Here is a 57,671-nt window from a genome sequence, read left to right as displayed (position 1 = left end):
ATAATCTCCACGTTCAATTGCTTCATATAAATCTTGAGTTGCATGATTGAAGTTTTTCGCCTGGATTTCTTCTGCTTCTTTCACCGTCAAGTTTTTAATTCCTTGTTTTGGTTCCCAATGATACTTAACTAAAACAGCTTTTCCTTCATTGTTTACCCATTTATACGTGTTAACACCGGAACCTTGCATCATTCGATAGTTAGCAGGGATTCCCCACGGTGAATAAACAAGAGTTACCATATGGAATGTTTCCGGAGAATTCGCACAAAAATCAAAGAATCGACGAGAATCTTGAATATTCGTAACAGGGTCTGGACGAAAAGCATGAATCATATCTGGGAACTTCATTGCGTCGCGAATGAAGAAAATTTTTAAGTTATTTCCTACTAAGTCCCAGTTGCCATCCTCTGTATAAAATTTAACTGCAAATCCACGCGGGTCGCGAACCGTTTCGGGGGAATGTAATCCATGAACTACTGTAGAGAATCGTACAAATACCGGCGTACGTTTTCCTTTTTCTTGGAACAATTTTGCGCGGGTATATTTTGAAACGGGTTCATTTCCCACTGTGCCATATGCTTCAAAATAACCATGAGCACCCGCTCCACGGGCGTGTACAATACGCTCTGGTACTTTTTCACGGTCAAAATGACTAATTTTCTCAATGAAATCATAATTCTCTAAAGTAGCGGGACCTCGGTTTCCAACTGTACGAATGTTTTGGTTATTTGTAATCGGGTGACCTTGCCTGTTTGTTAATGTACCATCGTCTTCAATATTTGTTTGATGTTTTTCTTGGTTGGAAGGGTCTTTTTCCATGAAATCTCATCCTTTCTTTTGGGCACCAATCAATGGTTCGGCACTATTTGGTGCTATTGTAAATTGAAAATTAACCATTACTATATTTGCCTATCCTGTATAAAAGTATTCGAACTGGATAGAGAAAGAATAAAAAAGTGTTGAATCGATAAAGCGATTCAACACTTTCAATTTAAATAGCAAGAATAATTGGTAAAATCATCGGCTTTTTCTTCGTTTTTTCTGACAAGAAAATACCTACTTCTTTCTTTATTGCCCGTTTCATACCGAGAATATTCGGATCTTTAAATGGGTCAACGGTTCGTTTAACAATTTCATTAATATCTTGTATTAGTTTTTCCGAATCTTTTGCATAAACAAAACCTCGTGAAATACAGTCAGGATCGGAAATACGATTGCCATCTTCTTTACTGATGGTTAATACAATAACAAGCATTCCTTCTTCCGAAAGTTGCTTACGATCCCGCAACACGATATCTACAATTTCATCATCGCCTACATTATCTACATACGTATCCCCAGCTGTGATTTTACGGGTTTGACGAGCTTCACCATATTCAATATCGACTACATCTCCGTTCCGAATAATGAACGTATTCTTTCTTTCAACACCTACTGCTTCAGCAAGTATTCGATGTAAATGGAGCATTCGATATTCCCCGTGAATCGGAATGAAATATTTCGGTTTCATTAAAGTAATCATTAGTTTTAAGTCTTCTTGATAGCCATGACCTGAAACATGCATCCCGGTAATACTAGAAGAACCATAAATGACCTTTGCTCCTAATTGGAATAGGTTGTCCACAATTTTCGAAACATCCTTCTCATTTCCGGGGATAGGTGATGCTGCAAAAATTACTGTATCATCCGGCAAAACTTTTACATCGCGATTGTTGTTTGTCGATAAGCGGGAAAGGGCAGCTAACGGTTCACCTTGGCTCCCTGTACATAAAACAACAACACGGTCAGGGGGATATTGTTTCACATCCCGCGCTTCAATAAGCATCCAGTCGGGGATTTCCACATATCCTCGCTCTTTCGCTACTTTTACTACATTCACCATGCTGCGGCCGAGTAATGCAAGTTTCCGATTCGTTTTAATAGCAGCATGTACAATTTGTTGAACTCGATTGACGTTGGAAGCAAAAGTAGAAATAATAATTTTTCCAGTTGCATTGGAAAAAGCTTCTTCAATATGCGAACCGACTTCATGTTCTGAAGGGGTTGAGCCAGGACGCTCAGCATTTGTACTTTCCGAAATGAGCATTAATACCCCTTCTTCACCAATTTTAGCCATTTTATGGATATCTGAGTATTGTTCATTAACAGGTGTTAAATCAAATTTAAAATCACCAGTATGAACGATATTTCCTTCAGGTGTATGGAATACAATCCCTAAACAGTCAGGAATACTATGACTTACTCTAAAAAAGCTAACTTGTATTTTACCAAAATCTAATTCGGATTCTGAATGAATCTCGATTAAAGTAGATTCCCTCAAAAGCTTGTGCTCTTTTAACTTTAGTTCGATTAACCCTAAAGTAAATCGAGTAGCATATATAGGGACATTTAATTTTTTTAAAAAATATGGAATCCCGCCAATATGGTCTTCATGTCCATGGGTTACTACTAGTCCTCGAATTTTATGTTGATTTTCCTGTAAATAACTTACATCCGGAATAATTAAATTAATACCTAATAAAGATTCATCGGCAAATTTTGCTCCGCAATCTACAATGACAAGATCGTCTCCATATTCGATGACATACATGTTTTTGCCGATTTCATTAATACCGCCTAAGGCAAAAATGGATAATGTATTTTTATCAGACAAACTGACCCCTCTTTTCAACGACTTTTACTATATTTAAGTATAGCTATAACATTGTGGTCCTATACGGAGAACAAATTAAAGGAAGGTATGACGATGAAAAAGTTAACGAATCATTTAAAAGGTCTTAATCATGTTTCCTCGTTTCGAGTATGGTTTGTATATTACTGGGATAAACGGTGAGAATAAAATAGAGAGTAAGCTTTTAAAGGAAGTGTCATATTGGAATTTTTTTATGGACAAGAATCATTAAAGGCAGTTCAATGGATATTAAGAGCAATTATTGCCTTTGTTTTTTTGTTTATTGCTGCGAAAATTATGGGGCATCGTTCCATTTCTCAACTTGGATTACTTGATTTTGCAATGGCAATTACGGTTGGAAATATTATCGCCCATCCATTATCAGATGAGGGATTGGGCATGGGTGGCTCGATGATTACAATGTCTGTTTTAATTATTTTATATATTGTATGTGTTTATTTAAGTCTTAAATGGATTTCTTTTAGACATTTTATTGAACCTACACCGTTACCGCTAATTGAAAATGGAAAAATCATTTCGAGAAACTTAACAAAAGCTAGAATATCTATTGACTATTTACTCGCAGAGTTACGGAAAGAAAAAATAGAAGAAATTCAAAAAGTTGCTTATGCCTTTTGGGAAGCAGATGGAACGATATCAAGTTTCCTTTATCCTGAAAATCAGTCTTTAACTCAGAAGGATATGAATATGCCCCAGCAGACATTCTCTTTACCAGTCGTTATTATTAAAGAGGGAAAAATCGATTTTCATCAACTAAATCATTTACCACAAAATGAAGAGTGGTTAAAAAATGCTATATTTTCAACCTATAAAGTAGATATTCAAGATGTATTATTAGCCACAATTGATCAACAAAATAACTTGCAAGTTTATTTATATTGAAGTGCATGATCGAAATAGAATCCTTTCCATTGGATTCTATTTTTTTATGTTTTTCTACTAAAAAGAGAATGAAATGAAATGTTCCGGAATACTATTTTTATAACTACTAGAAAACTTAAAAACTAGAAGAATGGGGTGAGAAAGTTGTTCCAGTTATTTTTATTATTATTAGAAGTTATCTATTTATTTTTAGCATTCAAAACTGGTAAAACACTCTTTTTTATCATTGCTGTTGGGCTAGGTTTTTGGTGGCTATATGAATTAAATAAAGATGTTCGGAAACGCAATGAAGCATTACTAGATGAAACAATTGACCAGGTAGAACAGTACCCTCATACTCGTTATATTGTATCTGCTGACTATTTAAATGCTCTAATGATTGACGAATATTCAAATACAGTACGAATATTGGAAAGGGAAGACATCGATTTTGAATTTGAAAAAAAGGAGTACCATTTTCAAGAAATATTTGAAATCGCGATCGTAGAGGATAATAAAAATGTTGCACTAACATCAAAGGGCGGTGTACACGGGTGGTCGTTAATTGATGGTGGTGCAAAAATCGATGTCCATGTAAATGAGATGGAAGATTCAGTAGAAAAACAGGATAAAGAAGTAAAAAAATTAATGCTTAAAATGGTAGTCGATGATTTATCTAATCCGATAGTAGAGTACGTTTTTTTAGACAATAAACAGGCAATTCCAAAGGATTTGGACGAATATAAAGATATTTTTAAAGAATGTCAAAAATGGTATCAAAAAATTAGTTTGATTATAAAGCGGAATGATGTAGAAAAGGATAGAAATGACATGGTCATAAAGGGATGGACCTAGTCAATTTTGTGTGCTTGCAGTAATGCAAGTTTTTTTATGCAGTATAAAATCGTTACGGATGGATTGTCACGGGAGTTCCAATTGGAATGGTTCTAGCCAATTCTTCAACATCTTCGTTGTACATCCGAACACATCCTCGTGAAACAGCCTTACCAATTGAACTCGGATCGTTTGTACCGTGAATGCCGTAGCTTTGTTTCGATAAACTCATCCACATCGTTCCATATGGGCCTCCGGGATTCGGAGCTTTATTAATAATAATAAAATTCCCAATCGGCGTCTCGTATAACATTCTACCAACCGCTATTGGATATTGTTTTTGAAGAACACCTTCTCGAAATAGTTTTAGCCAACGACCATTAATGGACACTTCAATTCGATAAGGGAGTGTATTCGGATCAGGAAAGCCGGGTATTTCAATCAATTGTCCTACGTTAATAACGTTTGGATTAATATTCGGGTTGGCTTGAATAATGGCAGACAAGGGTGTTCGATAATCTAAAGAAATTTGATTTAACGTTTCCCCGCTCTTAACCGTATGAAGCAGTGTAATCATCTCCGTTCAAAAATAATCATCTTTCTATTCTATGCACCATTGCTCAGCAAAAAATATGTATCGCAAATATTTAATAATAGGAAGAGTTGTTTAATATAAAAAAATATTCAAATTTATTTTTCGTTTGTTTATAATGGTATTTATTTATACATAGATGAATGGAGGCCGACATGCGAAAATACATTGGAGAATTAATGCTTTGTATAACAGCAATCATATGGGGAAGTGGTTTTGTCGTTAGTGCCATATCCCTCGATCACTATACCCCTTATCAAGTATTAGCTGGTCGTTTTTTAGTTGGTTTTGTTATATTAAGTATTATTTTTTATAAGAAGTTGAAAGGGATCGATATGGGAGTTATTAAAAAAGGATTTATATTAGGATTCTTTTTATATGTGGCATTCGCTTTACAAACGGTGGGTCTGCAATTTACAACACCTTCTAAAAAGCTTTTTTAACTGCAGTAAATGTTGTGATTGTTCCATTTATCGCATTTCTCTCTTACAAAAGAAAAATCGATAAGTTCGAATTAACAGGTGCCATTTTAGCGATTATTGGAATTGGTTTCCTATCATTACAATTATCAGCGGATCTTAATATCGGTGATCTTTTAACATTAGGTTGTGCTGTGGCATTTGCCTATCAAATTTTTTACACTTCCAAATATGTAAAGGATGAAGATCCGATTACATTAACGATTATCCAAATGTTTGTTGCAAGCTTTCTAGCATGGATCGTTGTTTTATTTAAAGGGGAAGTTCATTTTTCAATGGAAGTAGAAGCAGTATCTTCTATTGTCTATTTAGCAGTATTTTCTACAACAATTGCTTACCTGTTCCAAACGATTGCGCAAAAGTTTACAAATGAAACGAAAACGGCCATTATTTTATCAACGGAATCTTTTTGGGGGATGGTTTTTTCGGTACTCCTTTTAAATGAAGTGTTAACGATGAGAATGATGATTGGTGCTATTTTAATTCTTTGTGCGATTATTATTTCCGAAACAAAGTTGTCCTTTCTTAAAAGAAAGCAAGTTGAAAAGTTAACGTAAAGCGGGATGTCTCTTTAGATAGAGGCATTTTTTTATTTGGCATAAATGCTTAAGAATGTTTTTCAAGGTGTCGACGACTTGTCATCATACTTGTTGTTATCCCAACGATAAATATTGTAACAATGGATAAAAGTAATGTACTTGTAGAGATAAATATTCCACCTAATCCAACAACTGCCGCATCAATAAAAAAGATAACAATCCCAACATTCATTGCCATTTTATCGGCGATAAATTGGGCTAATAAGTCTGTCCCACCTGTACTTGTTTTAAAACGTAACATGAGACCAATGCCTAAGCCTACAAGAATCCCACCTATTATTGAACTGATGAGGGGATCTAAATGAATCATGGAACGCAATGGTTTAAACAGATCGATAATAAGGGAAGATATCAATAAGCCATGAAGGCTATTGTAAAAATAATTTTTGTATTTAAACCAAGCTAAAATAAAAATGGGAATACTTAAAATAATAATCATTAAACCAATTTTCAAATGAAATAAATAATGGGTAATTAATGAAAGTCCGATAATTCCACCGTCTAATATTTCATAAGGAGTTAAAAAAACATTAATTCCAAAGGATAAAAAAATACTTCCAACTACAATGGCTATTCCTTTCCGTATCATGTAATTCTCCTCGCAAAATGGACATGCATTATTTTATGAGAAGGTTCGGCGGAAAATGTATAGACTCCATCTTTATATTCAATAATTTGTAGTATGAAACAGTACAATGAACATTTATCCATAGAGCAATCTTCAAAATGTTATTTCAAAATACTGGGTATGTACTTGAAAGCCTTTTGATTCTGGCATATCACGAGTTGAGTAAATTATACAAAAGAAAAATAATTAATTGCACTCATAATAAAACAGATAATTGCCATGATAAGCACATAACATTTTTGGAGGTGTTTTTGACATGCAAAACAATAGTGGAAATGGTAAGCGATTCACATCAGCTGGTACTGATATTAATGAAGTAAAGCGCCAAAATGCCCAAGGTTCTTCTGGATCTACATTTGGTACGGATCCGCAAAAGGTAAAAGAAGAAATTGCTCAAGAAGCAGGGCCATTTGCTTTTGGTAAAACAGGTCAAGCTGGTCAAGCGGGAAGTCAATCTTTCAGTAACCCATCAATTGGAACAAACCCACAAAAAGTAAGAGAAGAAATCGCTCAAGAAGCAGGACCATTTGCTTTCGGTAAAACAGGTCAAGCTGGTCAAGCTGGTCAAGCAGGGCAACAATCTTCTTTCAATAACCCATCAATTGGGACAAACCCACAAAAGGTAAGAGAAGAGATTGCTCAAGAAGCAGGACCATTTGCTTTCGGTAAAACAGGTCAAGCAGGGCAACAATCTTCTTTCAGTAATCCATCAATTGGGACAAATCCTCAAAAGGTGAGAGAAGAAATTGCTCAAGAAGCAGGACCATTTGCTTTCGGTAAAACAGGGCAAGCTGGTCAAGCAGGGCGCCAATCTTCTTTCAGTAATCCATCAATTGGGACAAATCCACAAAAAGTAAGAGAAGAAATCGCTCAAGAAGCAGGACCATTTGCTGGGTCAGGATCAGCTGGAAATCAAACTGTTGCAGGAACTGATATTAATGAAGTAAAACGTCAAAACCAACAAGCAGAACAAGGTAAGAAAAAGTTCTAGTTTGTATAAAACGCCTCTTTATGGGGCGTTTTTTTCATCATTAATTGTTATGTGAGGTGATTAGATGGAAAAGCGTTTAACTGTTGCAGGTACAGATATAGAAGAAGTGAAAAGAAAAAATGCAGCATCAGGTATGTCTTATAAAGAAGTATTGGAATGGTTAGCAAAGACAGGTGGGCATAATACGAAGCAATACAGCGATACGAACATTGATCAGGTCAAAAAGAACATTCATCCCCACATGTAAGATGTTATTTCAGAGCCCTTCTGGGTTCTTTTTTATTTTTAAAATTCAATTTAATTAGTTCCAAATAATGGCTATAATTGGAATAGAAAGAGGGGATTTTAATGGAAGCATTGTTAAGCCGCGTGAAAAACACGAGGGAAGTTTTACGAAAACAGGTCATTGATACCGTTTTGAATGAATTCGATGAACAATGTATGGCCCTAAATGATGAAAAAAGAAAAATGAAGTATGCAAAAATGATGGAAAGTCCATTCCGCTTTTTTAGGGGGAGTGCTTATTTATTTTATTATGATATGACAAAAATTCCATTTTCCTTTCATACAAATATCGATAAACCGACTTGGATTCAAGGTGACTTACATATGGAGAACTTTGGTGCTTTTCAAAACGAAGAAGGTGAAATTGTTTATGATGTGAATGACTTTGATGAAGGATACATAGGTTCTTATTTATATGATCTTTTACGTATGTCCGTAAGCATTGCATTATCTTGTGAAACCCAAGGACTTTCTACTATTGAGCAACAAAAGCGAATAAAAAATTATTTAGCTGCCTATTACCAGCAATTAAAACGATTTAAAAAAGAAAAGGATGATCCGTTTCATTTAACTTTCACTGAACAAAATACAAATGGTCCTGTCAAAAAAGTTTTAAAAAAACTTGGAAAAAGACAGCGGGATCATTTATTAAAAGACATTACCTACATTAATGAAGAGGGAAAACGGGTATTCTCTTGGTCAGATGAAATTGAACCGGTTTCTTTTGAAGAAAGTACAATGCTTAAAAGGTTGACGGAAAACTATTTCCATTCCATTGATAACGAAAATAAAAAAAATTTCTCCTTTTATACGATTAAAGATATTGCTAGAAAACATGGAACAGGGACAGCTTCTATTGGATTAGATCGATATTACATTTTAATTGAAGGGGAGAAAGATGCGAACGGGGTGGATGATTTAGTTCTTGAAGTAAAGGAAGTTCGTGCACCAATTCCAGCTTACTTTTTACCATATCGTAAACAATTCTGGGAAAAGTTTAATCATCAAGGAAAACGGGTAGTAGCTACACAAAAAGCAATGCACCATTTAGAAGACCCATATCTTGGGTATTTGACAATAGACGGTCGTGAGTTTTATGTTCGGGAACGTTCACCTTATAAAAAGAAAGTGAAAATAACCTCGCTCTTAACGGCAGAAGATTTCGATGCAACCGTAAAAATTATGGGAAAAATTACGGCCAAAATTCATGCCCGAGCAGATGTCGATACCGAAAAGGAATTGTTTTCCTATGAAAGTGAAGAAGAAATTTTAAAAGCAATAGGTGAAGATTTTGAGCTGTTTTGCAATCAAATCATCTTTGTCTCTATTGCTTATAAAGAACAAGTCAATCATGATTATCATCTTTTTTGCTCATGGGTATCAGACAAGTGGAATGGTTAAAAAGGGTTGTTCGATTATTTGAAATCGAGTTTTTTTAAAATTAAGATTGATATAGTAGGCTCATATCATAATAGGAGCTTACTAATCAATATTGATTTTGAGGTGATAGAATTGGCAAGTAGCTTATTATCCATTGATTGGGACTATTTTATTTCCACAAAAAATCAAAATATTGTATCATTCGTTGAAAATAAACGAACCATATTAGACGACTGGTATAAACGTTATATACAGGCAAAAAATAAAGGAGTCAATTTACAAAGATTATATCAACTTTCCGAAGAAACGAAGACTTTTTGGCGCAAAATTAAAAAAATATTTCATTTTGATGATGGCATTCAAGTTTTCGTTTCGGATTCCCATGCACTATCTTATGATCTTGTGAAAAAGTATCAATGTAACGAAGTATATCTTTTCGATGCCCATTCTGACTTAGGGTATGGGGGACTACCTTCTTTAAAGTTTGACGTCAATTGTGCCAATTGGTTAGGTAAACTATTACATGAACATGTAATTGACAAGGCGAACATTGTGTATAGTCCGTACACTTTAGAAGAACCATCACTTTTTAAGGAAATCAACCGTTTATATAATGTAAACTATTTAAAATTTAATGATATCCAAAGGGAAATAAAAATACGTGCCATTCATATTTGTCGTTCTGGTGCATGGAGCCCGCCATGGTTTGATGAAACATTCATTGAATTCATAAATAGTTTAGGTTTACCATACGTAACAAAGGATTGCCCTATTCGAAAATGGAATCCAAATAATATGAGCTTTTCCGAGCAGTTAACCTATTTAATGGCTTAATCCTTTGGAATAATTTATCGGGATTCACCCACACTAAGTAAAAAGGAGTGAGTGTTTATGAGTAAAGAAAGAGATTCCTTACCTGAATCTAAAAAAGTGTTTGAGGATTTACCAGTGACAGATAAGCCTGATATGGTGGATTCAGAGAGTATTAGTCTTTTTGATTTACATGAAGATATGCAAACTGTAGATGCGATTCCGGTACAAGAATTAAATAAACGAGTAAAAACAGAAGATGATGAATTAATTACAGAAGTATTTAGAAAAGAATCACCTGATGAGAAAAAACATAGTTAATAAAAAGTGCCGCCTAAAATAGGTGGCACTTTTTTGTATTCTCTTTTATGTTAAGAAATTCTCGAAAAATATTATAATTTCTATCACCTGTTATTGAATAGTTCGCTAGGCATTGATAAAATTTAATTATATTTTCAGAAAAATCCAACAACTGATTGGGGAGAGCGAGATGTCTGGAGATTTTTTTACGGAAGAACATGAAATGTTTCGTCGTTCTTTAAGAAAAATGTTAGAAAAAGATGCTTATCCATATTTTGAAGAATGGGAACATAAAAGGGAAGTACCAAGATGGTTTTGGTCAAAGTTAGGGGAACAGGGATATTTATGTCCAATGGTAAGTGAAACATATAGTGGATTAGGTCTTGATTTTGGCTATTCCATGATTCTAGCAGAAGAGTTAGAACGGGTAGGTGCTGGGCTTGCCAGTGGTATAGTTCTACATTCCGACATCGTTATACCGTATATTGAACAATACGGAACGGAGGATCAAAAGAAAAGATGGCTTCCCAAAAGTATAACAGGAGAGTTCATTTCTGCTATTGCGATGACTGAGCCAGGAGCAGGTTCTGATTTAGCAGGTATTCAAACAACTGCTTATCGACAAGGGGATTTTTATATATTAAATGGCGAAAAAACATTTATTACAAATGGCATCAACGCTGATTTTGTCGTCGTTGTTTGTAAAACGGATCCAAACGCCAATCCGCCCCATAGAGGTATCAGTTTAATTGTTGTAGAGAAAGATACCCCAGGTTTTAAACGAGGGAAAAAGTTGAATAAGATCGGAATGCATTCATCGGATACAGGTGAACTCATTTTCGAAGATGCAAAAGTACCAGCCGAAAATTTGCTTGGGGAAGAAGGAAAAGGATTTTATTATTTAATGGATAAATTGCAACAGGAACGCCTATTAGTAGCCATCGAAGTTCAAGTGGAAGCGGAGGAGATGTTCCGTATAACGAAGGAATATGTCAAATCTCGAAAAGCTTTTAACCGTACAATTGCTGATTTTCAAAATACACAATTTAAATTAGCGGAAATGGCTACGGAAATTGATATTGGACGGAACTACATTCATACATTAGTAGCAAAACATATTGCAGGAGAAAAATTAGTAAAGGAAGTTTCAATGGCGAAATGGTGGATAAGTGAGATGGCAAAAAAAGTTGCTGCCGAATGTCTTCAGCTTCATGGGGGTTACGGTTATATGGAAGAATATGAGATTGCTAGACGATTTAGAGATATTCCGGTGGCGGCGATTTATGCCGGTACGACAGAAATTATGAAGGGGATCATTGCAAAGGAAATCTTGAAATAACATAAAAGGTACCTTTATGGATTAGGGGATATACGGATTGTTTACAAATGATAACAGGGGGAATGGGTATGTTTATTACGGAGGTACTAGCACAACATGCAATGGATAAGCCACATGCATCGGCAATTGAATTTGAAGGCAATCGATGGACTTATCAGGAGCTATTAAATAATGCTCAGAAAATAGCAGGTTATTTGCAACAGCAAGGGTATAAAAAAGGAGATATTGTTGCCCAATTTATGCTTAATTCAGACTTGTTTATGGCTGTCTATTATGGGGTGCAGCTTGCAGGATTGACGATTATGCCGATTAATACAAAGCTTGCACCACCTGAAGTAGAATATATTTTTATGCATTCAGAGGCAAAGGTACTGATTTTCGATGAAAAAATTGAAGAAACAATCAAAAATTCTACTTATAACTTTAAAGAAACAATCGATTTATCCAAAATACGTGAAATACTTCAAGCTGATTCTGTTCAATATGAACCCGTTTCATTACAAGGAAACGATACTTCAGTCGTTATGTACACATCAGGAACGACTGGTAAACCAAAAGGAGTTATGCTTTCCCATCAGAACGTTTATGAAACGGCCGCCATTTGGTCTGAATCGATGAACATGACAAAAGAAGACCGGATGTATATTTGTACGCCTCTTTTTCATTGTGCAGGTAGTCATGTATTTGCTGTACCAACAATGTATAAAGGCGGTACGGTAGTAATTGAAGAAGCATTTTCACCAAGCCGTTCATTGAAAAAGTTAGTTGAAACAAAAGCATCTATCTTCTTTGGAGTTCCGGCGATGTATACGATTTTATTAAACATGCCGGAGTTGAAGAATTACCATTTCGAACATTTACGACTATTTTGCTATGGAGCGGCACCGATGCCCTATGAACTAGTAAAACGGTTAAAAGACACTTTCCCTAAAGTTAAAGTTCAAAATTTGTACGGACAAACGGAGAATTCGCCGGCAGCCTCATCGTTAACAGATGAATATGCATTACAGAAAATTGGTTCTGTAGGCAAACCATTAACCCGTACACAAATTAAAATTGTGGATTCATATGGAGAAGAAGTGGCAGTAGGCGAGGTAGGAGAAATTTGTGTAAAAGGTCCTCAAGTGATGAAAGGTTACCTTCATAATCCGGAGGAGACATCGCATACGATTAAAAATGATTGGCTATATTCGGGTGATTTAGGTCGCTTCGATGAAGAAGGTTTTTTATACATTGTAGACCGAAAGAAAGATATGATCATTCGCGGTGGTGAAAATATTTATCCAATCGAAGTGGAGGAAGTATTATATCAAATTCCACAAGTGTTAGAGGCGGCTATTGTTGGTGTACCCCACGAAGTGTATGGGGAAGTACCGAAAGCATTTGTTGTATTGAAAGAGGGTCAATCCGTTTCTGAAGAAGAAATCATAACTTACTGTAGTACACAGCTGGCAAAATATAAAGTACCGATAGAAGTGGAATTTTTAGAACAATTACCTCGTAATGCCTCGGGGAAAGTATTGAAACATACGTTAAGACCGCAAGTAAGTAAAGCAACTCATCTATAAATGGAGGGGATATAGGATGGAGAATGTTTATATAGTAGATGGTGCACGTACTGCTTTTACATCTTTTGGAGGTTCTTTTTCAAAAGTCGATGCAGTGGAACTTGGAACATCCACGGCAGTGGAAGCATTAAAAAGATCCAATGTGCGACCGGAGCAAATCGATCATGTTATCTATGGTAGTGTCATTGCATCTAATGTAAATGCTTCCTACTTAGCGCGACACATCGGGTTAAAAGCGGACGTTCCAAAGGAAGTTCCTGCACTCACTTTAAATCGATTATGCGGTTCGGGGATGCAATCGATTGTGACAGCAGCTCAACATATATTATTAGGAGAAGGGAACATCATTCTAGCCGGTGGCACAGAAAACATGTCCCAAGCTCCATATGCGAATTTTGAACAGCGATTCAATGGATCCAAAATGGGCAATTTACAATTTATCGATATGCTGCAAGCTACATTAACAGATCAATATACTGGCTCAGGTATGGGAATGACAGCAGAAAAACTAGCTGAAATGTATAGCATATCCCGGGAAGAACAAGATGAATTTGCCCTCCTTTCCCATCAAAGAGCATCCCAGGCGCGGGAAGCGGGTTACTTTAAAGAAGAAATTGTGCCTGTCACTGTTCATTCAAAGAAACGGGAAACTTCCATTGAGGTAGATGAGCATATAAAAGAGAATACGAACATAGAAAGTTTATCGACACTTCGACCAGCCTTTAAAAAAGATGGAACAGTTACTGCCGGTAATTCGTCAGGAATTAATGATGGTGCAGCTTCTATTGTAGTAGCAAGTGGAAAAGCTATAAAAGAAAATGCCCTTCAACCTATAGCTCGAATTGTTTCGTGGGGTGTTGCAGGTGTTGACCCTTCCATAATGGGGATTGGTCCAGTACCAGCGATAAAACTTGCTCTACAGCGGGCGAACTTAACGTTACATGATATAGATTTAGTCGAAGTTAACGAAGCATTTGCAGCTCAGTTTTTAGCTGTGGAAAAAGAACTCGGATTAAATCGCGAAATAACGAACGTAAATGGAGGCGCTTTAGCATTAGGTCATCCAGTAGGTGCGAGTGGTACACGTATTATTTTAGCAGCTGCGTATGAATTAAAACGACGTGGCGGGAAGTATGCTGTCGCTAGCCTTTGTATCGGCGGCGGACAAGGAATTGCGTTAGTTATTGAAGCGGTATAACCGTTTAAAGTGCTAGTTAAATCCGACTAGCACTTTTATTTATGGGAAAATTTACGGGCAAGGCAATTTTAGTTACGTATCCTTATTAACATATTTCGAAAATGTGATAAACTAATTTTTATACTGATATGACTGTATAATTTATTAGTCATCTGTAAAGTCAAATTCATTTAATTACATCGATCAAAATTATTTTTAACTACTAAAACTAAAGTGAGCTGAAACATAATGGAACAACCATTTTTACCAATATTATTAGGTTCTGACATGAACGCCTATGGTATGGCGCGAGCATTTTACGAGGCTTATGGCTTAAAGCCGCTCGTATTAGGTCGCTCCCATTTAACAGCGACTCAAGATAGTCGTATTTTAAACTTTCAACAAATTGATAAATTAAATGAGCAGGATGTATTTGTCCCTGCCCTTGAAAATGTGGCAAAACAATTTCCAGATAAGAAATTGTTGTTACTCGCTTGTGGCGATGATTATGCGAAATTAATTATTAAAAATAAGCCAGAACTTGAAAAGTACTTTACAGTACCATATATTGATGAATCATTAATGGATCAAATTTTATTAAAAGAAAATTTTTATAAAATGTGTGAAAAATATGATTTTAAATATCCTGGCACAACAACAGTTACAGCGGAGAATTATGAAAACTTCACGCCACCTTTTGAATATCCAATTATTTTAAAGGCTTCGAATTCAGTTGCTTACTGGGCATGTACATTCCCAGGGAAAAAGAAAGTATTTGTGGCAAATGACGAAGCAGAAAAAACGGCTATTTTAAAGGCGATTTATAGTTCTTCTTACCAAGATACGATGATTGTTCAAGAATTTATCCCTGGTGATGATTCATATATGCGTGTTTTAAATGCGTATGTTGGAAAAGACGGCAAAGTAAAATTAATGTGTCTTGGAAATCCAATTTTAGAAGAGCATTCTCCTGAAGGAATTGGAAGTTATGCAGCAATTATTACGACCTTTGATGAGAAATTAATGGATAAAGTTCGATTCTTTTTAGAAGACATCGGATACACAGGTTTTGCTAATTTTGATATGAAGTATGATGTACGTGACGGTGAGTACAAACTATTTGAAATAAATTTGCGTAACGGACGCTCAAGTTATTTTGTTACAGCAGCTGGTTATAATTTAATGAAGTATGTTGCAGATGATTATATGTTAAACATTAAGCAAGAGTTAACATATGCGAACAACAAACATTTATGGATGATTATTCCAAAAGGCGTATTATTTAAATATGCTTCCAATGAAAAGATGAAAATCGAAGCAAAAAGTTTAATTCGCCAAGGAAAATGGACAAACTCATTATTTTATAAAGAAGACATGAATACGAAACGTTGGGTTAAACTAACGTTAAACAATTTAAATTATTTCCGTAAATATAAAAAATACTTTAACAAAAAAGGTTTGGAAGAATGAGAAAAACATTAGGTATTATTGGTGGGGTCGGACCGTTAGCAACTATGTTTATTGGCGAAATGATTGTTCGCCGTACGAAGGCATCCAAAGATCAGGAACACGTCCATACTATTATCGATAATGATACTTCGATTCCAGATCGTACAGCGTACATTCTAGATGAAACAAAGGATAATCCAGTCCCATATTTAATTAACGATGCAAAAAAGCTCGCTAATGCTGGAGCAGATTTAATTTGCATCCCATGTAATACAGCCCATAGTTTTTATAATGAATTACAAATAGCATCTCCCGTACCTGTCATTCATATGATACGTGAAACGGCGAAAAGAGCTGCATCCTTAGGAGCTAAACGAGTTGGGATATTAGCAACGGATGGAACATTAGCATCCGGCGTTTATCAAAGGGCATTGATGGAACAAAATATTGAACCTGTTTTGCCAAATGGAATGATTCAACAGCAAGTGATGTCGGTTATATATGATTATGTAAAGGCGGGCAAGGAAGTTTCAATGTCCCAATGGCAAGTCATTGAGCAAGGAATGCTTCAATTGAACTGCGATAAAATCATATTAGGCTGTACAGAACTTTCAATCGTCAATAAAGAACTAAAATTAAGTGGACGCTATATCGATTCCTTAATTGTCTTGGCGGAAAGTGCCATTGTAGCTTGCGGGTATGAATTAGTACAACCGAATGTCCCATTAAAATTGAACGTTTAATATGTAAAAATATGGATAATGCAATGAGTATTTACCTGTAAAAAAAGGGTAAATGCTCTTTTTTTTATAGTAAAATAGTCTTTCTTTCCGTCAATAATTGGGAGGTACGGGTCATTTACCTTTCATAGGAAATAGTAGATAATGGTTTTTGAAGAAAATACCAAAAAATAGAATAATCATTGGTATAATTACTTATTTTCCAGTAATATAATACTTTTTCAGGAGGTTCCAAAAAGTGATAGTCACATTGCTAAGTAAAAAGAGTATTTCGTCTACTATTTTACCTGAAAAAGTAACAGGTCAATATTGGATATATGATAATGCAAATACGAAAGAACTTATCAGTATAGAGGCATCTTCTAAACAAGAATGGATATTAAAATCAAATAAAAACTATTCCATTTTAGATTCAAAAGGTAGCCGAATCAAAAATACGATTTTAAGTCCATTAAGTATTTACAATCTAAGTGTCAAAGAAGATACAGATAAAACTTTTATTTTTACTGAACCGAATACATTAGATCGTCAGGAGTTTACCAAATTATTAGTCGATCGTGACATGGAAATTACTTTCGGTCGCTCTGAACAGAATGATCTTGTATTAGATAATCGATTTGTATCTGGGGCACATTTCAAACTTAGTTTACATAAGGATCAGTGGCGCATTAAGGATTTAAATAGTACAAATGGTACGTATGTAAACGGAGAACGTGTTACAGAGAAAGATTTAAACTTTGGCGACTTAATCTACGTAATGGGTTTTAAGATTATTGTAGGAAGTTGCTTTATTGCTTGTAATAATCCAGATGGAAGCTTACATATTAAATCCCCGTTATTACAGCGTTTTGAGCCGCAAGAGATAGAGGAAATCAATGAAGAAGATGAAGAAGTAGAAAACATTGAACCCGATTATTTTTATCGTTCTCCACGGTTCAAACGGGACATTGAAAAACCTGTATTTAAAGTAGATTCTCCTCCTCCAAATGCAATTGGTGAAGAAATGCCGATTATGCTCGTCATTGGACCATCGGTAACGATGGGTATGGCTTCAATGGCAACGGCCCTTTTTGCCATTAACAATGCGATGGCAAATGGTAATATTGCAGCTGCCACTCCAGCAATCATTATGTCCTGTAGTATGTTAATCGGTACGATTTTATGGCCAATTCTTTCAAAAAAATATGATGCAAAACGTAGACGGAAAAAAGAAAAGAAACGTCAAGAAAAATATAAAAAATATTTGGATCATTTCGCTACGATTTTTAAAGATGAATGTGATCGGCAGTCGGCGATTTTACATGAGAATATCGTGACAGTAGACGATTGTATTGGCCGTATTGAAAATAGAGGCCGTAATTTATGGGAACGAGATTTTGGGCAAGATGACTTCTTAAAATTAAGAGTTGGTTTAGGACAAGAAGAGTTAAATGCGGAAATTAAATTTGCAGAGAAAAAGTTCTCAATCGAAGATGATAATTTACAAGAAGAACTTTATACGTTATGTGAAGAACCAAAAATTTTAGAGAATGTCCCTAAAACCATTTCATTATATGAAGATCGCTTTGCTGGTGTCATTGGAGAACGGGAAAGAAGTATTGAGTTTGCAAAAGGACTTATTTTCCAATTAGCATCCTTATATAGTTACGATGAGCTGAAAATGGTATTTGTTTACGATAAAGATGAGGAAGAAATATTTAAATTTACAAAATGGCTTCCCCACGTTTGGAATAACGAGCGTTCTTTCCGTTTTATCGCTTGTGATAAAAATGAAATGAAAGAACTATCTGCTTATTTAGAGAAGGAAATCGAATATCGTAAACAAGCAAACGATTCAGAAATCGAAGAAGTTAAACCTTATTACGTCATTTTCTCTATGAGTAAAGAACTTGCCAAACGCGGTGAAATGTTCAAGCAGTTATTTGAAGAGAAAAGGCAAATAATGATGAGCGTTGTTACATTCTATGATGAGTTGAAACATTTACCAAAGGAATGTACAAAAGTAGTCGAACTGAAAAATAATAAAGGTTATTTATTCGATAAAAATGATATTTCAGGAAAAATTGTAGAATTCGAACCGGATATTGATGTAAAGGCAGATGCTGAAAAATTAAGTATCCAATTAGCGAATATTCCTTTAGATATTTCCGATGGACGATTTAATTTACCGAAAGTCATTACATTCCTCGAACTATTCGGTGTTGGGAAAGTAGAACATTTGAATTCATTAACTCGCTGGAAAGAAAATGACCCGACAAAATCTTTACAAGCTGAAATCGGGGTAGACACTTTAGGCGAAACATTTATGTTGGATTTACATGAGAAATTCCATGGCCCTCATGGTTTAGTTGCCGGAATGACCGGGTCAGGTAAGAGTGAATTTATAATTTCGTATATATTATCTCTTGCTGTGAATTACCATCCAAATGAAGTGGCATTTATTTTAATCGATTATAAAGGCGGCGGTATGGCAAAATCCTTCGAAAATTTACCTCATACAGCAGGTATTATAACGAACTTAGATGGGGCGGCTATTAAACGCTCCCTCGTATCGATTGAAAGTGAATTAAAAAGACGCCAAGCGATATTTGCACAAGCAAGTAAACAAGTAGGCGAGAGTAATATCGATATTTATAAATATCAACGTCTTTATCGTGAAGGTGTTGTAAATGAACCGTTACAACATTTATTCATCATTTCAGATGAATTTGCTGAGTTAAAAACCCAACAGCCTGAGTTTATGGCACAACTTGTCAGTGCGGCACGTATCGGTCGTAGTTTAGGGGTGCATTTAATATTAGCAACCCAAAAGCCAAGCGGTGTCGTAGATGATCAAATTTGGAGTAACAGTAGATTCCGTGTCAGCCTGAAAGTTCAAGATAAAGCAGATAGTATGGATATGTTGAAACGTCCGGAAGCTGCTGAATTAAAAGATACTGGTCGATTCTACTTACAAGTAGGTTATAATGAGCTATTTGAATTGGGTCAGTCTGCTTGGGCAGGAGCTCCGTATTATCCATCTGACAAAATTGTAGTTGAAAAAGATAATAGTATCGTCGTAATTGATCGTAACGGAAGACCGTTACGTGAAGGAAAATACGATAAGAAGAAAGCATTAAATAGCAATCCGAAAAAACAATTAGACGTCATTACCCAATATTTAAATAAAATTGCAGATGAAGAAAAGATTAAAATTCGTCAACTTTGGTTAGAGCCAATTCCAAGCATGATTTTATTAGATGCTTTAATGGAAAAGTATCCACTTCCAAAATCATCAATTGCATTAAATCCGCTTATTGGGGAATACGATGATCCTGAAAATCAAAAGCAAGATGTATTGCGTCTTCCTTTAACTCAAGAAGGAAATGTAGTCGTTTATGGTGCTGCAGGAAGTGGGAAAACAACATTTTTAAATACGATGGTTACATCGTTAATGAAGGAACATACACCGGATGAAGTGAATATTTATTTATTAGACTTTGCTTCTGAAACTTTACGTGCCTTTGAATCGGCACCACATGTTGGAGATGTTATATACGCCCATGAAGGCGAGAAGGTAAGTAATTTATTCCGCATGTTGAAATTAGAAGTATCGAATCGTAAAAAAATGTTTGCTGACTATGGTGGAGATCAAGCTTCCTATATTCGTCTAACAGGCAATAAGGTTCCTTCCATCGTTGTAGCAATTAATAACTTCTCAGCCTTCACAGAATTATTTGAAGAGAAGGAAGAGGCGGTTGCCTATTTATCCCGTGAAGGAACGAAATATGGTATTTACTTTGTTCTTACGGCTTTAAGTGCAAACTCTGTAAGGTTTAGATTGTTACAAAACTTTAAGCAACAAATTGCATTACAGTTGAATGACGAAAACGACTACACAATGATTGTAGGAAAAACGGGTGGATTAGTTCCATCGAAACATAAAGGACGCGGGTTAATTAAATTAGATAAAGTGTATGAGTTCCAAGTAGCGCATATAACGGAAGAGGATATTCCTTATCCATTTATCGTCAATATGTGTAATGAAGCTCAGAAGGCATGGGGCAAACCGGGGGCAAAACGAATCCCGATCTTACCGAAGAATGTAGATATCGAATTTTTATCTAATTATCTTTCAACTGAAAATGCATTAAATCTGCCAGTGGGTGTTGAAAAATCATCATTAAATGTAGCCCACTATCCATTTAATAAATTTTATATTAACCTTGTTCTTTCAAATGGAGAAGGTTCAAATATATTTGGAAAAGAGCTGGCCCATTTTATCGGCCAAAAAACAACTCTTCCAATTGAAGTAATAGATTTCAAGCGTGAATTAGAGGTGATGGATTCGCCTCATATTATACGCCACGAATCATTAGAAGCTTGCAAGCAAGCAATTAATGAATTATTTAGTTTAGTCTTATACCGCAATAATACGTATAAAGACGCCTTAGAATCTGGAACAGAGATTGAACCATTTGAACAAAGGGTTTATATGATTCAATCTGTCACTGCATTAAAATCCCAGTTAACGGGTGAAGATGCTAAAAAACTAGAGCTTATCCTTGAAAAAGGTAATGTTAAATATAATATTACGATTATTCTAGTAGAACAATCGAAAAACTTATCAAGCATAACGTTTGAACAATGGTTTAAACAAAATGTCAGCTTAACGGATGCCATTTGGGTTGGTTCGGGCATTACCGATCAATTTAAATTGGAAATTAAAAATGTAAATGCCGAAATGCGTGCTGATATTGATATGACAGATGAGTTTGGATATGTTGTACGAAATGGAAAAGCGACAAAAGTGAAATTGTTAAATCCGATAAAGGAGGAAGAATTTGATGAACAAAGTGTTAGTTGAAATCTTTCTACCTGCATCGAATAGAAGCTTTGATGTGTATCTACCTTTGGAAAGTAGATTAAGTGAAGTGCTACCTGTTGTGAGTGCTTTAATCACTGATTTATCTGGAGGAACATTTAAAGCAAACAATGAAACCATTTTATGTGATTTTGAAACAAGCATTATTTTCAATATTAACATGACAGTTTCAGAGCTCGGTATTCAAAACGGCTCGAAGCTAATGTTGATATAAATTTATTATGAATTGAAGGGAGACGAAAAGAATGAGCAAACGTATTCGCGTTACACCAGAGGAACTAGGCCAAGCATCATCAAAATTCTCAGAACTTGCAGGTACTTATACTGATATTTATACTCAGCTTTTACAACAAGCAAGTACAATGGGGCAAGCATGGGAAGGGGAGGACAACATGGCCTTCGTTAACCAAATTACTGGCTTCTCAGAAGATTTAAAAGCAATGGCTACTCACCTAGAGCAAGCTAGCCAAGCATTAAAAACGCAACAACAAAACTATGAGCAACGCCAACAAGCAAACATTTCTTCTGTACAAAAATTAACGAATTAATAGAGAGGATGATTTTTTATGGCAGGACATATTCGCGTTGATACTGGACAGGTAAATCAAATTGCATCAACAATCGAAACGTTAAATAAACGTTTACGTGAAGAATTAGAAAACAGTAAAAAAACGATTTTAAACTTAGGGAATACTTGGGAAGGGGAAGCTTCTCAAGCAACAATCGATTCTTATAACAGCTTTTCAAATCAATATTTCCAAACATACGAAGACATCTTAAACCAATATGTAACATTCCTACGTACGAACGTAGATCAAGGTTACTTCGAAACAGAATCAGCAAACACAAACTTAGCTGACGCATTTAAATAATACTTAACATGCATGACAAATCTAAAGACGATGGGATAACCATCGTCTTTAGTTGAAGTTGAAAATAATGGGATATACTTTATATAAATTTTTGAACGATATGAATTAAGCGAAGTATTAAAAGCACTTAATTTCAAAAACGGGAGCTTAAATATGAAAAATGTATTAATAGTTTTATTAACTATTTGTTTAGTAATGGGAGTGAGTGGGTGTATGCAAAATAGTTCTGAAGAAGATAACCAACAAAAAATAGATGACATGTTAAGCTACATAAATTCAAAATATGACGAGAATTTCGAAGCCGTTGAATATATTCCCGGTGAAGAGGGATTTAACGATTTTACAAATCAAAATACATTAATTGCTAAGAATAATTTGGGTATTACAATTTTGGTAACTGAGTTTTTAGGAAAAAAAGGAGAATACCAAGATAATTACCGTAATATGTTAGCGTCTTACTTATTTAAAAAAGAACTAGGAATTGAGGATTTAAGCTATATAACTAATAGTAAGTTCTATGTAAGTGGGAATATACAAGATACGGACGGTGTGGATGTGAATGATTTAAAGAATAATTTTAATGATTATATTACAAGCTTGAATTCGATAAACACCTTTATTTATATTAATGAACCTTTAGAGTCTGTGAATCTGGAGGAAATATACAATTTATATTCTAAAATAAATTCTTATAATTTTGATGTAAACACATTTAGTCTTGGATTTGAGGGGGATATTAATAAATCCTCAGAATACCTTGAAAAATACCGTTACCTTGGAAAACTTAAAAGATGGAATGAATATGACGAAAGTCTTACTGCGTATATGAGATTACTTCAAGAAACTAATTTAACTTTTGAAGAATTTAAAAAAAGATTATATGAGGGAATAAATGATTGAATCAGTTGATTTAAAAACTTTGACAGATGAACAGAAAGCATTTTTGAATGGATTAGCTTATTTAAATCTCGATTTTGAAGATATAGACATAATCAATAATAATGGAAATATTACAATTGAGTATTTATTAACTAAATATGGTGAATCATTTGCTAAGGAAGATAAAGAAATAATTGAGAGTATCCAAAATAATAATAACTTAAAAAAATTAGAAATTGTAGGATATGAAAATAACAACTCTGATTCTGGATTTGCTGCTATTGCGTTCAAAGATACCGAAGGAAATACTGGCATATCTTTTCGAGGTAGTGAGAATAAGAGTCATGGACAACACTGGTTAGTTGATATGTGGGATAATTTCAAAACAGCAGTTTTTGGTAATTCACAACAATCCCGGGAAGCTGCTATGTTTTTTGAACGTTATCAAAATACAGAAGGGGACAATTATTTATTTGGTCACTCTAAGGGTGGAGAACTTGCAACGAAAGTTTATGTAAGAAATGAAGAAAACGTGCAAGGTGTGACAGTAATAAATGCGCAACCTATAAATATCTTTCAATTAACCCCAAAAGAGATTGATGCCCTTTACTTGAAAAAATTTGATTCAATAATAGTAAACGGAGATTTTGTATCTGGACTAGGATATAATTTATACCCTTCCAGATATGTTGAAAATAATGGAAAGGATGATTCTTATACGGGTCCACACTCTTATTGGGCAATGAAGGTTGATAAAGATGGATATGCGGTTCCATTAGATATGAAAAATTTAGTAGATTATCCTTTGCAAGGTGTTACTAAAGTTTTTGGTACATACCTTTTAGGTACTATGCAATTTCGGTATGCTTCAATAAATTTACCAGCAAAATTGATTTATACTATTGGTTATTATACTAACAAAGGAATAGACATTGCTGTTAACGAATTAATGGATGTAACGAAAAAAGCACTTATTGCTTTTGGTAATTATTCAGAACCAGCTATTAGAGCCTTTGGAAACTTTTATGCTGAAGTAATTTCTACTCTTAAAATAGTAAAAAGGCAGATATTAATTATTAGCGGAAAAAGCGTTGCAACCCCATATATCAACGTAAATACTAATTCATTAAGAAATTACGCTGATCGTTTAGAAAAAGTGAAGTCCCGTTTGGCAGAGTTAGACAGTGATATGACAAGTTTAATTTTTACTGAGTCACTTCCTGCTGTTATTAGTGCGATTCGCGCAAATAATTTTCCGTCTCAAAGAAAAATTCAAAAGTGTATCAACTACTTAGATGGTACGGCAGAGGCTTTTGAAAGGGCGGAAAGAAACATTTTAAATCGAGTATAAAATAACAAGATAAAGTAGATTTACAATTACAAACTAAACAACAAAGGTGGTGTTTTATTCGTTTCACTTCTATTTTATAAGTGGTACGAAAAATCACAGTTTCAACCCTTGATAATCGTTACGGTACTAAAAATAATGATACGTTAACTATATATGTTAAATCAGAGAGACATTATTTTTAGTGTCGCTGCGAATAATCAAGGAAATACATCTATTTTTAAAAACAAATAATCGTGGCAAATTATTCACACAATTTTGCTCTAACCTTTTTCCTTATAATTGGAATGAAGGTTTAAATATTTCTAATGAAAGTAGGCATATGATATGAGGAAATTATTAAAGAAAGTGGGCGTATTTGTAATGGGCATTTCCATCTTAAGTTTGCTAGGGTGCAGTGATGTAAATGAAAAAACAGCTAAAGTTATTGAGGAAAAATTATCAAAAAAATACAATGAATCCTTTGAAGTGCAATATATAGGGGAACGCTGGGGTACGAAAAGCAATGATACGGTAACGACGTATGTGAAAGCATTAGATTCCGACATTCTATTTACTGCAGAAATGGATACTTCAGAAAACATTGTTGAAAATTACCCAGAGATGTTGTTAATGAATAAATTTGCATCGGTTTTTAATAAAGCGATTGAAGGTCAAGGCTTAGATGCTTCCTCGTGGATAAGAATTCATCCAAAACAATCTGTTGAAATTACGAAAGATATGACGATTGAAGACTATCTAGAAAAATCGAAATCCGAGTATGTTCATGTAGAAATCGTCATGAAAAATGATGAAAGCATTACAGCGGAGAAGTTAAAAACGATTGTACAGCAATCCTACAATCAGTTTATTGGCCCTTCTATTTCTGCAACGTATTGGCTATTCAATGATGATGAATATAAAAAGGTGAATGAAACTTTAGCGAAAGTAGTCAATATAGTCCCTTCTGATTTAGAAAGTTATGACTATGATAGTACAGTTTTTGTTGAATTAACGGAAAATGGCTTCGTAGAATCCGATGAAGAAATTAATAATAGCCTGGGTGGAGGGACTAATTAATGGCTTTAAATGATTACGAGAAAAAAATCGTTACAGATATCGCTTATCAAGACCTTGTTTTTTTTAAAAAAGAAACTGCTGAAGAATCTAACAACGTCATGGATCAAATAAATTTAATGATTAGTGAGGGTAAAAATTTTAAAGGTGAAACTTTATCTGATGAAAAAATAGAAGAATTAACTAGAGTGAAAAATAGATTAACAGAAATAGGTGCCGAAGATTGGAAGGTTAGCTATGTGCAAAATCATAATGAACCTGAACAAAGTGGCTTCTATGGAGTTTTAATCGATACAGGGGAAGAATATGCAGCTGGTTTCCGAGGTAGTGAAAATCCAGGAGAGTTAGGGAATGCGAAAAATGACTGGTATGAAGCGGACCTTAAATTAGTAACAGATATTCAAACAAAGCAACAGCAGCAAGTAGAAGTATTTTTATCTAACTTAAACGAAAAGGTAAATTTGGATAAGTACGGAGAGTTAGAGTTTGCAGGTCATTCGTTAGGTGGCAATCTTGCTGTACACGCAGCCATTATGGCTGAACAATATGAGAAGATAAATAATTTTAACATTGCAGGTTATAACTTAGATGGACCTGGTTATTCTTCAGATTATATTGCAAAACATCAAGAACGCATTCAATATTTGGCGGAAAACGGTAAAGTTGAACATTATCAATGGAGTATTGTAGGGGCAATATTAATACCTATAGTGGAAAGACAAACATTAAAAACAGAAGGGAAAGATAGTGGGTCGTTAATTGCTGAGCACTCAACGGACACTTTAGATTTTAATGGAGATCAATTTGTTATAGGTAAACAGGAACAGAAAGAAAGCATAATGGCTAGTGTTACTAGTTTTGTAGATAAATTGCCTACTGTATCTAAAAATCTATTAATAGATACGTTGGGTGGAATGCTAGTAGCGGCTATTTGGACCAAAGAAAAAATTTTTAACGATCAAGGGCTTACGAATTTTGGCAAAGGGCTTATCGCAGGAGCTATTGTCATTGTAGGAGGAGCTTTACTGGTAGCTGGACCTGCAGCAGTTTTGGCAGCTGTTGGAACAATCATTGCTGGTGTCGTTCAAATTGCGATAAGAGCAGCCATTGCTTTTATAGGTGTAGTTTTAGTTGAAACAATCGCAGAGTTTACAATTAATATGATCAAAGGGATTGCTAATCAAATAGGTGAAGCGGTTCAGTGGACTGGAAAGCAAATTGCAAGTGTCATTGATAGCGCCATCGATTTTATCAATAAAGCAGGAGGATTTTTCCAAGATTTATTTGGTATAACAAAAGCAGTTGCAACACCTTATATACAATTAGATACGAATTCACTAAGAAACTATGCAAATCGTTTATCGAAGGTAAAATCTCGATTAGCCGAATTAGATAGTGATATGACAAGCTTAATCTTTAGTGAGTCCCTTCCTGCGGTAATAAGCGCTATTAAAGCGAATAATTTCCCTTCACAAAGGAAAGTGCAACAGTGTATTAACTACTTAGACGGTACTGCCGATGCTTTTGAAAAAGCGGAAAAAAATATTTTAAGTCGTGTATAAGGAGTGAACAATACATGGGTAGAAGTTTAGGCCAAATGCAATCGGAATTACGGAGCATCATAAATGAACTTGAAAGTATTGCTAGTGGTATCGGTAGTAATTTCAAAGGAATTGGTGCGGAACAATGTTCAAGTAAATTACAAGATTTTATAGAAGAATGCGAGGCTTCTATTAAACATTTAGATCATATTAAAGAAGTTCGAAGAGAAGAAAAACGAAAAGAACGGGAACGTCAACAAAAGTTGGAAATGTTATTGAATGGTAAAACGATGATTTAGGAGGGTCTCCATGTCAGAGCAAATTATTGTAGATGTTGATAAAGTAAAGAAAATTGCTAGCAACATTTCGTCTTGTAATAAAGCAATCCATAGCGGCATATCCGACGCGGAGCAAAAAATAAAGTCGCTAAACTCCAATTGGGAAAGTGCTGCAGCCGATGCGGTTATTACGAAATTTTATTCGATTAAAAATGACTTCCATTCGAATCGATTTAAAGTCGTTCAAAACTTTTCAACGATATTAAATCAACAAATTTCAGATGGATATAAACAAACAGAAGATACAAACGAATCTTTAGCGAATTTATTTAAGTAGTGGAGGTGTAAAATGGGTAAAATCTCAGTCAATTACAATCACTTCGAAACGGCTGCAAAAGAGATCGAAAGCTATATTAAATTACAAAAAAGTGAGATGGAAAAAGCAACACAGGAAGTCATCACTTTAGGTACAGTTTGGCAAGGGAAGGACTACAATCAGTTTTATAAACAGTGGAATGAATTAGATGATTCCGATTCAACAACTGTTTCTTATCAAAAGTCGCTCCAATCCTATGCAGACTTACTAAGATACACGGCAAGTGAATATAAAAAAGCGCAAGAAAAAGCAATCGACCTAGCAAATAAGATATAAACCTTTCATTTGAAGGAGAATTATAATGGCAATAACAAATTTAAAACAAACTCCAAATGGTTATTTAGTAACTGCTAAACTCGTTGAAAGTGAAGATATTAATCAGCGTCAATTAGAAATGATTAATCATCATCAAAAGTTTATAGCGGGTCGTTATGAAATAACGAAAAAATATAGTCAATTGATTTTTGAAGTAAATCAAATGTTGCCATTAAAGATTTATTTGAAGCGTATTATTTGGAAGCATCAATTTTTTAAAATTGTTGAGGAATTAATTGATATCGTCAGATGTAGTGAAGAAATCCATTCGAATTCTGAAAATATTTTGTTAGATTTCGATTATATATTTATTAACCCTACAACAATGGAAATGCAAGCAATTTTATTACCATTAGTAAACAATCATAATCCTTTATCAGTAAAAGGATTTTTTCAAGAATTTTTACATCAGTGCTTATTAGCCAGTACGGAAAATCATGACTATACGACTCGCTATTTTGAGTTTTTTAAAAACAATCAACCATTTTCTTTACAAAGATTTGAGCGAATGTTCTTTGAAATTTCGGGGAAATCAATGGAGTTAGTAAAAGAAGAGAAAGTAGTTCAAAAACCCGCTTCCAAAGAGCCGGTAAGTATTGCTTATAACCCTATTCACCGAAACAAGGAATTAAATAAGGATAGGGAAGTTTTTGCTTCAAACCAAGTTGTATCGAACTTCGTAGAAATGCCTTCTAAAACAATTTTTTGTATGGAATGTGGCACGAAGCTCGTTTCGAGTGCGAAATTTTGTATCAATTGCGGTCATCCAGTGAAAGTTATGCCACCAGTTGATCACTCTTTAGAATCTTCTTTAAATGAAGAAAACTCAACGGAAACGTTCAGTGAAACAACCGTTTTAGGTAATTCAGATGAACTCGAAGGTACAACAGTTTTAGGTTCAGGAGAGCTGGAACAAGATTTAGTTGCCTATCTGCAACGTAAAAGTACGCAAGAAAAAGTGATGATTAATCGAGACGAGTTTAAAATCGGAAAAGATCCTTCCCAATGTGATTTTGTCATTTCTGATAATAAGGCAATAAGTCGATATCACGCGAAAATCATTCGTAGAAACAATCGGTTTTATATTGTTGATTGTCGTTCTACAAATAAAACCTTTGTTGAAGGATTGGCCATCTTGCCTGAAAGTGAAATGGAAATTTTTGCAGGAACAAATCTTAAATTTGGAAATGAAGAATTTTTATTTTCCATATAAATAAAGGTGGAAGAATAAATGCAAGTATTGACCGCTTTACATACTGATGTAGGCATAAGGAAGCAAACAAATCAAGATAGTCTCTTATTAAAAGTAGCGCAAACTTCTGTCGGGAAAGTCGTATTAGCGGTTGTTTGTGATGGAATGGGGGGATTGGAAAAGGGGGAACTAGCTAGTGCTACTGTTATCTCTGCTTTTTCCAAATGGTTTGATAAGGACCTACCTCCACTTTTACAAAATCAAAATTGGAATGAAATTCAAGCGAGATGGAACTTACTTTTAAAAGAGCAAAACCAACGAATCGGAGAATACGGAAAAAGGTTAAATATTAATCTAGGTACGACCTTTTCAGGGCTACTAATTATTGATGAGCACTTTTTTTTAATTGGTCATGTTGGAGATACGCGGGTTTATAAAATCGATTCCAAATTAGAACTGTTAACGGAAGATCAAACATTAGTAAATAGAGAAGTACAAAGAAAAAATTTAACCCCTGAACAAGCTGAAAAAGATCCGAGAAGAAACGTACTTTTACAATGTTTAGGGGCATCACGAGTTGTAGAACCACAGTTTATATCTGGGAAACCGACGTTACATACAGTGTTTATGCTTTGTTCAGACGGCTTTAGACATATGATTTCAAAAGAGGAAATCTATCAAGCCTTTGCCCCAGAAAAATTAATGACGGAGCAGCAAATGAAAAATAAAGCGATTGAATTAGTTGAATTAAATAAAGTTCGTAATGAAACGGATAATATTTCAATTATTTTAATAAAAGTAGATTAAAGGTGGAAAATAGATTGGCTTCAATGAATCGAATTATTGATAACAAATATGAGATTTTAAGAATGATTGGACAAGGTGGTATGTCCAAAGTTTATTTAGCAATGGACTCCCGCTTGAACAAGCAATGGGCTATAAAGGAAATTAGTCGAATCAATAAGAACGGATTTAGTGAAGTGAATTTAAAGGCCGCACTTGATGAAGCGGATATGATGAAACGCCTAGATCATCCAGCTCTTCCTCGTATCGTAGATATTATTCAAGAAAAAGACGTAATCTATGTAGTCATGGATTATATAGAAGGTGAACCTTTAAGTAAATTATTGGAAAATAATAATGCGCAGCCTCAAGAGCAAGTTATTGAATGGGCTAAACAACTATGTAACGTATTAGATTATTTACATACGTGTAACCCACCAATTATTTACCGTGATATGAAGCCAGGTAACATCATGTTAAAGCCGGATGGACAATTAAAGTTAATTGACTTTGGAATCGCACGTGAGTACAAAGAAAATAAAGTTGGCGACACGGTTAATTTAGGTACTAGAGGTTATGCTGCCCCCGAACAATTTGGTTCTCAAGGACAGACAGATGCACGGACAGATATATACTGTCTAGGAATGACTTTATACCATTTAGTAACGGGTAGAAGTCCAGCTGAGGAGCCCTATGGTGGGGTTCCTATTCGAGAATTAAATCCGATACTTTCAAGTGGACTAGAGAAAATTATTTTAAAATGTACGGAAGCAAACCCGAATGACCGTTACCAATCTTGTGCAGAGCTTTTATATGATTTAGAACGGTATGACGAAGTAGATGATACGTATCGACAAAACCAAAAGAAGAAATTAAAGCGCTTTGGAATCGTTTCTGCTGCTGCTGTGTTTTCATTGGTTTTTGGCGCTTTTGCCCAAGTTATGAACGCCCAAAAGGTAAACAATGATTACGAAGTAAACTTAGATTTAGGGGATACTGCTACGACGCAGGAACAAAAAATCAATTATTATGAAAAGGCTATCGATATTAAACCAGAAAAACATGAAGCCTATTATGCATTACTAACAACCTTTAAAGATGATGCAAGCTTTCAAATTGAAGAAGAACAAATACTGAAGAAAAAAATTAATCGTAACTTAGCTAAATTAGTAGAAACAGATCATTATAGCGATTTAGCTTATGAAATCGGTAAAACGTATTGGTATTACTATGATTATGGATCAGAAAATACAGACGATAATCAGCTGACTAGAATTAAAGCAGCAAAAACATGGTTCTCTGACGTAGTAGAAGATCCGGAAAATAAGCATTTTGCCCAAGCTAAAATCTATGAATCTATTGCTACTTTCCATGAAGAAGTGAATTTGAAGGTTGAAGAGGCATCAGATCAAGGGATGTATAAAGAATATTGGGAAAATATCGAAGCCCTTCTCGATTTCACTATCGAAAATAAAAATGAAAGTGAAATAGTGAAGTTGGAAGTTTATAAGCTTATTACGAATGCTTTAGAAAATGAAGTGCGTAAATTTGCAAGTGACGGCATTGAAAAAGAAGATTTATTAGAAGTATTTCATACTGTGCGTTCCTTAGTGGACGAATTAGATGTATCGACGGATAAAACGATTAACTTGAAGGAAAGTATTACTAGCCGTTTTGACGAAGTAGTTAAAGCGATTGATACTGCCTTTATTGAGCAATAAGAGAGGAGACGATTACATGGATGCACAAATATGGTTGATTTTGTCCATTGTAGGATACTCCCTCGGAGGTCTCTTATTAATAGTGGCAATTATTATGTTTTATAAAATGGGGATTTTGTCTATTTATAATGATTTAACTGGGAAGACGGCTGAAAGAAAAATACGCGAGATTCGGGAAAGTACTGAAAATGCCCATCGCAATTATTCAAGGGTTACCCAATATGATCCCGTCTCTACAAATAATCCAGTTACTAGAGGAGACAAACAGCAGCAAGTCAATATCCCGACAGCAAAAACATCAACTGCTCAAGAAGTTTTCGTTGGAGATGAAACGGAACTTTTAGTAGAAGAAACAACATTATTAGCAAGTAATGCACTTCCTATTCCTATCGAGGAAACGACCGTACTTGGTGCACAATATGGGACAACTGCATTACATGACGGCGGTACGACCGTTTTAGACGAAGGAATAACGAAATTAAATAATGCGACAGAAGATATTCATGAAGAGTTTGTACTAGAAAAAGAAGTAATAACAGTACATACAAATGAAACTATTGGAGGTGTGGAAGAACGTGGACGAAAAGAAGCGAACTAATTTATTAACAAAAATATTTTACCTCTTTGTTGCCTTTACTTTAATCACTTATAATATGCCATTTTATATGGTTTCACAAATCATTTCGGCAGAAGCTGTTGAAGGGCAAGATACTACAAATGAGTCCACCAATGAAGGCGAAGTTACCCCGACAGAGCCAACGACAGAACAAGGGGAAGTTGCTCCAACCGAACCGACTACAGAACAAGGGGACCCAACTGTTACAGAACCAACTCCTGAAGAAGGGGAAACTACCCCAGCAGAACCAACTCCAGAAGAAGGAGAGAGTACTCCAACCGAACCGACTCCAGGAGGAGGGGAAACTACTCCAACAGAGCCACTACCAGGTGAAGGGGAACCAACCCCAACGGAACCAGGTACTGGTGAAGAGGTAGTAACATATCAATATTCAGTAACATCCAATGAAGAGGATGAAGCTTCCGGTCAGGTAACTTTAAATAATCAAGATACAACAGAACCAATTGAGTTTAAAAGTAATGACCAAGTAACATTGAAGGCGAATGCGGATAAAGGATCTTATATTTCGGATATTAAAATTAACGGTACTTCGATTCCTTTAGTTGATGAGACATCTTTACAAGGGTTAACACCATTGCAAATTGAGAAGAAAAAGCATGAAGTCACAACTTTTGAAAAAGTGCTTGATTCATATAATAGCGATGTAACAATTGAAGTTACCTTTGCAGTCCAAAATTATTTTATTGAATTTAATTCTGATGTTACTGTTCATGTAATTGATACGGATGAATCAGATTTTACAATTGAAAATCAACTAATTAAAGTAAATCCAAATACAGATATTAAAGTAGAAGTTCAACCTACTGAAACGTCAAAGGTGATTAGTAGTTTCGTAATAGATGAAACAGAACTGATTGATTCAGATGATGTCAGTGTAGAAACATATGAAGAGCAAGTAACAAAGTTAACTTATACGTTTGAAAAAGTTCAACAAAATGTAAACGTAAAAACGACTTTGGTAGATAAAATTTATCCGTTTGTTGTAACGGGCAGCAACAATATTTCGGTTGAAACAACAGAAGATAAAGTGTCACACGGTCAAAATATTAGCTTTTTAATGAAGTTTAATAATGATGATACGAACTTCGCAGGTTTTAAAATAATAAAAGGCTTGGAGACTTTACAACCTTTAGATGTAGATAACAATGAAATATTAACAGAAGATGAGTTAACAAGTGAATTCTTTACGGTTTCAGAAACTGATATTGAAAACGAGTTAAAAATCGAATTATTGAATGTTACGACAGAAATCGAATTGCAAGTACTTGAAAGTACGGTGCAAAATACAATCATTGATCAGCTTACGGAAAATAAAATTATGGTTACGGGGTTATCGGAAGATAGCTTACGTAAACAAGATGGTCAATCGTATTACTTATTAGGAAAGGATGCAGTTGTTTCCTTTACACACGAAGATGGAAAAAAATTTAAATTAGAAGATGACGGAGATTATAAAAAAGTATTTAACATTACAGAAAATATAAAAATTGAAAAGATATCCGTTAAGTCATCTATCTTTAAGAAAAATTCTTTTGAGTTAAATGATCCGTTAACGATCGTTTTTGATTCAGAGGCTCCAAAGTTTGAACAAATTGATATTTCTGGTGAAAACCGTTATGAATCAGAAGACGGAGACATTTGGCATAGTTCGGTTACAAAAGTATCCGGTTTGATTAATAATGAACCGCAAGATTATCAAGGTATAAGTTATGCCACGGATGTTGCCACAGTTCAATATCGTTTAGTAAGTGAAACAGAAACTGCTTTTGCCGATGCAACATATAACGCTGATACAAATGAGTTTTCATTTAATATTCCAGAAGAGATGATGAAAACTTCAGCCAAATATGAAATACAAGTAACGGATAAGGCTGGCAATAAGACAACTGAAATGGTTCATGTGAATGTCGATACGACTGCACCTTCCCTTCTTGGAGAAAAAGCCGCTATTAACATCGTTCAAGACGAAACAAATTTGATTGAAGGGTTTATTCGTTTTTTAACATTTGGTGCATTTTTCTCAGAAAAATTTGAAGTAACTGTAAATACAGAAGACTCACAATCAGGGGTAAAAGAAGTACAGTTAAAATCTTCAGATGAAGATGCAGAAATTGAAACAAAATCGGTGTCTGAAGATGGAACAGTCTATACGTTTGAAGTCGATTCGGTAGATGAAATTGTTGATGGAAGTCTTTCGGTTATTTTAAAAGATAATAACAATAACACAACGGAAGAAATTCAAGTGACAGATGCCAATTCCAACCTATTAAATGAAGATGGAAAAATTGTCTTAGATAAAGATGCTCCAGTTGTTGAAATGAAGGCACCTGAAGCGAATTACGTAAGAGATGAACATCATTATTATAAAGACAATTTTGAATTACCAATTTCAATTGAAGATGTAGGGGCAGGAATTAGAAGTGTTGAAGTGAAAGTAAATGGTGAAGTGATTCCACTAGAAAATGCGAACTTCGATACTCAAATTACGAAAAGCTTTAGTACAGTTATTAATACTTCTAACTATACGCTAGACGATGGAGAATTTCAGGTAGAAGTTGAGACAGTCGATAATGCAGGTAATAAAACGACATCAACAAAAACAGTCTATATAGACAAAACAGCTCCACAACTAACGGATAAAATATTATTTACAAAAGAAAATGACGGATCCTTTGCGGAGTTTTTAAATATTATTACCTTCGGTGCTTTCTTTAATGAAAAAGTGAAAATTGTCGTTCAATCGGCTGATACTGAAAAAGGTTCAGGTATCGAAACGGTAGAAATAACAAGTGCAAGCGGTGACGTTGAAATAGTTAAAACGGATGCTACGGAAGATAATGAAAAAGTTACCTTTACAATTGATGCTGATCAATTTGAAGGGGCATTCAATATTACATTAAAAGACTATTTAGGTAATGAATACACAGCTTTAATAAATAATACGAACTCAAATCTAGCTGATGAAGAAGGTAGTATCGTATTTGATAAAAAAGCGCCTGAAATCAAAGCGACGATTGATATGCCAGAAAAAACAACGAATATCAACTTGCATGGAAAAGAGTATTACAGCCAAGATGTCACATTTAAAGTAGAAACGAATGATGTAGAAGCTGGTATTCATAAAGTTGATCTTTTAATAAATGGTAAAGAAATCCAGTCTTATAACTATTCAGAGAAAACGACTGAACAAGTTTATACAATCAATACTAAAGATTTGAATGTTAGTGACGATGGTTCCTATGAGTTATCCGTTATAGTTGAGGATAATGCAGGCAATCAATCAGAGCTCGAAAAAACGGTTTATATTGATAAAGAGGCACCTCAATTAGATGGAGAACCTGCGATTACATTATCTACAGTAAACGATGGTGCTATTGGTAAAGCGATTAATTTCTTAACTTTCGGTACTTTCTTTAATGAAAAAATTAAAATTAAAGTTCATTCAAAAGATAACGAAAACGGCTCGGGGATTAAAGAAGTCAAATTAGTCGGTTCAGACGAAGGAAAAACGATTGAACTTGTAGATTCGGATGTGGCGAAAGAAAATAATACATTTATTATTGAGGACTCTTCCTATGAAGGGACAATAGAAGTCATTTTGACGGATTATACAAACCATGAAACAAGAGCTTTAATTAATACGGATAATTCCAATATGGCATCTATTACGGGTTATGTACAAATTGAAGATGTAGCGCCAGTAGCCAATATCGATATCATCCCAAATAAAGGTGTTATTGCAAATGATCAATCGATATACAATGGTGATGTGGTATTTAAAGTTTCAGCAAAAGACGCGGAATCAGGATTAAATAAAGTAGACATCAAAGTAAATGAGCATCAATTGATGAAAGACTTTTCTTCGAATGATAGTAAACTAACAGAAGAACAAGTTTATGAATTGAAAACAAGTGAAATTCCAATCAATGAAGATGGTTCTTATCATATTTCCGTGTATGTGGAAGATAACGCAGGAAATACCTATAAGAAAGAAAAGACAATTTATAAAGATATTACAAATCCAATCGTTGATGAGTACCGATTTTTAACGAAAACTTCTAATGGTAACTTTGTAGCTGTTGATTCTACGAAAGAATTAAAAAATGTAGTAGAAATTAATGAATACGGATTTTACTTTAAAGAAGAGACACAAGTCATTGTAAAAGCATATGACCCACAAGTGAAAAATGAAAAAACGAGTGGCTTACAATCCATCAAAGCGTACTTACACGATTTTGATAACGGAAAATATTATGCAGTTCAATCGAATGGTTCGTTAAAAGAAATTTCAAAAGCACAAATTGGACAAATTGCACCAATTAAAACAAACAGTCAAATTGTTATTAAAGTACCGAAAAACTTTAAAGGTCAAATTTATGCAATTCCGACAGATAAAGTAACAAATACAGGAAAATCTTTTTCTCCAGACGGTACTGTTGTTGAATCAGCAGCTCAACATGAAAAAGAGACTCATATTAACATTGAAAAGCCTAATACAACGTTAAAAACGAAATCTGGACAAGATTTATATAACAAAGATGTTCCGATTTCTCTGTCAATCGTCGATACGTATTCAGGAATTGCGGAGATTGAATGGTCTGTCGTATCCAAATATGATACAAAAAATAACCAATCAGGAAAAATGGTTATTCAAAATGATGGTTCATTATCAGGGGCAAAAGAAGGTTGGTCAAAAACTTCTACTGAGAAGAACTTAGTCTATGAAATGACAAAAAATATTGTTGTGAAAAATAATAGTAATGATATTGTGTTGAATGTGAAGATGAAGGATAGAGCTGGTCATACATCTACTGAAAAAATCCAATTCAGTATAGATAAATCAACACCGACTATCGACGTTGTTTATGACAATAATTCACCGGATCCACAAAATAATGATTACTATAATGAAAATCGTACAGCAACAATTACGATTACTGAGCGAAACTTTAATGCCGATGATGTGCTGGCATCCATTCAAAATTCAGACGGCGTTATACCAAAGCTAACGGGCTGGACAACTTCTTATAACGCAGAAAATCCAGACCAATCTAAGCATGTAGCACGAATTGCCTATACGGCAGATGGGGACTATACATTTGATATTGACTATAAAGATTTAGCCAATAATAAAGCGGCAGATTATGAAGCAGATGAATTCACAATTGATAAGACAGTGCCAGAAGTGAATGTAACTTATAGCAGTTCAAGTGAACCTGTTAATGGAAAATACTATAATTCGGCTCGTACTGCTACTATTTCCGTTAAAGAACACAACTTTGACCCAAGTCGAGTACGAATTACAAGTTCAGCTAGTGACAATGGCGTTGGAAAACAAGCGCCAGTAGTTGGAAGCTGGTCTCGCAGTGGGGATATGTACACTGCAGTGATCAACTATAGTCAAGATGGTCATTACACATTTGACATTGATTTTATGGATATGGCTGGTAATGAAGCGACGGATTATGTAATGGACGAATTTGTTATTGACCAAACTGCTCCAGAGCTCAAAATTACAGGTGTCGAAAATCAAGTAGCCTATGCAGATAAGGTAAGTCCAGTTATTACCTATTCCGATACAAACTTTAATGCAGAAGGTGTCTCGGTATCACTTGTTGGTGCGAACCGAGGAGAAGTACAATTTAAAGCAACGAAAGCAGATGTACAAAACGGTCAAAGCATTATCGTGGCGAATTTTGAAAAGGTTGAAGAAAACGATGATATTTATACATTAACAGCTACTGTTCGTGATATGGCTGGTAATGAAACGAAACAAACGATTATGTATTCTGTCAATCGATTCGGTTCCAATTACTTATTCTCCGAAGATGTTCAAAAAATAATTAACGGCTATATTAATAAGGAAATCGACATCGTCGTTCAAGAAATTAATGTGGATAACTTAGCAAGGGAAACAGTACAAGTGAAACTTGCGAAAAATGGTTCTCCAACAACGTTAGCTGAAGGAACAGATTATACCGTTTCCCATTCGGGCGGTAACGGAAAATGGAGCGTATATGAATACGTCATCGATAAAAAGTTATTTGTAAATGACGGGAAATATAATGTATCGCTCTACTCAAAAGATATGGCTGGTAATATAAATGACACGACGGATTCATCAAAAGAGGCAGAGATTGTCTTCTTTATGGATAAAACAGAGCCGGTCATTACACCACTCGATATTGAAGACGATCAGCAATATCCTGTTGATAAGAAACAGTCGAATATTTCCGTTGTGGATAACTTAGCATTAGGTGATATTCATATTCTCGTAAATGATGAAGAAGTTGAATATGACATCATCGAAGGAAATTATTCCTTCTATATGAATAATTCGACTAAAACTCAAGATGTTCAAATTTCGGCTGTAGATAAAGCAGGAAATGAAACGGAACTTGCCGTGGAAAACTTGCTTGTTACGAAAAATTTATTCGTTCGCTGGTTTAACAATAAGCCTTTATTCTATGGCTTATTAGGCGGAGGTGGCTTGCTATTATTAGCAAGCGGTGGTTGGTTTATTTTACGAAATCGGCCAAATGAAGAAGCTCAAGAATAGATGGAGGTATAGCTATGGAGCTAAATTTAATACTTAATATAGTAAGTATCGTTTTAAGTGTAATTGCCTTCATTTTATTTTTCATCCTTTTTAGTAAGGTTAAAAAACTATCAAAGCAATTAAACAAAATAACGAATGCAGAAACAAATAAAAGTATGACATTAGTCATTTGCAGAAACTGTGGATCTCAAATGAACTCCAATTTATTAGTTTGTCCGAAATGTAAAACTGCTCGTTAATCGAGTATTTTCTTAAAGGATCTACGAACAGCTAGTCTCAAAAATATAATGGGGCTAGCTGTTTTTCATAATCGAGTATATTAGTTTTTGTAATTTCTCCCTTGAAATAAATTAAACATATAAAGGTTGTTGAATTTTCGAGTATTTCTGCAATAATATGGTACACTAAACGCAAGTAACTTAAGGTAGGTAAACGTAAATGTCTGTTATTAATTTATTAAATGAAACATTACAAAGTAAGTGGAAATTTGAAACAACAATGAAAGTCCAAGATGAAATGATTCCAGCAATGCTCGATGGTAAAGATGTCGTAGCAGAATCACCAACGGGATCTGGTAAAACGCTAGCATATGTTCTCCCGATATTAAATAAAGTAGATGGAAGCAAAAAACAAACTCAAGCTTTAATTGTTGCTCCATCTCAAGAATTAGCTATGCAAATTGTTGAAGTCATCCGAGAATGGACAGCTGGTACGGATATTACAGTTCAGCAATTAATCGGTGGAGCAAACTCTGCACGACAAATTGAAAAGCTGAAGAAAAAACCAACGATTGTAGTTGGCACGCCAGGTCGTTTAAATGAACTGACTCGGGCGAATAAATTAAAACTTAAAGAAATTCAAACGGTCGTACTTGATGAATGTGACCAATTACTTAGCAGGGAATATCGTGTGATTGTCAAATCCTTTATAGAAGGTGCTGCATATGGAAGACAAATTGTCGTTGTATCAGCAACTATTACAGATGAAATTAAACTTGTGGCGAGCCGTATGATGTTTGAGCCTGTTTTAATTGAGATTAAACCTGAGGATATGGTACAAGTAGGAAAAGTTGTTCATTCCTTTATAAAAGTGGATGAGCGGGATAAAACAGATATGCTTAGAAGACTCTCAAATATCGAAGGTTTGCGTGGTTTAGCGTTCGTCAATAACATTGACCAAGTGTTAATGAAAGAAACAAAATTAAAATATCGGGACGCTAAAGTCGTAACATTACATTCCGATATGAAAAAAGAAGAACGCAAAAAAGCTCTTGATACTTTTAGAAAAGGGGAATCACGTATCTTAATTGCGACAGATATCGCTGCCCGAGGTTTGGACATTGAAGGGTTAACCCATGTGATTCATGTGGATGTTCCTCATACAATTGAACAATATACCCACCGTTCAGGTCGTACAGGTCGTGCGGGTGCCGATGGAGAAGTAATGACATTGCTTTCGTACAAAGATGAAAAAACGTATAAAAAGCTAACGCGTGAATTAAATGTAAAACCAGTTCAAAAAGTTTGGTATCAAGGACAGGTAATCGAAGGGAATTCAAAAACAGTTTCACAAAAGAGGGGGAAATGACATGACTTTTGAAGAGAAATTGGAACAATATGCTGAATTAGCAGTAAAAGTAGGAGTGAACATTCAAAAAGGGCAATACTTACTGATTAATACTTCCACTGACACTCTTGATTTTACTCGTATCGTAGTAAAAAAAGCTTATGAGGCAGGAGCTGGAAGAGTTCAAGTGAACTTAAGTGATCCGGTTTTTACCCGAGCGTTTTACGAATTAGGGGCAGAAGAGGAATTTAGCCAATTTCCGAAGTGGATTGTTGCCCAACGCGATGAATTAATTGACCGTAAAGGTGCGCTTCTATGGATTGATGCAGAAGATCCGGATTTACTAGCAGGTGTACCAACTTCTCGACTTTCAGCTCAACAAAAGGCTTCAGGAAATGCGTTAGTCCGTTATCGCAAAGCAGTAATGAATGATGAGATTGCTTGGTCCATTATTGCGGTTCCTTCAAAAAAATGGGCAGCAAAAGTGTTCCCAGATTTACCTGAAGAAGATCAAATGGCCGCTTTATGGGAAGCAATTTTCAAAACGGTTCGAATCGGCGAAGGGAATGCCGTTGAAAAATGGCACGAACATGTTAATAATCTAGAAAGCCGTGCAGCCCAATTAAATGAAAAGAAATTTGTTAAATTACACTATAAAGCTCCTGGAACAGATTTAACAATTGAACTTCCAGATAAGCATTTATGGGTATCAGGGAGTAGTAAAACACCGGACAATACGACATTCATTGCCAATATGCCAACAGAAGAAGTATTTACATTACCAGCGAAATATGGTGTGAACGGTACGGTTAGCAATACGAAACCATTAGCATATCAAGGAAATATTATCGATAAATTCACTTTAACCTTTGAAAAAGGAAAAATTGTTGATGCAAAAGCCGAAGTAGGAAATGAATTATTACAAGAATTAATCACTTCAGATAAAGGTTCTGCCTACTTAGGTGAGGTAGCTCTAGTGCCACATCAATCACCTATTTCTTCTTCGGGAATTTTATATTACAATACATTGTTCGATGAAAACGCCTCAAACCATTTAGCTATCGGGGAAGCATATCCAACGTGCTATGAAGGTGGCCGGGAGTTGGAAGAAGGACAATTAGAGTCTTTAGGCATTAATGTTTCCATTACACATGTGGACTTTATGATTGGAAGCGCTGAAATGGATATCGATGGTATATTAGCTGACGGTACAGAATTCCCTATTTTCCGAAAAGGAAACTGGGCATTTTAAGTAAAACAATTAAAAATTACCTAACAAAAGGCCTACTTTTTGCGAATGTTTGTTCGTGGGAAGTGGTCCTTTTTTTAATCGAAAAATGTTACAATAGTAAAAATAAAATGGTGAAAAGATGAATGGAGGTACGACAATTATGAAAATATTTCATACCGCAGATTGGCATTTAGGAAAGCTTGTACAAGGGATTTACATGACGGACGATCAACGTTATGTATTGGAGCAATTTTTACAAGCAATTGATGAAGAACAACCCGATGCGATCATTATTGCCGGTGATTTATATGACCGGGCATTACCTCCAGTTGAAGCAGTTGATTTATTAGATGAACTATTAGCTGAAATTGTATTGAAACGAAAAGTACCTGTATTAAGTATCGCAGGAAATCATGATAGCCCAACACGTTTGCAGTTTGGAAGTAAGTTAATGAGTGAGGCTGGTTTACATATTGTTGGGGAATTATCGTCCAATTTACAACCGATTGTATTGAATGATGAGTTTGGAGAAGTCCATTTTCATTTAGTTCCTTTTGCTGAGCCTTCTTTAGTGAAACATATTTTTGAAGATAACAATATTAGTAATTATGATGATGCGATGAAAAAGGTCATTGAGTCCATTGAGAAAAAAATGGATAAATCAAAACGGCATGTATTTATTGGACATGCCTTTGTAACACCTTATGGAGATCAAGAAGACAATACAAGCGATTCCGAACGGCCTTTAGCGATAGGTGGTTCCGAATGCGTCAGTGCAGAACATTTTAAACCTTTTCACTACACAGCCCTTGGTCACCTACATAAAGCCCACTATGTCTTGAATGAAACGATTCGTTATGCTGGATCACCTTTAAAATATTCGGCATCGGAAGCCAATCATGAAAAAGGTTATTTAATCGTTGAATTGGATGCTGACGGACAAGTGTCAGTCGAAAAGCGTCCTTTCCGTCCAAGAAGGGATTTACGAATCGTTGAAGGATCTATTCAAGAAATATTAAAACATCCAATCAGTGAAGACTATGTATTTGTTCGATTGACCGATCTAACTCCAGTGGTAGGGGCAATGGAACAAATTCGAACGGTTTACCCAAATGCCATGCATGTGGAACGTAAAACTTTACCAAGATTAGAGTCATCAGAACAAGGAGAAGCCATTCGCAGGGAACAAATGGATGAGCTTAGTTTATTTAAAGCATTTCATCAAGAAATTTTAGGAGAAGAACCTTCTAATATTGCTCAGCAACTATTTGAGGAAGTTTTACAAGAAATGCTCAAAGAAGAACGGGAAACAAAAGAGGTGGTCGTGAAATGAAGCCAATTAAATTAACATTGAGAGCATTTGGCCCATATAAAAATGAAGAAGTAATTGACTTCACTGAGCTACAAGATAACCGTTTATTTGTCATTTCAGGTTCGACAGGTGCAGGGAAAACGACCATTTTTGATGGAATCTGTTTTGCTTTATATGGCTTTGGTAGTGGCCAGGACCGGAAAGACACGAAAATGTTACGTAGTGACTTTGCAGAAGATAATGTACATACTGCGGTAGAACTCATTTTTGAAATCCATGGAAAAATTTATCGTATACTACGACAACTTCCTCATGTGAAAGAGGGGCGGAAAACAGCTACTGGTGAAAAATATGAGCTGTTTGAAATTGTAAATGGACAAGAAATACCAGCTGTGGAACGTCAAAAGGTAACGGATATTAATGACAAAATAGAAAATATTATCGGCTTAACCTACGACCAATTCAGTCAAATTGTCATGTTGCCTCAAGGGGAATTCCGTAAACTATTAACCTCCCAATCGGATAATAAAGAAGCAATCTTGCGTAAAATTTTTAAAACAAATCGATACGGCGAGATGACGCAAAAGTTAGAAGAAAAGAAGAAATTGGCCGACCAAGAGTTAGATAGAGCGCGAACTTTGAAAAATAGTTACGTAGCTCAAATTGCAGGGGCACTTCCAAGAAGGGATTCCACTCTCTTTACTGTATTAGACCAAAATTTAAACATCTATCAAATCCAGGATGCACTAGATGAGGAAATCAAATATTATCAACAAAAAATAAAAGATGATCAAAAAAACTATGAGCAAGCGGTTGAGAATCATCATGAAAAGTACAATCATTTTTTGGCTGCTAAAGCTTTAAATGATCGAATTGATTCCTACGAAAAGAAGAAGCTGACATTACAGCAATTAGAGCAACAGAAACCGGTTTATGAGCAAAAGAAAAAAGAATATGAAGCTGCCATTTCCGCGGGTAAAATTCAACCTTTAAATCAACAATGCCATGCTTTATATCAGGACAAAGTGAAGCAGCAACAGATTCTTTCGGAAATGATGCAGCGGTTGGAACAGGCAAAAAGAGATTTAACGGATGCCCAAAATGCTTATGAACGGGAATCTTTAAAACAATCAGAAAGGGATGCATTAGCCCAAAAAGTAAATGAACTTCAAAAGCTTGTCCCCCTTTATGAACAAATTGAAAAACAAAATCAAATCGTCCATTCTTTGGAAACGGAAGTACAAGGTGCAAAAACGATCTTCGAAAAGGTGGACAAACAATTAGCCACTGAAAAGGAGCAAATGACTCGCATAAATGGTTTAGTTGAACAATTAGAAGAAAAAACGGGAAATTTAAACGAGCTTCTTGAGCAGCAAGTGTATTTGCGAGAAGTCGTGAATACGTTCGCCCGTTACAAAGAGTTAGTGGTTAAGGCAAATCAATTCAAAGAGCAATATGAAAAGATTGTTGAGGAATATAATGCGGCTCGAAAAGATTATGAATTGGAAGAGAAGAAATGGTTAAGTAACCAAGCTGCCCTTCTTGCTACAAAGTTATTACCAGGAACACCTTGTCCTGTTTGTGGTAGTACCGACCATCAGCAAGTAAATTTGAATCACGAGGAAGCAGTGGATGAAAATTCATTAAGAAATAGGAAGTCTTTATTAGCTAGTGTAGAACAACGGAAATATTCCATTGAAGCGAATTATAATACATTACAGGAGCAAGTAAAAAAATATGAACTAGAGCTAGGACGATTAAAAGCTTCGATTGATAATGAAGACACTTTCATTCAACAATTGAGTGCGGTAAATGAAAACGTGCAACAAGTAAAATTAGGAATGGATAAACTAGCTCAATATAAAAAACAATTAAAACAAATGAAAGAAAACTATGAACAATTAGAGCGCATACGAAAACAAACGGAAGAAACTTTCAGACAAAAAAATGAACAGCTTTTAAAAGAAAATATTATCCTTTCGGAACAACAAAAGTCGATTCCTCCTCATTTACAAGAGTTGAGTCAATTACAGCAGGGAATCCAGGAAACGGAAGTTCAAAAAAATGCTTTATTGGCACAATGGGAAAAGGTCCAAAAGCATTTATTAGAAGTGGAAAAGTTTGTTGCGACAACTGAAGAAGGCGTAAAACAAACGACTAAAAATATTGAGCATTTAGAAGAAAAGTTAAAGCATGCCAAAGAGCAATTTAAACAATCGATGGCTGATGCAGGATTCGATAATTATAAACAATTTGAATCGTCTTTACGAACGGATGAAGAAATTCAAAATTTACATCAATTGTTTATGGAGTTTTCAAAAAAACTACACACATTATCCACACAAGTAAAAGAAGAAAGTATCGAGTTAGAAGGGAAACAAAAGGTAGATTTAACGGTGGCAGAAACGGAAGTCCAAAGGTTAAAGGATGAATATGAAAAAGCATTACAAAGGTTAAATGCTTCAAAGGATTGTGAGCGCCATGGGATTGATTTTTCAGAAAAACTTGATCATGTAGCGGACCAAATCTTCCACTTAGAAGAAAAGTCGAATCAAATTATTAACTTATATAATTTGCTCCGCGGTCAAAATAGTAAAAAAATATCCTTTGAACGCTACGTTCAAATGGGATATTTGGAGCAAATTACGGAAGCAGCCAACATTCGATTGAAAAATTTGTCCAATGGTCAATATTACTTACAATGTTCAGACCGTCAAGAATCCCATGGACGCCAAAGTGGTTTAAGCTTAGATGTGTATGATACGTATACTGGGCAATCAAGGGATGTAAAATCCCTTTCAGGAGGAGAGAAATTCAATGCTTCTTTATGTCTTGCTTTAGGAATGGCGGATGTTATTCAAAGTTTCCAAGGCAATGTAAAAATCGATACGATGTTTATCGATGAAGGATTCGGTTCCCTTGACGAAGAATCGCTAATGAAGGCCATTGATACATTAATCGATCTCCAAAAATCAGGAAGAATGATTGGGGTCATTTCCCATGTTTCTGAGTTAAAAGCAGCAATGCCGGCAATTTTACAAGTTGAAAAATTAAAAGAGGGCTATAGTAAAACATCCATCGTCGTAAAGTAAAAATAGGCTCTTTTTCTTAATCAACAAGAAATAGAGATTCTAAGAATAAAAAACTTAACAAAGAATATAAATAATCATAAATTTATAGCAAAATGAAAAAGGTGATGGTATATCCATCGCCTTTTGTTAATTTTAGGAAGAATCTGATATGATTTAGTATAAGAATTGAACATACAGTGGGAGTTTAAAATTCAATGAAAAAAATATTTATGCTTATTTTGACAATATGTTTTGCGATTTTAGTAGGCGGATGTATGCAAACCAGCGATGAGGAAAACGCCCAAAACGTAGAGGCCATGTTAAATTATATTAATACAAAATATGATGAAACTTTCGAAGCAATTGAATATATACCAGGTGAAGAGGGATTGAACGATTTTGCAAATCAAAATGTATTAATTGCTAAGAATGATCTTGGTATTACTATCTTAGTAACAGAGTATTTGGGGAAAAAAGGAGAATATCTAGATAATTATCGAAATATGTTAGCGTCTTACTTATTTAAAAAAGAATTAGAGATCGAGAATTTAAGTTTTATAACGGAAAGCCGGTTTTATGTTAGTGGGGCAATACATGAGTGGAATGATGTAGATATAGAAGACTTCAAGGGGAATTTTGCTAATTATATTTCTAAACTTAATTCAACAAATACATTTATTTATATTGATGAACCTTTAGAGTCTATAGACATAGAGGAAATTTATAAATTATATAGTAAATTAAACGCGTATAATTTTACAAGCAACATAATTACTGTCGGTTCTGATGGAGATATAAATAAAACTTCTGAATACCTGGATAAATATGAGTATCTTGGAACGCAAATGAAATGGTATGAATACGACAAAAGTCTAACTACTTATACCAGATTAATTGATGAAACAAATTTAACTTTCGAAGAATTTAAAAGTCGATTGTATAAAGAGAATCTTTAACAGTTGTAGAACGCTATTAGGGTTGTGTTAAAAGAATAGGAGTCATAACTATAATATGGAGAAACTTAACATACTATTTTTGATTTTTTGTTTAGCTATTGGAGTAAGTGGTTGTGCAGATTCGAACCTTAGCTCTGAAAAACATTTTGGAAAAAATGATGAAGAAAACAGTGAATTAAAGGGAAAAGCAGAGTTGCTAAAAGAACAAACATTAAGTTATTTGGAAAAATATGATGACACTTTTGCAGTGGAAAATTTAACTTTAAAAGGTATAATACAACCCTTTCATACTATTGTAGTACACTCCTCGAAATATGATGAAAATTTTCAAGTATACATTTACGAAGAGGGAAAAGAATTTACTTTTGAAGATGATTATTTTCAGTTAGATATGTCAAATGAAGCTTCTGAATATGTATACTCATTAATTCAATCTAAATTACCAAATGCAAGTGTAAAAGTTGCCTTTCTTGATCAATCCATTGACTATAAAGGAGAAATTAAGACCTTTCAAGATTATTTAAATTCAGGATGGGTTGGTATAAATAGCTATATTTTTTTAGAAAACATAGATTATGAGAGAAATAATGGATTATTTAAAGAGGTTGTGCTAGAGCTAAATAATCATGACGTATTAGGAGCTGTAAAATTTGTATCAACCTCTACAGATATAAGTGAAATGGTTCCAACTAATACACTCCAATCATTATTGAAATTAGAAGCTATTGTTGCTTCACAAACCTTTATGATTGATTCATCCGAAAATCTAGCAACTACACCAGTTAAAGAATATTCATATGAGTAATTATTTACACATGAATTATCTACTTTATTAGACAGAAATGATTACAGTAAGAAAGGTAGATAGAAAAATGAAAGTGAGAATTAAGAGATTACTAGGAAGTGTCGTTATAGGCATTTTCATATTTAGTTTATTCGGTTGCAATGCAGTTGATGAAAATCAAGCCCAGACAGTTGAAAAACTTCTAGAAGAAAGGTATGGCATCGAGTTCGAAGTATCCACCATTGGTAATAGATATAGTAATGGCGGATCCTATAAATTAGAAGCGATTGCCAATCCTCTAAATGACAAGAATATCAACTTTAATGTTTTTTTGAAAAAAGATGGTGAAAGTGTAGTAGATAACTTTATGGCAAGATTAATTAGTTCAAAAATAAATAAAGTGCTTAAAGAAGAATTAAATAAAATTGGTGTTGAATCGGAAAGCTTTATTTTAACCAATGATAAAAATCTATCAATAGACATTACAGATCCTAATATTGAAATAGCTGACTATGTCGAACAAGTAGGTACAGAATATTTTATTTGTTATACCATTGTGAAAGAGTCAGAAAATATGGATCCTTTGCCTTTTGAATCGGCTTTAAAAACAATAAGCAATTTGAGCTTGTGGAGTAAATTGGGGTTAACACAAGGTAAAGGTAGGTTTATGAATGAAATTCGATTTAAAAAGGATAGGTAGATTATTAATCACATTCTCTATTTTAAGTCTATTAGGATGTAGTGATGTAAATGAAAAAACAGCTAAAATCATTGAGGAAAAGTTATCCGAAAAGTACAATGAATCCTTTGAAGTTCAATATTTAGGGGAACGGTGGGGGACGAAAAGTAATGATACGGTAACGACGTATGTGAAAGCATTAGAATCCGACATTCTATTTACTGCCGAAATGGATACTTCAGAAAACATTGTTGAAAATTACCCTGAGATGCTTTTATTGAATAAATTTGAATCGGTTTTTAATAAAGCGATTGAAGATCAAGGCTTAGATGCTTCCTCGTGGATAAGAATTCATCCAAAACAATCTGTTGAAATTACGAAAGATATGACGATTGAAGACTATCTAGAAAAATCGAAATCCGAGTATGTTCATGTAGAAATCGTCATGAAAAATGATGAAAGCATTACAGCGGAGAAGTTAAAAACGATTGTACAGCAATCCTACAATCAGTTTATTGGCCCTTCTATTTCTGCAACGTATTGGCTATTCAATGATGATGAATATAAAAAGGTGAATGAAACTTTAGCGAAAGTAGTCAATATAGTCCCTTCTGATTTAGAAAGTTATGACTATGATAGTACAGTTTTTGTTGAATTAACGGAAAATGGCTTTGTAGAATCTGATGAAGATATAAACAACATGCTATACGGAGGAATCAATTAAAAGGTGTGCGAAAGTAGAACCGAAATGGAAATAAGAAGAATATTTTTAGGTAGCGTTATGATTGTATCTACACTCCTGTTCTTATGCGGATGCAGTTCATTAAATGAAAAAAAATCAAACAATGTTGAATCATTGCTTGAGGATAAATATGGTATTGAATTTGAAGTGTCCTCAATTGGAGGAAGATACGGTACAGGTGGAAGCGGCACGGTTCAAACATATGTTTACCCTAAAAATGACGAAACACTCCATTTTAATGCGATTACAACAAAAGAGGGTGAATTAAAAGACGATTATATTGGACGAATTATTAGTGAGAATATAAATGAAGAAATAAAAGGTGAAATGGATGGAGTCGAATTACAGACTTCTACTAATATGTTTTATCTTAGTTCTAATGATAAAGAGGAAACAAATCTTGATATCACGCTAGCTGAATATGTAGAAAAATATTCTCCTAGATATATTACAACTTCAGTTATTGTAAAAGAGAATTCGACAATTACATCTACTTCATTTCAGCTTATTATGGAAAAGATTCACAGCGAAATCCCAGAAATAGGATATTATATGAATGTTTTTTTAATTTCAGATAAGGATTACGAAAGCTTTTTGGAAAAGCCTAGTAGCTTATCTTTCTTTGATAAATCTAATTTAAAAGATTATAAGATTTTGAATGAATATAGACTTTATATCGATAAAGATGGTTTTAAAGATTACACATCAAACAAGAATAAGTAGGATAAAAGGAAAAATTAAATATGAGAAAAACAATTTATGTCATACTAACCATTTGTTTAGTAATAGGTATAGGTGGTTGTATTGGGAAAGAGAAAGAAGAAAGTGTTTCTAAAGAAACAGAAGTTGAAGCATTAAAAAATGAAGCCATGGACTATTTAAGTAAATATGATGATGAATTTGAACCGGTATCTTTTACATTGAAAAATGTAATGGAACATTATCATACTTTAGTTGTGCATTCAAAAAAATACAATACGAATTTCAAAGTCTATATTGATGAGACCGATGAGGACAAATTTAACGATAACTATTTTCTTTTAGATTTAGAGCAAGCTGGTTCGGAATATATGAATACTATCGTTAAAAAGTTCTTTCCTAATGCTGTTACAAAAATAGAGTTATTAAACTTAACTTTAAAAGCGTATAAAGAGGGAATTGATAATTTTGAAGACTACTATAATAGTGATCAATTTTTAATTTCACTATATGTTTTTGACAGTACACTCTCTTTCGAAGATAAAACTAAAATGAATCGTTTATTAGAGGAAATGAGACAAAATAATAAAACAATGAGAATCATATTTGTACAAACAAGAGCAGAGGGGGATTTAGAAAATTACGTAAAGAATCACAGTTTAAATGAATTATTAACATCAGATCTCCCACTAAAAAGTTTAGATTATTCTATCAAGAAAAATGGAGAAATTGAAGAGGGGACTATAGAGAATCATACATAGTTCCGATTGGAGTTATTTTTATGAAAAGAATGTTAATGATACTATTAATGATTTCTTTAATAATAGGAATAGGCGGTTGCATTGGGAATGAGAAAGAAGAAAGTGTTTCAAAAGAAGAAGCAGTTGAAGCATTAAAAAATGAAGCCATGGACTATTTAAGTAAATATGATGACGAATTTGAACCGGTATCTTTTACATTGCAAAATGTAATGGAACATTATCATACTTTAGTTGTGCATTCAAAAAAATATAATACAAATTTTAATGTATATATTTATGAAGATGAAAAAGACAAATTTAAAGATAATTATATTCTTTTAGATTTAACGGAACCGGGTTCAGAATATATGAATACTATCGTTAGAAAGTTCCTTCCTAATGCAGTTGCAAAAATTAGAATATTAAGCTTAGGCTTAAATGAATATAAAGATGGAATTGAAGATTTTGAGGATTTTTATAATAGTGATCAATTTATAATTAGTTTGTATATTTTTGATAGTACAATTTCTTTTGAAGATAAAAGTAAATTGAATAGTTTAATAGAAGAAATGAAATCAAAAAAAAAATCGATGAGAATCATTTTTGTACAATCAAGGCCTGTGGAAGATTTAGAATATCAAGTGAAAAATCAAAGTATAAGTGAACTTTTACAATCAGATTTAAAACTAAAAAGTCTGAATTATACTATCAAGAAAAATGGAGAAATTGAAGAGGGGACTATAGAGAATCATACATAGTTCCGATTGGAGTTATTTTTATGAAAAGAATGTTAATGATACTATTAATGATTTCTTTAATGATAGGAATAGGCGGTTGCATTGGGAACGGGAAAGAAGAAAGTGTTTCTAAAGAAGAAGCAGTTGAAGCATTAAAAAATAAAGCCCTTGATTATTTAAGTAAATATGATGATGATTTTGAACTGGTATCCTTTCAATCTGCAAGTTTGATGGCACAGTATAATGATTTGGTAGTTTATTCAAGTAAATACGACGCAAACTTCAATGTGCATATAAAAGATGGTGAGAAAGATGAAGAAATGGAGTTTACCGATGATTACTTCACTTTAGACTTAGTGGAACCAGGTTCCGAATATATGAACGAAATAGTACGAGAATACTTACCAAATGCGAATACAAAAATAAAATTATTAACACAAAGTATAAAAGAATACAAAGACGGTATTGAAGACTTTGAAGATTATTATAATAGTAAATATTTCTTGATTAAATTGTATGTTTTCGATAGCACTCTCTCATTTGAAAATAAAAGCAAAATTAATAGTGTTTTAGAGAGATTAAAAAGTAAACCAATCATGGTGGAGTTTGTGCAAATAAAGGAGCAAGCTAAAGTTGAAGATTTTGTTAAAAATCATACATTAAATGAAATTTTAGAATCAGAGTTACCGATAAAAAGTTTAGAGTTTACCATTTCAAAAAATGGAGAAATTAAAGGAACGATTAAGTAAGCTAGTATTTCTCCTTTTCTTTTTTAAGACACATATTTTTATCTTAATAACCTAGTTGAAAAAATCATATACTTTGATACAATAAATGTGTTCTAACAATAAAAAATGATGTATTTACCACAAGGGGAGCTGATGAAGTCAGCTGAGATTGTGCACTTGTTGCACTAACTCTTTGAACCTGTAAGTTAGTACTTGCGAAGGGATGTGGATAGAAACCGACTCCATTCATGGCGTTTAGGCTCTGTCCTGACGCCATTTTTATTTGGAGTAAAGGATGTCATTGTTTCCAAATAATAATGGGCGAAGATTTCTATTCCTTCTCAATGTTCTACATCGGAATAAAAGAGAGGAGAGTTGTTATGAACAATAAAAGATTATTAATGCTCGTTGAAATCGCTATTTTCGCGGGGATTGGTGTTGTGTTAGACAAATTATCGTTTTCTTTATGGGCACAAGGTGGTTCAATTAGTTTTGTGATGGTTCCAATTCTTTTAATTGCTATTCGTTGGGGATTATCTGCTGGAGTAATTACGGGACTATTAATTGGTCTAATCCAAATCCTTCTTGGAGGTTATATCCTTCACTGGGCTCAAGGATTGCTAGACTATATTGTTGCCTTTTCTGTAGTCGGATTTGCTGGTATATTCCGTAAGCAAATTGTTGATGCTGCTATGAATTTGAATAAAAAAAGAATGGGTTTATACATTGTTTTAGGGACAATTGTAGGTGGTTTGTTGCGTTACGCGGCACATTCCATTGCGGGTGCTGTATTCTTTGCTGAGTATGCTGGAGATCAAAATGTATGGGTGTACACGATTATTTATAATGGATCTTATATGATTCCAGCGATTATTTTAACAGCGATCGTTGGTGTACTAATCTTTACGGCTTCTCCTAGATTACTAAAAGCCAATTCTTAATAAAATAAATTTTATAATATGATAAAGAAGAACCAAGAATCGATACGGTATTCTTGGTTTTTTAGTTGTTTAAATAGAAACAATGAAAGTTCGAGAAATGTTTTATTACTGAATAGATAATCCCGTCATTCGATCTAAAAAAGGACTACGTATAGATAATTCTGAAAAGAAAAAACGATTTCCTATCAGGTGCAATTGTCATAAAAACCATTTCGATTATGGTATATTATATAAAGATATGTATATAGGAAGGACGTTTAACATGATTGTTCAAACAAAAGAAGAATTAGAAGCATTGAAAAAAATTGGCCGTATTTGCGCTGAAATTCGTGAAGCCATGAAAGCAGCAACAAAACCGGGTATTACGACAAAAGAGTTAGATGAAATTGCAGGACGTATGTTTGAAGAGGCAGGCGCAATTTCTGGACCAAAAGGAGAATATGATTTCCCTGGTTATACTTGCATTAGTGTAAACCACGAAGTTGCCCATGGGATTCCTGGTTCAAAGGAAATTAAAGAAGGAGATATGGTCAATATTGACGTTTCTGGTTCTTTAAATGGATATTTTGCGGATACGGGTATTTCCTTTGTTGTAGGAAGTGGTTATCCTGAAAAGGAAAAGCTATGTACGGTTGCAAAATCTGCCTTTGATCGTGCGATGACAAAAGTAAAAGCGGGCTCAAAGTTAAATCGAGTTGGTAAAGCAGTTGAACGGGAAGCGAGAGATAATGGTTTAACTGTTATTATGAATTTAACTGGTCACGGAATTGGCCGTTCCCTACATGAAAAACCAGATCACGTTTTAAATTATTATGATGCTTGGGATGCAACGATTATGAAGGAAGGAATGGTTTTAGCTGTAGAGCCATTCATATCCGAAAAAGCAGAACATATTGTGGAAGCTGGAGATGGGTGGACATTTATTACACCGGACAAATCTTTAGTAGCACAAATCGAACATACGGTTATTGTTACGAAAGACAAACCAATCATCATTACACAAATTGAAGATTAAAAAAAATTCCTGTTCACTTGAAGAATTACTTCAAGTGCGCAGGATTTTTTTTCATAAAGAATATGCCCACTACCAAAACACCTATTAAGAAAAGCGCTGCTGTCGTTACTAATAGTTCATCAAAACCATTTGAAATCGCAATTCCTAAATAACACCATATCATAACAAGTGGATATGCAATATCAAAATGATGATAGCGTAGATGTAATGCAATCGCAGTACCAATCGTCATTAGAATTACTGTCCACAGCGCGCTACTTAAACCAAAACCTTTCCATTGTAAATCAACAAGTAAGTACCAACCATGTAAAATTAGTAGATATGTAGACCAACTAAAATAAACAGCAATCGGTATTCTTATTTTGAAAATTTCTTTTTTTAATGGATAAGTTAAATAAAGTCCAAATAATAAAATGACTTGTATAAATAATAAAACAAAGGATATGACAAATTGTTCACTATGCCAACTCCACAGGGAAGCAATTTGAAAAATAACTACACATAAAAAAAGAATAACTTGGGGTATCGAAATAAAATAATCAGTGCGGCGTAATTTTACGTAGTTATATATCCAAAGGAAAAGAAAAATGAAAACAAGAACCCATATGTAGTAAGTAAAATTCGTTGGTGCAAATAGAATCGGTAAACGATCTATAATTTGAATAGTGGAATGCCCTTTAAATTGTAGCCAAAATGCATTAAATGTAAAAAGGGTGACTACAATAACCGAAGTAAATAATAGGATTATACGACTCATTCTTTCCTCTCCTTTCTATAAAATTATATACATTTACTTAGTTTTGAACAACAATTTCCAAATAGTAATAAAATTTTGTGAAAACCTAAACAATCCTTCAATTGCTTTCGATAAAAAAATACAGATAGAAATTTGGGCGCCCCGGTATACAGTTTCTGGCGGGTGATAACACGAATTAATTATAAAATCCTTTTTTCAAAAAGATGGAGAAATCCATTTTTCAATATTTGTTACCTTTCCTAATATAATGTTCAAACATTTGAAAAGCATTATAGGATTGCTGTAAATAATCAGTTTGTAGCATGCATACATGTAATAGAGGATAAATTTTAAACAATTATTAATAGGAAGTATTTTAAAGGATTTTTTTTAATCATCAAGAATAATTTCTTAAAGGTGTATATAGAAGCTCATAATGTAAATGATGGAAATAGTTGGTTAAAATATGAGGAAAGGCTTTAAGGTATACGGGATGGTAAAAAAATTTTTGAATTTACTACATAAAAAGGGTGATCATTTGATAAGGCTCGAAAGTGATCGATTATTATTACGAACATTAGTGGAATCCGATGCGAAAAGTTTAGCAGATTTAATGAAAAGGAATAAATATTTTTGGTCTATCCATGAACCCCTTCATGAAGATGAGTTTTACACGGAAGAAGCGCAATTTAAAAAAATACTAGAGAGCATGCATTTACTTCGAGCAAATCGAGAGTATTCATTTGGTATTTATGAAAAAGGAAGAAATTATTTAATCGGTCATATTTCTTTATATGCCATTAAAAGGCTGCCTTATAATAGTGCATTCATTGGATATTCTATTGATGAAAACTACACTCGAAAAGGTTTTGCAACGGAAGCAGTTAAACAAGTCGTTGAGTTTGCTTTTCAAAATGTTCAATTACATCGTATTGAAGCCTATGTATCGCCGAAAAATGATGGTTCCATCAAAGTTTTGGAAAACGCTCATTTCGTTCGTGAAGGGCTGTTAAGAGAGCTTTTATATATTAATGGTAGTTGGGAAGACCATTATTTATATTCTTTACTACGATATGATTATCATTCGTAAAGGCTATCCTCCGAAAAGTTTAAACAACAATAAAAAGGGTTAATTTTAAACGATTGTTTAAGATTAACCCTTTTTTTTATTGTTCAATTTTTGTTGTATCGGCCGGATGGTTTTTTGTTAAATATTCATTACCATCGGAAAGTAAATCCAGTTTCCCGGTATTCGGATCCATTATCAGTCCGTGGACAGGCGTCCCGCTAGGCATTAAGGGATGGTTACGGATTAAATCTACGCTCTTTAACACACTAGTTGAAACATCTCCAAATCCGCGAAGCCATTCCACTAAATCAATACCTGAAAACTTTACTGTATTAATAATATCTTCATTAACACCACGTTCGATCATATGGTGAATCATTAATTCTGGATCAATAGCACTCATTCCACAATCATGATGTCCAATGACATAGACTTCATCTGCTTTTAGTTCATAAACGGCTACTAATAAGCTACGCATTATAGCACCAAAGGGATGGCTCACTTGTGCCCCTGCACTTTTAACAACCTTAACATCTCCGTTACGCATATTCATAGCCTTTGGAAGTAATTCAACTAAGCGTGTATCCATACAAGTTAAGATAACTGATTTTTTATCAGGAAATTTTGATGTGATGTAGGGTTCGTACTGTTTAAATTTAACAAATGATTCATTAAAACTTAGAATTTCATTTAAAGATGATTTCATCATTCCACATCCCCTTATTGTTGATAGCTTAAATTATAGTATATATGAAAAAAGTCGACAAACCCGTAATAGGCTTGGTCGACTTAACGAATAATCATTAGAATTTTTCAGTTGGTTTAGGATCGATTTTAACAGATGAAGCAGAGTTTAAACCGACGCGTAAATAATGTATGAACATCGACATAGCAATCATAATTACTACGAAAAAGCCCACTACAGTAGAAATATACATACCCATTGTTGAAAGACTCCTTTCTTATAAACAAGTGTCATTGACTCCTATTATACAATATATTCATAAACAATTGTATCTTAAGATGAAATTTAATATTGGCAATTTCACGAAGCTTTGAGAATGAATTGCTAATATTTTTTCGAGGGAGAGTCAATAAAAATACTATTTTATTATTCCATTTGTTTTTTTATATTTAATGAATTGTTTTCGAAAGTTATTTATTTTGTATTATTGTTTTTACTCATTGTCCGATACAAATATGGACCTAGTTGGATAAGTTGTTTTTTTCTGAATAAAAATAGGGAAAAAATGATGAACCTAGCACTTTCTGAAATAAGGATGTAAAAATTATAGAAAATATGTCGAAAAAAATAGTAGGTTGAAGATTTGGAGGAGCGTATATGGATTTATCAACGATAATAGGGATTGTTCTGGGTATTATTGCTGTGTTTGTAGGAATGGTATTAAAAGGGGCTAGTTTAGGTGTTTGAACTGAACCCCAAATAGTGGACACTTTAAAAAAAGTGGACCTATTCGGGGTTTTTCTATTTTCTTCAATGAACTACCCCGTTATACTTA

The 57,671-nt window shown here is 34.2% G+C and carries 51 protein-coding genes, 1 pseudogene and 1 riboswitch (1 of these 53 running past the window's edge); of the genes and pseudogenes, 45 read left to right on the top strand and 7 right to left on the bottom strand.

The genetic code is table 11. The annotated features are described in order from the left end of the window. Positions 1–819, bottom strand: the 5' portion of a protein-coding gene (locus H9636_RS09645) for a catalase (RefSeq protein ID WP_191707406.1). The gene continues 813 nt to the left of window position 1, outside the view; the window shows 819 of its 1,632 coding nt (coding positions 1–819); its start codon is at positions 817–819; its stop codon lies off the left edge, out of view. 172 nt (positions 820–991) lie between these two features. Then, on the bottom strand, positions 992–2,653 hold the full coding sequence (locus H9636_RS09640) for a ribonuclease J (RefSeq protein WP_191707405.1): 1,662 nt from the start codon (positions 2,651–2,653) through the stop codon (positions 992–994). Positions 2,654–2,872: 219 nt separating this feature from the next. Here H9636_RS09640 and H9636_RS09635 point away from each other — a divergent pair, with 219 nt between their 5' ends. Both H9636_RS09635 and H9636_RS09630 read left to right on the top strand, forming a co-directional pair. After that, complete coding sequence (locus H9636_RS09635) at positions 2,873–3,574, top strand: DUF421 domain-containing protein (RefSeq protein ID WP_191707404.1); 702 nt, start codon at positions 2,873–2,875, stop codon at positions 3,572–3,574. Positions 3,575–3,718: 144 nt separating this feature from the next. Beyond that, on the top strand, positions 3,719–4,408 hold the full coding sequence (locus H9636_RS09630) for a hypothetical protein (protein ID WP_191707403.1): 690 nt from the start codon (positions 3,719–3,721) through the stop codon (positions 4,406–4,408). Between the two features lie 52 nt (positions 4,409–4,460). On the opposite strand, the gene H9636_RS09625 is transcribed toward H9636_RS09630, so the two are convergent. Continuing rightward, the gene (locus tag H9636_RS09625; RefSeq protein ID WP_191707434.1) at positions 4,461–4,955 is read right to left on the bottom strand and encodes a L,D-transpeptidase family protein; all 495 of its coding nucleotides are present in this window, start codon (positions 4,953–4,955) and stop codon (positions 4,461–4,463) included. 179 nt (positions 4,956–5,134) lie between these two features. Here H9636_RS09625 and H9636_RS09620 point away from each other — a divergent pair. After that, positions 5,135–6,015 (top strand): annotated as a pseudogene (locus H9636_RS09620) (DMT family transporter). A 49-nt stretch (positions 6,016–6,064) separates the two neighbouring features. Here H9636_RS09620 and H9636_RS09615 read toward each other — a convergent pair. Beyond that, positions 6,065–6,646 carry a YitT family protein gene (locus H9636_RS09615; RefSeq protein WP_191707402.1) on the bottom strand — a complete coding sequence of 194 codons (582 nt, stop codon included), beginning with the start codon at positions 6,644–6,646 and terminating at the stop codon, positions 6,065–6,067. A 295-nt stretch (positions 6,647–6,941) separates the two neighbouring features. Between H9636_RS09615 and H9636_RS09610 the strand changes: the two genes are divergently transcribed. The 41 genes from H9636_RS09610 (at position 6,942) to map (ending at position 54,346) form a co-directional block, all read left to right on the top strand. Next, complete coding sequence (locus H9636_RS09610) at positions 6,942–7,676, top strand: hypothetical protein (protein WP_191707401.1); 735 nt, start codon at positions 6,942–6,944, stop codon at positions 7,674–7,676. Positions 7,677–7,740: 64 nt separating this feature from the next. After that, positions 7,741–7,923 carry a gamma-type small acid-soluble spore protein gene (locus H9636_RS09605; RefSeq protein ID WP_191707400.1) on the top strand — a complete coding sequence of 61 codons (183 nt, stop codon included), beginning with the start codon at positions 7,741–7,743 and terminating at the stop codon, positions 7,921–7,923. Between the two features lie 101 nt (positions 7,924–8,024). Next, the gene (locus H9636_RS09600; protein ID WP_191707399.1) at positions 8,025–9,362 is read left to right on the top strand and encodes a DUF2252 domain-containing protein; all 1,338 of its coding nucleotides are present in this window, start codon (positions 8,025–8,027) and stop codon (positions 9,360–9,362) included. Positions 9,363–9,473: 111 nt separating this feature from the next. Further along, positions 9,474–10,175: an arginase gene (locus H9636_RS09595; protein ID WP_191707398.1), complete on the top strand. Its 702-nt coding sequence runs from the start codon at positions 9,474–9,476 to the stop codon at positions 10,173–10,175. A gap of 57 nt (positions 10,176–10,232) precedes the next feature. Then, positions 10,233–10,472, top strand: coding sequence for a hypothetical protein (locus H9636_RS09590; protein ID WP_191707397.1), 240 nt, complete (start codon positions 10,233–10,235; stop codon positions 10,470–10,472). A gap of 169 nt (positions 10,473–10,641) precedes the next feature. After that, positions 10,642–11,790, top strand: a complete 1,149-nt coding sequence (locus H9636_RS09585) for an acyl-CoA dehydrogenase family protein (RefSeq protein WP_191707396.1) — start codon at positions 10,642–10,644, stop codon at positions 11,788–11,790. A 62-nt stretch (positions 11,791–11,852) separates the two neighbouring features. Continuing rightward, a complete protein-coding gene (locus H9636_RS09580) occupies positions 11,853–13,358 on the top strand; it encodes a class I adenylate-forming enzyme family protein (RefSeq protein WP_191707433.1) in 1,506 nt (501 codons plus the stop codon). Between the two features lie 16 nt (positions 13,359–13,374). Then, entirely contained in the window at positions 13,375–14,556 is a 1,182-nt protein-coding gene (locus tag H9636_RS09575) for an acetyl-CoA C-acetyltransferase (RefSeq protein WP_191707395.1), read from the top strand. Positions 14,557–14,784: 228 nt separating this feature from the next. After that, positions 14,785–16,005, top strand: coding sequence for a carboxylate--amine ligase (locus H9636_RS09570; RefSeq protein ID WP_191707394.1), 1,221 nt, complete (start codon positions 14,785–14,787; stop codon positions 16,003–16,005). Beyond that, on the top strand, positions 16,002–16,727 hold the full coding sequence (locus tag H9636_RS09565) for a cysteate racemase (RefSeq protein WP_191707393.1): 726 nt from the start codon (positions 16,002–16,004) through the stop codon (positions 16,725–16,727). Before H9636_RS09570 ends, H9636_RS09565 begins: the two co-directional genes overlap by 4 nt. A 235-nt stretch (positions 16,728–16,962) precedes the next feature. Then, positions 16,963–21,570: a type VII secretion protein EssC gene (gene essC / locus H9636_RS09560; RefSeq protein WP_191707392.1), complete on the top strand. Its 4,608-nt coding sequence runs from the start codon at positions 16,963–16,965 to the stop codon at positions 21,568–21,570. Further along, the gene (locus tag H9636_RS09555; protein WP_122971531.1) at positions 21,551–21,802 is read left to right on the top strand and encodes a ubiquitin family protein; all 252 of its coding nucleotides are present in this window, start codon (positions 21,551–21,553) and stop codon (positions 21,800–21,802) included. The genes essC and H9636_RS09555 overlap by 20 nt, the downstream gene beginning before the upstream one ends. 31 nt (positions 21,803–21,833) lie before the next feature. Continuing rightward, entirely contained in the window at positions 21,834–22,136 is a 303-nt protein-coding gene (locus tag H9636_RS09550; protein WP_122971532.1) for a WXG100 family type VII secretion target, read from the top strand. An 18-nt stretch (positions 22,137–22,154) separates the two neighbouring features. After that, a complete protein-coding gene (locus H9636_RS09545) occupies positions 22,155–22,460 on the top strand; it encodes a WXG100 family type VII secretion target (protein ID WP_122971533.1) in 306 nt (101 codons plus the stop codon). Positions 22,461–22,613: 153 nt separating this feature from the next. Next, on the top strand, positions 22,614–23,360 hold the full coding sequence (locus tag H9636_RS09540; RefSeq protein WP_191707391.1) for a hypothetical protein: 747 nt from the start codon (positions 22,614–22,616) through the stop codon (positions 23,358–23,360). After that, positions 23,353–24,690: an Mbeg1-like protein gene (locus H9636_RS09535; protein WP_191707390.1), complete on the top strand. Its 1,338-nt coding sequence runs from the start codon at positions 23,353–23,355 to the stop codon at positions 24,688–24,690. The genes H9636_RS09540 and H9636_RS09535 overlap by 8 nt, the downstream gene beginning before the upstream one ends. A 324-nt stretch (positions 24,691–25,014) precedes the next feature. Further along, positions 25,015–25,746 (top strand): hypothetical protein, encoded by a 732-nt coding sequence (locus tag H9636_RS09530; protein WP_191707389.1) that lies wholly within the window; start codon positions 25,015–25,017, stop codon positions 25,744–25,746. Further along, the gene (locus H9636_RS09525) at positions 25,746–27,305 is read left to right on the top strand and encodes an Mbeg1-like protein (RefSeq protein ID WP_191707388.1); all 1,560 of its coding nucleotides are present in this window, start codon (positions 25,746–25,748) and stop codon (positions 27,303–27,305) included. The genes H9636_RS09530 and H9636_RS09525 overlap by 1 nt, the downstream gene beginning before the upstream one ends. Positions 27,306–27,319: 14 nt before the next feature. Then, on the top strand, positions 27,320–27,583 hold the full coding sequence (locus H9636_RS09520) for a hypothetical protein (protein WP_191707387.1): 264 nt from the start codon (positions 27,320–27,322) through the stop codon (positions 27,581–27,583). Positions 27,584–27,593: 10 nt separating this feature from the next. Then, positions 27,594–27,899, top strand: a complete 306-nt coding sequence (locus H9636_RS09515) for a WXG100 family type VII secretion target (protein ID WP_122971539.1) — start codon at positions 27,594–27,596, stop codon at positions 27,897–27,899. Positions 27,900–27,911: 12 nt separating this feature from the next. Continuing rightward, the gene (locus tag H9636_RS09510; RefSeq protein ID WP_191707386.1) at positions 27,912–28,214 is read left to right on the top strand and encodes a WXG100 family type VII secretion target; all 303 of its coding nucleotides are present in this window, start codon (positions 27,912–27,914) and stop codon (positions 28,212–28,214) included. A 25-nt stretch (positions 28,215–28,239) separates the two neighbouring features. After that, a complete protein-coding gene (locus tag H9636_RS09505; RefSeq protein WP_191707385.1) occupies positions 28,240–29,466 on the top strand; it encodes an FHA domain-containing protein in 1,227 nt (408 codons plus the stop codon). An 18-nt stretch (positions 29,467–29,484) separates the two neighbouring features. Then, on the top strand, positions 29,485–30,252 hold the full coding sequence (locus H9636_RS09500) for a PP2C family protein-serine/threonine phosphatase (protein ID WP_191707384.1): 768 nt from the start codon (positions 29,485–29,487) through the stop codon (positions 30,250–30,252). 23 nt (positions 30,253–30,275) lie between these two features. Next, positions 30,276–31,949 carry a serine/threonine protein kinase gene (locus tag H9636_RS09495; RefSeq protein ID WP_225230165.1) on the top strand — a complete coding sequence of 558 codons (1,674 nt, stop codon included), beginning with the start codon at positions 30,276–30,278 and terminating at the stop codon, positions 31,947–31,949. A gap of 16 nt (positions 31,950–31,965) precedes the next feature. Beyond that, on the top strand, positions 31,966–32,547 hold the full coding sequence (locus H9636_RS09490) for a hypothetical protein (protein ID WP_191707382.1): 582 nt from the start codon (positions 31,966–31,968) through the stop codon (positions 32,545–32,547). Continuing rightward, positions 32,525–39,145: an Ig-like domain repeat protein gene (locus tag H9636_RS19375; protein WP_191707381.1), complete on the top strand. Its 6,621-nt coding sequence runs from the start codon at positions 32,525–32,527 to the stop codon at positions 39,143–39,145. The genes H9636_RS09490 and H9636_RS19375 overlap by 23 nt, the downstream gene beginning before the upstream one ends. 14 nt (positions 39,146–39,159) lie before the next feature. Next, the gene (locus H9636_RS09480) at positions 39,160–39,384 is read left to right on the top strand and encodes a hypothetical protein (protein WP_191707380.1); all 225 of its coding nucleotides are present in this window, start codon (positions 39,160–39,162) and stop codon (positions 39,382–39,384) included. Positions 39,385–39,583: 199 nt separating this feature from the next. Beyond that, on the top strand, positions 39,584–40,732 hold the full coding sequence (locus tag H9636_RS09475) for a DEAD/DEAH box helicase (RefSeq protein WP_191707379.1): 1,149 nt from the start codon (positions 39,584–39,586) through the stop codon (positions 40,730–40,732). A gap of 1 nt (position 40,733) precedes the next feature. Next, complete coding sequence (locus H9636_RS09470) at positions 40,734–41,963, top strand: aminopeptidase (RefSeq protein WP_191707378.1); 1,230 nt, start codon at positions 40,734–40,736, stop codon at positions 41,961–41,963. A gap of 139 nt (positions 41,964–42,102) precedes the next feature. Beyond that, positions 42,103–43,275, top strand: coding sequence for an exonuclease SbcCD subunit D (locus H9636_RS09465; protein ID WP_191707377.1), 1,173 nt, complete (start codon positions 42,103–42,105; stop codon positions 43,273–43,275). Further along, on the top strand, positions 43,272–46,346 hold the full coding sequence (locus H9636_RS09460) for an AAA family ATPase (RefSeq protein WP_191707376.1): 3,075 nt from the start codon (positions 43,272–43,274) through the stop codon (positions 46,344–46,346). Before H9636_RS09465 ends, H9636_RS09460 begins: the two co-directional genes overlap by 4 nt. Before the next feature lie 194 nt (positions 46,347–46,540). Then, entirely contained in the window at positions 46,541–47,281 is a 741-nt protein-coding gene (locus H9636_RS09455) for a hypothetical protein (protein WP_191707375.1), read from the top strand. A gap of 55 nt (positions 47,282–47,336) precedes the next feature. After that, positions 47,337–48,086, top strand: a complete 750-nt coding sequence (locus H9636_RS09450; RefSeq protein WP_191707374.1) for a hypothetical protein — start codon at positions 47,337–47,339, stop codon at positions 48,084–48,086. Positions 48,087–48,153: 67 nt separating this feature from the next. Next, positions 48,154–48,765: a hypothetical protein gene (locus H9636_RS09445; protein WP_191707373.1), complete on the top strand. Its 612-nt coding sequence runs from the start codon at positions 48,154–48,156 to the stop codon at positions 48,763–48,765. Next, positions 48,737–49,468 carry a hypothetical protein gene (locus H9636_RS09440; protein ID WP_191707372.1) on the top strand — a complete coding sequence of 244 codons (732 nt, stop codon included), beginning with the start codon at positions 48,737–48,739 and terminating at the stop codon, positions 49,466–49,468. The genes H9636_RS09445 and H9636_RS09440 overlap by 29 nt, the downstream gene beginning before the upstream one ends. Positions 49,469–49,492: 24 nt before the next feature. Continuing rightward, positions 49,493–50,209, top strand: coding sequence for a hypothetical protein (locus H9636_RS09435; RefSeq protein ID WP_191707371.1), 717 nt, complete (start codon positions 49,493–49,495; stop codon positions 50,207–50,209). Between the two features lie 20 nt (positions 50,210–50,229). Next, complete coding sequence (locus H9636_RS09430; RefSeq protein WP_191707370.1) at positions 50,230–50,946, top strand: hypothetical protein; 717 nt, start codon at positions 50,230–50,232, stop codon at positions 50,944–50,946. A gap of 20 nt (positions 50,947–50,966) precedes the next feature. Beyond that, on the top strand, positions 50,967–51,683 hold the full coding sequence (locus H9636_RS09425; protein ID WP_191707369.1) for a hypothetical protein: 717 nt from the start codon (positions 50,967–50,969) through the stop codon (positions 51,681–51,683). A 20-nt stretch (positions 51,684–51,703) separates the two neighbouring features. Further along, positions 51,704–52,411, top strand: a complete 708-nt coding sequence (locus tag H9636_RS09420) for a hypothetical protein (protein ID WP_191707368.1) — start codon at positions 51,704–51,706, stop codon at positions 52,409–52,411. Positions 52,412–52,523: 112 nt separating this feature from the next. Then, a riboswitch (TPP riboswitch) is annotated at positions 52,524–52,631 on the top strand. Between the two features lie 139 nt (positions 52,632–52,770). After that, on the top strand, positions 52,771–53,331 hold the full coding sequence (thiT, locus tag H9636_RS09415; protein ID WP_191707367.1) for an energy-coupled thiamine transporter ThiT: 561 nt from the start codon (positions 52,771–52,773) through the stop codon (positions 53,329–53,331). Between the two features lie 262 nt (positions 53,332–53,593). Further along, entirely contained in the window at positions 53,594–54,346 is a 753-nt protein-coding gene (gene map, locus H9636_RS09410) for a type I methionyl aminopeptidase (protein WP_122971921.1), read from the top strand. Positions 54,347–54,371: 25 nt separating this feature from the next. Here map and H9636_RS09405 read toward each other — a convergent pair whose 3' ends face one another. Further along, positions 54,372–55,103, bottom strand: coding sequence for a hypothetical protein (locus tag H9636_RS09405; RefSeq protein WP_122971922.1), 732 nt, complete (start codon positions 55,101–55,103; stop codon positions 54,372–54,374). A gap of 517 nt (positions 55,104–55,620) precedes the next feature. Between H9636_RS09405 and H9636_RS09400 the strand changes: the two genes are divergently transcribed. Continuing rightward, a complete protein-coding gene (locus H9636_RS09400; protein ID WP_225230161.1) occupies positions 55,621–56,172 on the top strand; it encodes a GNAT family N-acetyltransferase in 552 nt (183 codons plus the stop codon). A gap of 76 nt (positions 56,173–56,248) precedes the next feature. Here the strand turns inward: H9636_RS09400 and H9636_RS09395 are convergent, their stop codons facing one another. Continuing rightward, a complete protein-coding gene (locus H9636_RS09395; RefSeq protein WP_225230160.1) occupies positions 56,249–56,860 on the bottom strand; it encodes a beta-class carbonic anhydrase in 612 nt (203 codons plus the stop codon). 94 nt (positions 56,861–56,954) lie between these two features. Then, positions 56,955–57,095 carry a hypothetical protein gene (locus tag H9636_RS09390; protein WP_191707437.1) on the bottom strand — a complete coding sequence of 47 codons (141 nt, stop codon included), beginning with the start codon at positions 57,093–57,095 and terminating at the stop codon, positions 56,955–56,957. Positions 57,096–57,671: the final 576 nt, after the last annotated feature.

This window comes from Ureibacillus galli, assembly GCF_014836845.1.
GTDB classification, from domain to species: domain Bacteria; phylum Bacillota; class Bacilli; order Bacillales_A; family Planococcaceae; genus Ureibacillus; species Ureibacillus galli.
Note: the sequence above shows the minus strand (reverse complement) of the source record. Positions and strands in the feature narration are given on the sequence as shown.

What these genes read in the sequence shown, in the direction of transcription:
- H9636_RS09615 (WP_191707402.1), bottom strand. Translation starts at nt 6,646, where the DNA reads ATGATACGGAAAGGAATAGCCATTGTAGTTGGAAGTATTTTTTTATCC.
- H9636_RS09610 (WP_191707401.1), top strand. Translation starts at nt 6,942, where the DNA reads ATGCAAAACAATAGTGGAAATGGTAAGCGATTCACATCAGCTGGTACT.
- H9636_RS09605 (WP_191707400.1), top strand. Translation starts at nt 7,741, where the DNA reads ATGGAAAAGCGTTTAACTGTTGCAGGTACAGATATAGAAGAAGTGAAA.
- H9636_RS09600 (WP_191707399.1), top strand. Translation starts at nt 8,025, where the DNA reads ATGGAAGCATTGTTAAGCCGCGTGAAAAACACGAGGGAAGTTTTACGA.
- H9636_RS09590 (WP_191707397.1), top strand. Translation starts at nt 10,233, where the DNA reads ATGAGTAAAGAAAGAGATTCCTTACCTGAATCTAAAAAAGTGTTTGAG.
- H9636_RS09585 (WP_191707396.1), top strand. Translation starts at nt 10,642, where the DNA reads ATGTCTGGAGATTTTTTTACGGAAGAACATGAAATGTTTCGTCGTTCT.
- H9636_RS09580 (WP_191707433.1), top strand. Translation starts at nt 11,853, where the DNA reads ATGGGTATGTTTATTACGGAGGTACTAGCACAACATGCAATGGATAAG.
- H9636_RS09575 (WP_191707395.1), top strand. Translation starts at nt 13,375, where the DNA reads ATGGAGAATGTTTATATAGTAGATGGTGCACGTACTGCTTTTACATCT.
- H9636_RS09570 (WP_191707394.1), top strand. Translation starts at nt 14,785, where the DNA reads ATGGAACAACCATTTTTACCAATATTATTAGGTTCTGACATGAACGCC.
- H9636_RS09565 (WP_191707393.1), top strand. Translation starts at nt 16,002, where the DNA reads ATGAGAAAAACATTAGGTATTATTGGTGGGGTCGGACCGTTAGCAACT.
- H9636_RS09555 (WP_122971531.1), top strand. Translation starts at nt 21,551, where the DNA reads ATGAACAAAGTGTTAGTTGAAATCTTTCTACCTGCATCGAATAGAAGC.
- H9636_RS09550 (WP_122971532.1), top strand. Translation starts at nt 21,834, where the DNA reads ATGAGCAAACGTATTCGCGTTACACCAGAGGAACTAGGCCAAGCATCA.
- H9636_RS09545 (WP_122971533.1), top strand. Translation starts at nt 22,155, where the DNA reads ATGGCAGGACATATTCGCGTTGATACTGGACAGGTAAATCAAATTGCA.
- H9636_RS09540 (WP_191707391.1), top strand. Translation starts at nt 22,614, where the DNA reads ATGAAAAATGTATTAATAGTTTTATTAACTATTTGTTTAGTAATGGGA.
- H9636_RS09535 (WP_191707390.1), top strand. Translation starts at nt 23,353, where the DNA reads ATGATTGAATCAGTTGATTTAAAAACTTTGACAGATGAACAGAAAGCA.
- H9636_RS09530 (WP_191707389.1), top strand. Translation starts at nt 25,015, where the DNA reads ATGAGGAAATTATTAAAGAAAGTGGGCGTATTTGTAATGGGCATTTCC.
- H9636_RS09525 (WP_191707388.1), top strand. Translation starts at nt 25,746, where the DNA reads ATGGCTTTAAATGATTACGAGAAAAAAATCGTTACAGATATCGCTTAT.
- H9636_RS09520 (WP_191707387.1), top strand. Translation starts at nt 27,320, where the DNA reads ATGGGTAGAAGTTTAGGCCAAATGCAATCGGAATTACGGAGCATCATA.
- H9636_RS09515 (WP_122971539.1), top strand. Translation starts at nt 27,594, where the DNA reads ATGTCAGAGCAAATTATTGTAGATGTTGATAAAGTAAAGAAAATTGCT.
- H9636_RS09510 (WP_191707386.1), top strand. Translation starts at nt 27,912, where the DNA reads ATGGGTAAAATCTCAGTCAATTACAATCACTTCGAAACGGCTGCAAAA.
- H9636_RS09505 (WP_191707385.1), top strand. Translation starts at nt 28,240, where the DNA reads ATGGCAATAACAAATTTAAAACAAACTCCAAATGGTTATTTAGTAACT.
- H9636_RS09500 (WP_191707384.1), top strand. Translation starts at nt 29,485, where the DNA reads ATGCAAGTATTGACCGCTTTACATACTGATGTAGGCATAAGGAAGCAA.
- H9636_RS09495 (WP_225230165.1), top strand. Translation starts at nt 30,276, where the DNA reads ATGAATCGAATTATTGATAACAAATATGAGATTTTAAGAATGATTGGA.
- H9636_RS09490 (WP_191707382.1), top strand. Translation starts at nt 31,966, where the DNA reads ATGGATGCACAAATATGGTTGATTTTGTCCATTGTAGGATACTCCCTC.
- H9636_RS09480 (WP_191707380.1), top strand. Translation starts at nt 39,160, where the DNA reads ATGGAGCTAAATTTAATACTTAATATAGTAAGTATCGTTTTAAGTGTA.
- H9636_RS09475 (WP_191707379.1), top strand. Translation starts at nt 39,584, where the DNA reads ATGTCTGTTATTAATTTATTAAATGAAACATTACAAAGTAAGTGGAAA.
- H9636_RS09470 (WP_191707378.1), top strand. Translation starts at nt 40,734, where the DNA reads ATGACTTTTGAAGAGAAATTGGAACAATATGCTGAATTAGCAGTAAAA.
- H9636_RS09465 (WP_191707377.1), top strand. Translation starts at nt 42,103, where the DNA reads ATGAAAATATTTCATACCGCAGATTGGCATTTAGGAAAGCTTGTACAA.
- H9636_RS09460 (WP_191707376.1), top strand. Translation starts at nt 43,272, where the DNA reads ATGAAGCCAATTAAATTAACATTGAGAGCATTTGGCCCATATAAAAAT.
- H9636_RS09455 (WP_191707375.1), top strand. Translation starts at nt 46,541, where the DNA reads ATGAAAAAAATATTTATGCTTATTTTGACAATATGTTTTGCGATTTTA.
- H9636_RS09450 (WP_191707374.1), top strand. Translation starts at nt 47,337, where the DNA reads ATGGAGAAACTTAACATACTATTTTTGATTTTTTGTTTAGCTATTGGA.
- H9636_RS09445 (WP_191707373.1), top strand. Translation starts at nt 48,154, where the DNA reads ATGAAAGTGAGAATTAAGAGATTACTAGGAAGTGTCGTTATAGGCATT.
- H9636_RS09440 (WP_191707372.1), top strand. Translation starts at nt 48,737, where the DNA reads ATGAAATTCGATTTAAAAAGGATAGGTAGATTATTAATCACATTCTCT.
- H9636_RS09435 (WP_191707371.1), top strand. Translation starts at nt 49,493, where the DNA reads ATGGAAATAAGAAGAATATTTTTAGGTAGCGTTATGATTGTATCTACA.
- H9636_RS09430 (WP_191707370.1), top strand. Translation starts at nt 50,230, where the DNA reads ATGAGAAAAACAATTTATGTCATACTAACCATTTGTTTAGTAATAGGT.
- H9636_RS09425 (WP_191707369.1), top strand. Translation starts at nt 50,967, where the DNA reads ATGAAAAGAATGTTAATGATACTATTAATGATTTCTTTAATAATAGGA.
- H9636_RS09420 (WP_191707368.1), top strand. Translation starts at nt 51,704, where the DNA reads ATGAAAAGAATGTTAATGATACTATTAATGATTTCTTTAATGATAGGA.
- thiT (WP_191707367.1), top strand. Translation starts at nt 52,771, where the DNA reads ATGAACAATAAAAGATTATTAATGCTCGTTGAAATCGCTATTTTCGCG.
- map (WP_122971921.1), top strand. Translation starts at nt 53,594, where the DNA reads ATGATTGTTCAAACAAAAGAAGAATTAGAAGCATTGAAAAAAATTGGC.
- H9636_RS09405 (WP_122971922.1), bottom strand. Translation starts at nt 55,103, where the DNA reads ATGAGTCGTATAATCCTATTATTTACTTCGGTTATTGTAGTCACCCTT.
- H9636_RS09395 (WP_225230160.1), bottom strand. Translation starts at nt 56,860, where the DNA reads ATGATGAAATCATCTTTAAATGAAATTCTAAGTTTTAATGAATCATTT.
- H9636_RS09390 (WP_191707437.1), bottom strand. Translation starts at nt 57,095, where the DNA reads ATGGGTATGTATATTTCTACTGTAGTGGGCTTTTTCGTAGTAATTATG.